Raw genomic sequence first — 57356 nt, forward strand, 5'->3', positions numbered from 1 at the left:
GGAAAAACCTCATGCTCCCGCGCCGCCTGTCCATCCAGTGGAAGATCATCCTGCTCGCCGGCCTGTGCCTGCTGGCCATCGTTATCGTCCTGGCGGTCACTTCGCTGACCCAGTCACGACGCAGTGCGGCCGAAGTGTTCCAGGCCAATACCGAACTGCTCGAGCACAACGCCCGCCTACGTCTGCAGGCCCATGGCGAGACCCAGGCCCTGCGCATCCAGCGCTACTTCATGGATGCCTACCAGTACGGCAATGGCTTTGCCCGGCTGGCCCGGGTCCTGCGCGAACGCGGCGCTGGCGACCTGCGCAGCACCCTGGTCAGCCAGGCCCGGGCGGCGCTGGCGGGCAACCGCGACCTGATCGGCCTGTACTTGGTGTTCCAGCCCGACGGACTCGATCGCCAGGACGCCGCTTTTGCCGGACAGGCAGAGCAAGGCAGCAACGACAGCGGGCGCTTTTCCCTGTACTGGTCGCGCAATGCCGCCGGCGAACTGGAATCGGAAGCCATGCCCGAATCCATGCTCGCCGACGCCAGCATCGGCGCCAACGGCTCGCCCTATAACCGCTGGCTGACCTGCCCGCTGGAGACGGCCAAAGCCTGCGTGCTCGATCCGTATTTCGACGAGGTCAACGGCAAGCAGGTATTGATGACCAGCATCGCCCTGCCGCTGCTGGACCAGGGCAAGGTAGTCGGCGTGGTCGGCCTGGATATCGGCCTGGACAACCTGCAACAGCTGGCCCTCGAGGGGCGCAAGGAAGTCTACGAGGGCCAGGGTCAGGTCAGTATCGTCAGCCCCGCCGGCCTGCTGGCCGGGCACAGCGCCGATGCCACGCAGTTGAGCAAGCAGGCGCCGAAGGCCGTGGAAGACGGCCTGATGCGTATCGCCCGGCCCTTCTCGCCGATCCCGGACGCCACGCCGTGGCAGGTCTTGCTGGAAGTGCCGCAAAGCGTCCTGCAGGCCCCGGCCATCGCCCTTAACCAGCGCCTGGATGCCAGCAACCAGCGCGCCAACCTGACCAACCTGCTGATCGCCCTGGTCACCGCCCTCGCCGGGCTGGTGCTGATCTGGCTGACCGCCCGTGGCGTGACCCGGCCGATCCTGGTGGTAGCCGAGCGCTTGCGCGAGATCGCCAGCGGCGACGGCGACCTGACCCAGCGCCTCGATTACTCCCGCGATGACGAACTGGGCCAGTTGAGCGGCTGGTTCAACCGCTTCCTCGACAAGCTGCAGCCGGTGATCGTCCAGGTCAAAGGCTCGCTGCAGGAGGCACGCGGCACCGCCGACCAGTCCGCCGCCATCGCCAGCCAGACCAGCGGCGGCATGCAGCAACAGCAGCGCGAGATCGAACAGGTGGCCACCGCCGCCAACGAGATGAGCGCCACCGCCCATGATGTCGCCAACAACGCCGCGCAGGCCGCCCACGCTGCACGTGGCGCGGACCAGGCCAGCCGCGAAGGCCTGGAGCTGATCGGCCACACCCGCCAGGCCATCGACCAGCTTGCCGCCGATATGGACCTGGCCATGGAACGGGTCCAGGCCCTGGCCGGGCGCAGCGACCAGATCGGCTCGGTGCTGGAAGTGATCCGCGCCATTGCCGAACAGACCAACCTGCTGGCCCTCAACGCCGCCATCGAGGCAGCCCGGGCCGGCGAGGCCGGGCGCGGTTTTGCCGTGGTGGCCGACGAAGTGCGCAATCTGGCGCAACGCACCCAGGTGTCGGTGGAAGAAATCCGCCATGTGATCGAAGCTTTGCAGGGCGGCACCCAGGGCGTGGTCGAGGCCATGCACGACGGCCAGCGTCAGGCCCGGGACAGCGTGACGCGCATGGAGCAGGCGGTGCCGGCGCTGCAACGGGTCGGCGAGGCGGTGACGGTGATCAGCGACATGAACCTGCAGATCGCCTCGGCCGCCGAAGAACAGAGCGCCGTGGCCGAGGAGGTCAATCGCAATGTCGCCGGGATCCGCGATGTCACCGAATCGCTGTCCGGGCAGGCCGATGAGTCGGCGCGTATCAGCCAGGCGTTGAATCGCCTGGCCAACCAGCAGCAGGCGCTGATGGAGCAATTCCGGGTCTGACGGCCCGGCCGTGTTTTTTAGGAGGCCCGTGGTGGCAACACGTTTTTTCGATCTGACCGATGAGCAAGGCGTACTGCGTACGTCCATTGCCGTCACCCTGTTCATTGCCGCGATCGGTATCGGTTTCGGCCTGGCTTCGGGGTCGTTCTCGATCGTCTTCGACGGCGTCTACTCGATGGTCGACGCCAGCATGAGCGGGCTGTCACTGGTGGTGGTGCGGCTGATCACCGCCCACACCCGCAGCGCCCACCTGTCGCGCAAGCTGCGCGAGCGTTTCACCATGGGGTTCTGGCACCTGGAGCCGATGGTGCTGGCGCTGAACGGCATCCTGCTCACCGGGGTGGCGATCTATGCGCTGATCAACGCCGTGCTCAGCCTGCTCGAAGGCGGGCGCGACCTGGAGTTCGGGCTGGCGCTGATCTATGCGGTGCTGACGGTGATCGCCTGCCTGACCATCGCCATCCTCGAGGCCCGGGCCAACCGGCGGATCAACTCGGACTTCGTGCGTATGGACGTCAAGGGCTGGGTGATGTCGGCGAGCATCACGGCGGCGCTGTTGATTGCCTTCTGCGTCGGGATCGCGGTGCAGGGCACGGAGTGGGAGTGGATCTCGCCGTATATCGACCCGGCGGTGCTGGGGCTGGTGTGCCTGGTGATCATTCCGCTCCCGCTGTCGGTGATCCGCCAGGCCCTGGCGGACATGTTCCTGGTGACCCCGGGGGACCTGAAGCAGCATGTGGACGAGGTGGCGCAGGCGTTCGTCGAGAAGCACGCCATGTTGTCGTACCGGGCTTATGTGGCCAAGGTCGGGAGGTCGCGGGAGATCGAGCTGTACTTCATCGTGCCGCGGACCATGGCGGCGCGGAATATCGCCGAGTGGGATGCGTGGCGGGACGAGATCGGCGATGCCATTGGCGGTGAAGGGCCGGATCGCTGGTTGACCGTGGTGTTTACCGGGGATCCTGAATGGGCTGAGTGATGTGTTTATCTTTCGGGCCTCATCGCTGGCAAGCCAGCTCCCACAGGGTTTGTGTTGACCACAGATTTGTGATCGCCGCGGACACTGTGGGAGCTGGCTTGCCAGCGATAGGGCCCGAAAGAACACCCTCCGTTGGTTGGCCTTCCCCTCCCCAGCGGTTACGATGCTGGCCAAATGCCCAAATCCTCCCGGCCTTCCTCATGAAGCGCCGGGTGCCGGGCTTTTGCGCTAGCGTCTGTCAGATACATCAAAAGGACCTGAACATGTTTCTTTCCCGCTGGCTTCCGGGCCTGGCCAACCTGCTGCATTACCGGCGCGAGTGGTTCCGCCCGGACGTGCAGGCCGGCCTGTCGGTAGCCGCCATCCAGATTCCCATCGCCATCGCCTACGCGCAGATCGCTGGCCTGCCGCCGCAGGTCGGCCTGTACGCGTGCATCCTGCCGATGATCGTCTATGCGCTGGTGGGCAGTTCGCGCCAGTTGATGGTCGGCCCCGACGCCGCCACCTGCGCCATGGTCGCCGGGGCCATCGCGCCCCTGGCCATGGGCGACCCCGACCGTCTGCTGCAATTGTCGGTGGTGGTCACGGTACTGGTCGGCCTGATGCTGATCGCCGCCGGGGTGGCCCGGGCCGGCTTTATCGCCAGCTTCTTCTCGCGGCCGATCCTCATCGGCTACCTCAACGGCATCGGCCTGAGCCTGCTGGCCGGGCAACTGGGCAAGGTGGTCGGGTTCAAGATCGAGGGCAGCGGCTTCATCCTCGCGATGATCAACTTCTTCGACCGTCTCGACGAGATCCGCTGGCTGACCCTGACGATCGGCCTGGCCGCCCTGGCCCTGCTGATCTGGCTGCCGCGACGCTATCCGAAACTGCCGGCAGCGCTGGTGACGGTGGCGGTGTTCACCCTGATCGCCGGGGTCTTCGGCCTCGACAACCACGGCGTCGCGGTGCTCGGCCATGTGCCCGGCGGCATGCCGGAACTGGCCTGGCCGCAGACCTCGCTGGAAGAAATGAAGAGCCTGCTGCGCGACGCCCTGGGTATCGCCACCGTGAGTTTCTGCAGCGCCATGCTCACCGCCCGCAGCTTTGCCGCGCGGCACGGTTATGCGATCAATGCCAACCATGAGTTCGTGGCGCTGGGCGTGTCCAACCTGGCGGCCGGGGTGTCCCAGGGCTTCGCCATCAGCGGCGCCGACTCGCGCACCGCGGTCAACGACATGGTCGGCGGAAAGAGCCAGCTGGTGGGCATCGTCGCCGCCCTGGTGATCGCCCTGATCCTGATGTTCTTCACCGCGCCCATGGCCTGGATTCCCCAGGCGGCGCTGGGTGCGGTGCTATTGATGGCCGGCTGGGGGCTGATCGATGTGCAGTCGCTGCGCAAGATCTGGGTGCTGAGCCGCTTCGAACTGTGCTTGTGCGTGCTGACCACCATCGGCGTGCTGGGTGTCGGCGTGCTGCCGGGGATCATCATCGCCGTGACCCTGGCGATCCTGCGCCTTCTCTACAGCATCTACCAGCCCACCGACGCGGTGCTCGGCTGGGCGCCGGGGGTCGAGGGGCAGGTGGACATCAGCCGGCACAAGGACGCCCGCACCGTGCCGGGGCTGGTGGTGTACCGCTTCGACGACGCGATCCTGTTCTTCAATGCCGACTACTTCAAGATGCGCCTGCTGGAGGCGGTGCAGCGGGAAGCCAATGCCAAGGCGGTGCTGTTCGATGCCGAGGCGGTGAGCAGTATCGATGTCAGCGGCATCGCGGCGTTGCGGGAAGTGCGCGATACCTTGAAGGCCCAGGGCATCGAGCTGGGGATCGCCCGGGCACGCGGGGCGTTTCTACGGATGCTGGTGCGCTCGGGGCTGGCGCGGGAGATGGAGAATCATCTGCTGTATGGGTCAGTCAGGGCGGGGATTCGGGCTTATCGGTTGTGGCGTAACCGGGTCAGGAGGGAGGAGGCGGATGCCGGGAAAGCGGCGCCCGTTCCGAATCTTCCTTAGCTCTTGAGGGTCCTATCGCTGGCAAGCCAGCTCCCACAGGTCCAGCGGTGCACGCGATCCCTGTGGGAGCTGGCTTGCCAGCGATGAGGCCCTCAGCCGCGCCGAGGAATCAGCCCCGGTACCGCATGCATCAGCGCATTCACCGCGAACCCGATGAACATCACCCCACAAGCCCGGGTAATCCACAGCTCATAGCGCATGTACAGGCTGCGCACCTGCCGCGCCCCCACCAGCACGATCAGGATCAGGTACGCCAGCAGCCCACCGAGGAAACTCAGGGCAATCAACGCCGGCAGCATCGACCAGTCCAGCGCTTGCGCCCGACTCGAGAGCAGCGCGGTAAAGGTCGCCACCGCCACCGGATAAGCCTTGGGATTGGTCAGCCCGAATACCACGCCATGCCAGAACGGCTGGCGCACCGCACCCTGCTCCGCGCTATTGCCGGGCTGGCTGCGCAACGCCCGCCAGCCCAGCCAGCCCAGGTACAGGCCGCTGATCACGCCAAGAATGTCGAACACCGAGCTGCCGATCTGCCGCGCGCCGATGATCGCCACCAGCGCAGTGCTGCACCACAGCACATCCCCCAGCAGGTGACCGCAAAGAAACCCGGCCCCGGCCCGGCGCCCACGGGTCGCGCCGATGCCCAGCACGGCCAGCACGCCGGGCCCGGGGGTGATGCCATAGATAAAGCCGGAAGCGAGCACGGCGAGCAGCAGCGAGAAGGTCATGACGCGGCGTCCGAAATGGATGGAGGCCGCAGTCTACGCCGCCTCCAGGGACGGTTACCAGCCGCCGGCCTCGAGCAGAACCGCTTCATCCTGCGCCGCCGCTCGAGCGTAGTATTTCAGTAGCGCACCCGGCCGGTTGGTGAAGATGCCATCCACGCCCGCGTCACTGACCCGCTTGAAATCCACCGGGTCATCGACGGTGTAGACATGCACCAGCAAGCCCTTGTCGTGGGCCATGCGGTTCATCCACGGTTGCGCCAGATCGGCGTAGCTTTGCTCGCCGCCTGCGGCCAGCGCGGTGGACGGACCGGTGCCGACGGCGCCCGTGCTCCTGGCAATATCCAGCCAGCGCTCGAACTCGGCGCGGTCCTTCGGCTGCTGGCGGGCATACCAGGCGGCCTTGTCCTTCAGGCCGGACTCGGCGAAGGCCTGGCCCGGCGCCGCTTCGACATGGTCCTTGCCCAGCCACAGCAGCAACACCTTGGGCGTCTGCGGCATGGCCTTGTGCAGCAGCGCGAGGCTGCCACGGTCGAAGGTCTGCAACACCACGCGCCCCGGCTTGTCGAGCCAGCCTCGCTTGTCCAGGGCCTTTTGCAGGTCCTGCTCGATCCCGGGGAACTGGTTCGGCACCTTGGTCTCGATATACAGCCCCGGCTGGTGCGCCGGGTTGGCTTCGGCGATATCCATCACTTCGTCCAGGGTCAGGATCTTCAAGCCGGCGAAGGCCGGTCGCGCGCGCTCCGGATAAGCGCGGTTGAACCAACTGCCAGCATCCAGCGATTTCAGCTCGGCCAGGGTGAAAGCACTGACCGGACTGGACTTGCGCTCGGGAAAGCGCTCAGCCACATCACTGGTGCGGCTCAAATCGTCGTCATGCACCACCACCAGCACGCCGTCGCTGCTGCGTTGCAGGTCCAGTTCCAGGTAGTCGGCACCCAGATCCCGGGCCAGTTGATAGGCCGGGACGGTGGACTCCGGCGCGTCATGGGAAGCGCCACGGTGGGCGATCACCGCCGGGTATGGGATGCCCTGGGCTTTCGCCAGGGTCGCACTATCGTCAGCGGCCTGGGTTTGGGCAACGAGGCCGAACAGGGCCAGGCCCAGGCAGATGTCCTTCAATCGCATAGGGTGTCTCCTTGTAAAAACCGGCCCGAAGCATAGTCGCCGTCCCGGATGACAACCCGTGTCGTGCTACAGTCGCGCCCTGCCGATTTGCAACAGATTCCTACGAGACACGCCATGACCGCCGACCTAGACGCCTCCCTCGCCTCCTGGCCCGACCTTGCCGCGCGCCATCCGTGCAGCGGCCTGCTGCTGGGCAATGGCGCCAGCCGGGCGATCTGGCGGCCGTTCAGCTACTTCTCGCTGTTCGAGATTGCCCAGCGGGTACGCAACAAGCCGCTGGGGGTGAGCGACCAGGCACTGTTCAAGTCATTGGGCAGCGAGTTGTTCGAGCCGGTGCTCAGCGCCCTGAACACCACGGTGCGGGTCAATGCCGCGCTGGCGATCAGTTCGTCGGCACCGCTGAACCGCTACTATGCGATCAAGGAAGCGCTGATCCACGCCATCCGCAGCGTGCATATCCCGCGCAAGCTGCTGCCTGACCCTGTCCTGGCGGCGCTCAATGCCGAGTTGCGCAACTACCGCAACGTGTTCAGCGGCAACTACGACCTGCTCTGCCATTGGGCAGTGAGTCATGACCCGCAAGGCTTCGAGTCGCTGTTCGATGAAGAGGGCCACTTCGATGTCAGCCGCCCGCGTGGCGACGGCACCCGTCTGCACTACCTGCACGGCGGCCTGCACCTGCTGCGCACCGACGACGGCGGCACCCGCCTGCGCGCCGCCAGCGGCAGCCAGTTGCTCGACGGCTTCGCCATCAACACGCCCGGGGATGTGCCGCTGTTCGTCAACGAGTGCACCAGCGAACACAAGCTGAAGGCGATCCGCAGTTCCGACTACCTGACCTGGAGCTACGCCGCCCTGGCCAGCCACAACGAAGGCTTGTGCCTGTTCGGCCATCATCTGGACCGCGCCGACCAGCATCTGCTGCACGCCATCCAGCAGGCCCGCCCGCCTCACCTGGCCATCGCCATCCTGCCGTTGAGCGACGCCGCCATCGTCAGCCAGAAGCAGCATTTCACGCGGATCTTCGAAGAAACACCGGGGATCGTGCTGCATTTCTTCGATGCCACCAGCCACCCTCTGGGCCAGGCGGAACTCAATGTCCCGGCCCCGGCAGCGATCACCCGCCGACGCCGCTGATAGCAAAGCGCCGCTTACCGCCTATAGCAAATAAAAATAATTCTCGATAACATTCGCGACCTTTCTCTCCCGGCTTCTCCTGGAAAGTTCGCATGCAGCGCCCCAAACCCGACCGCTTCGCGCAGGACACCTGTCACGGCTTCTACACCGACATCCTGCATTTCCTGCGCAAGCGCACGGACAACGCCAGCGATGCCGCGGACATGACCCAGGATGTCTTCACCCAGTGGCTGGGCTACCGCGACAAGGCGCGGGTCGAGCAGCCGCGGGCGTTCCTGTTCCAGATGGCACGCAACCTGCTGCGCGATCACTGGCGGCGGCAGAAAGTCCGGCATGAGGTGGTCGATGAACAGGTCGATGCCAAGGAAGACGAACGCGCAAGCGACGCCCCCGATTCCGACCCGCTGGCCGGGGCGCAACGCCTGCAACGCCTGGAGCAACTGAAGATTGTTCTCGCCGAACTCTCGCCGCGCCGCCGCGAAGCCCTTATGCTGCACCGCTTCGAAGGTTTGAGTCAGGCGCAGATCAGTGAACGCATGGGGATTTCCGTCAGCATGGTGGAAAAGCACGTCGCCGCTGCGCTCCTGTACTGCAAACAGCGCCTGGACAGTGACAACGTTGCGGAGCAACCGGAATGACCCAACCTGACAAGGACAGCCGTGCGGTCGACGCCCAGGCGGCGAGCTGGTTCACACGCAACCGCAACGACCGCTCGCGGGCCTCGCGCAAGGCCTTCGCGCAGTGGCTTGAGCAACCCGGCCACGCCCATGCCTACCAGCAGTTCGAACAACTCTGGGACGACCTTGCCGCGCTCAAGGAATTGAACAAACCGGTGGAACTGCGCCCGCGCAAGACCGCCTACTGGCGGCCGGCCCTGGCGACGGCGGCGGCCTTGATGTGCGCCCTGCTCGCCGGCAACCTCGGCACCACTGCGGCGCCGATCCAGCGCCAGCTGGCCAGCCAGGATGGCCAGCCCACCAGCGTCACCCTGCCCGATGGCAGCCGTCTGCAGCTCAACGCCAATACCCGGCTGAGCATCGATTTCACGGCCGAGCGCCGCCTGGTGCACCTGGAACAGGGCCAGGTGTATCTCGACGTCGCCCCGGACAAGGAACGGCCACTGTTCGTCGATGCCGGGACTGCGCGGGTGCGGGTGGTGGGCACCGCCTTCGACCTGCGCCGCGGTCAGCGCGAACTGGTGCTGAGCGTATCCCATGGCCTGGTCGCCTTCGAAACGCCGGGGGAGCGGCGCGAGCCGCTGCTGCTTGGGGCGCGGGAACGGGCGGTGTACAACCTTGCCCGTGGCGACCTGAGCCGGCAGACCGTGAGCGATGGCGAGGTGGCGGACTGGCGTGGCGGACATGTGTCGTTCCGCAACCGCGAACTGGCCAGCCTGGTGGACGAGCTGTCGCTGTACCGGCCGGCAGCGGTGTTGCTGGCTGATCCGGCGCTGGCCGGGTACAAGGTCTCGGGCAATCTCGATGTGCATGACCCGGATGCGCTGCTCAATGCGCTGCCGGCGTTGCTGCCGGTGAAGACCGTGGCGCTGGCGGACGGGCGGATGCGTATCGAGCGCAAGTAATCTAGCTGGAACACCACAAAACCCTGTGGGAGCTGGCTTGCCAGCGATGAGGCCAGACCTGGCAACATCATTGCCCTTGCCGGCCTCAATCGCTGGCAAGCCAGCTCCCACAGGGTTCTGCATCCAGCCTTTAGAACTTGGTAAGAAATATTTTCATTCGCAGGTGAGGGTTTTCCTCCGCGCCGCGTCTTCCTCCCCGACTGCGCCGTCAACACCGTCTTTTTTTGGCCTTTGGCCGTTCCGGGGGAATTCATGTTTCGAGCTTTCAAGCCGTTGTCAGCCCGCCCATCGCTGCTAGCCGTGTGCCTGGCCCTGAGCCTGCAGGCCCAGGCCGCGCCGGTGCAGCTGCAATTGCCGGCGCAGTCGCTGGCCACCTCGCTGAGCCAGGTGGCGCAACAGGCCCAGGTGCAGTTGCTGTTCGACGAGAGCCTGCTGCGCAACGTTTCCGCGCCAGCCCTCAACGGCCAGTTCAGCGCCGAGGAAGCCATCACCCGCCTGCTCGCCAGCAGCCGCTTTACCCTGGTCAAGGTGGGCAACACCTACGTGGTCCGCGCCAAGGAAAACGAGACCACGCCGCCCGGCAACGCCAACACCAGCATCCAGCTCGGCGCCATGAGCATCGTCGGCGACGGCCAGCAGGTCACCCCGGCCACCGTCGGCCGCTCGACCCTGAGCCAGCGCGATATCGACCGTGAACAGGCAAACAACGTCCCCTCCCTGCTGGGCACCCTGCCCGGCGTGGAAATGGCCGGTTCCATGATGCCCGGCGGGCAGAAGGTGAACATCTGGGGCATGGGCGACGCCGAGGACATCCAGCTGACCGTCGACGGCGCGACCAAGACCGGCTTCGAGCGCTACCAGCAAGGCACCATGTTCGTCGAGCCGGAGCTGATCAAGAGCATCGAGGTGGAGAAAGGCCCGCACTCGCCTTTCGTCGGCAACGGCGGCCTGGGCGGTAGCGTCAACATGACCACCAAGGATGCTCCGGACCTGCTGCAGGACGGCCGCGACAGCGGCGCCATGCTCAAGTACGGCTACTCCAGCAACGACCATCAGCAGGTCTACAGTTCGGCGCTGTACGGCCGCACCGAGGACCGCCGCATCGACGCCCTGGTCTACCTGACCAAGCGTGACGGCGACGACTTCAAGCTGGCCTCTTCGCAGCCCGACCCGCGCAACCAGTACCCGATCAACCCCAAGCGCCTGCCCGACAGCGCCCAGGACCTGGAAGGCGGGCTGTTCAAGCTGAACGTCCAGCTCACTGACGAGCAATCCCTCGGGCTGTCGTACTCGCGCTCGAACAACCAGCGCATGACCCGCTATTCGTCGACCAACTACTCGACGCCGCCGACCCAGGCCAACATCGACCGGTATGGCTACGACCAGGCCATCCGCCGCTTCCTCGCCCACCGCGAAACCATCGACACCACCTGGTCGGCCAAGTACCGCTTCCAGCCGGTGGACAACCCGCTGGTCAACCTGGAAGTGAAGTACAGCGAGTCCGACGTCGACCAGACCGACGACCGCGGCCCCAACGCGTTCTTTCAGCTCGCTACCGGCGGGCGCAAGATGGACACCGAGTACAAGGACCGCAACTTCGAAGTGCGTAACACTGCGCAATTCGACACCGGCGCGCTCCAGCACTCGCTGACCACCGGCTTCGAGCTGCACCGCCACGCCCGGGAAGTCGACATGTGGATGCCGGGCGCCGCGCAGAACACGGCCGCCTACAACTACGGCCACTTCCAGCCAGCCTTCATGCCCCACGGCAAGGTCGACACCAACAGTGCCTACGTGCAGGACGCGATCACGATCGGCCAGGTGACCATCACCCCGTCGCTGCGCTATGACCATGTGCGCAACCGCGGCGAAGAAAACGATGCACCGTTCTACAACGTCGCCTCCGCCGGCCATGACTACGGCGACAAGACCTACACCGGCTGGTCGCCGCGCCTGGCGCTGTTCTGGCGTGCCACTGACGACACAGCGTTCTTCGCCGACTACTCGAAGACCTGGCGCGCGCCGGTGATCGACGAACAATACGAAGTGCAAAGCGCCGCCAGCAGCCGCAGCGCCACCAGCCGCAATCTCGACCCCGAACGCATCACCGCCGTGCGCGTAGGTAACGTCACCGACTTCTCCGGGCTGATGTTCAGCGACGACAACCTGCAGGTACGCACCACCCTGTTCCACAACACGATCAAGGACGAAATCTTCAAGAACCTCGGTGTCGAATGCCAGGCGCAGAACCCGACGGGTGCCAGCATCAGCAAGGCGTGTGGCGACTACCTGATCGGCGTCTATCGCAACCTGGATGGGGTGACCTACAAGGGCTTCGAGATGGAGAGTTTCTACGACTCCACCTACCTGTTCGGCACCCTGTCCTACACCTGGGTGAGCGGCAAGCATGAAGGTGCCTACAACAACCCCTGGGGCCCGGATGTCTGGGCCCGGGACGTGCCGGCGCCGAAATGGGTGGCGCGGCTGGGCGTGAAGATTCCCGACTGGGATGTGGTGGTGGGCTGGAAAGGCCTGTGGGTGCGCCAGACCGATCGCCTGCCCAGCGACAAATACGGCCCCGGCGACCTGGGCAGCGCCCTGGGCGACAGCGCCTGGGACCACCGCGCCAACGACGCCTACAACGTCCAGGGCCTGTTCGCCAGCTGGAAGCCGCAGCAGCCTTACCTGAAAGGAACCGAGGTCAACTTCACCCTGGACAACATGTTCAACCGCGACTACATGCCGATGCTCAGCGACAACAACGTGTACAGCACCGGGCGCAATGCCAAGGTGAGTGTGACGCGGTTCTTCTGACAGCTGCGGGCAAGCCTGACTGGGATTTTGTGAACGACGCAGAATCCTGTGGGCTTGCCAGCGATGAGCATGGGTATCTACATATCTCTGGGGCAGGCGCAGATGCTGGGTTAGCACAGGATTTGTAGGAGCGTCGGCCATCAGCCCGAGATGTGTAGATACCCATGCAGCGATGAGGCCATCAGCCACACCCAGCACCACCGAGTCGTCTACACTTCCTGAACACCCCGGCACTCGCCGGGGCCTCTCCATCCGCTCCCTGGCAGAGTCGTCCGTCGTCGCCATCGTGCTGATACCGACGGGGCCGATTCGCATCCCCTTTTCCTTCGCACGGGTACGGCGCCCGTGTCTCCAGCCTTCTTGCGGGCTCATTAAGAAGCGAGCCCTGGGAGCCTGTCCATGCGTGTTATCAAAAAGTCTGATCTCATCGTCGAGGGAATCATTCCATACGCTCCTGCCCCAAACCCGAGACGTCCGTTCGATACGGCAATCTATTGTCGATATCCCATGATCAATTTCAGGCTTATGGAAGTGCCCCCTTGGGGCCTAGTGTTGCCAGTACTCGGAGCGAAGGAAGAATCAATCGAGTACAACTTCGAAGCAGAAACCCTTTATATGCCCGCAGGCACAGTGCTGGGCATTCGATGGTCGCCGCATGACGGACAGAACATACATACCCTGACCCGAACGCTGCCGGGAGACGGCCAAGTCAGCACATTCATCCCTATCCCGGATGCTTGGGTACTCGAATGCGAAGGACAAGGGGTTCTGATCGAATACGAAGCCTCCTACCCGGATGGCAGCGTGGACCTCGGCAGGAGTTTCGATGTTCAGGTCAGCAAGCACCTTGACTATGGCGAGGTGAGTTTCGACGGTCTGGAAGACGGTGACACCTTGAATCCGAGCGATTATCCCGACGGGATCGGAGTCACGATCGAGCCTGTAGTAAATGTCGCGGAATACAACACTATCCGCTTTTTCTGGCACACATACGGCCACCTGGGCGACACGTTGGTCTTATTGAGTAGTTGGCTGCACGTCATCAACTGCGCGCCAGGCAAAACCTACCAGTTCGTCGTTCCCGCTGAGTCCTATAGCGAGTGGAACGATCCAAGGTTCGATTATGTGAGTGCTATCGCCACCTGTTCGATGATTCTGCTTCCCGAACCGCAAATGCAAATGCAAATGAGATGGGGCTTTGGTGCGAAAACCTTCGGTATCGCCTACGAGACGAAGTCGCGCTAAAGGAAATGGATTGGGCACCGTGCCCAACGTCAGAAAAGAAACGGCCGCGGAAATCACCTCCGCGGCCCGTTTTTCATACCGGAATGGTCACCGACGATGGCGATTGCGCAATCGCCAGCAAGGCCTTGGAGATCCGCATGTTCAGCACGGCGTCACTGAGCATTTCCCGGTGCCGTGCATCGGGCGGGTCGGGAAGGTATGAGGTCTTGAGGATGGCTCTTGTAAGGTGCTCCACCGCGCGGGTGATGGCTTCTTCATGGGAGAGGCCGGGGCCGACGCAGAGGGCGGGAGGTGGATCGGGGACGAGCTTTTTCATGGTGTGGTGCTCACTGAAGTTCGAGTGGGCCACATCCGCTGCTAAACGAAGGGTGGCGACTGTACGTGGGTTAGCAGACCGGTCAATGAGCAAACCCGGCGCGCCCGAAGGCGCCCACACGTACAGCCGCCATAAAGCGCTGGCTGATGGTTTGCTCATAGCCGAACTGCTAATCCGGCATCGTCAATATCGCGACGACCGACGCAGACTAGGCAGCGTTTCCACATGACGCAACCACCAGGCGTGGTCGGGGAGTATGCTTGGGAAATTGCCTACAAGAAAGTCGGAAATCGATGAAGTTCCCGGCTGATATGCAACAGTTTATGGATGGGTTGCCCATCCCGGCCTCATCGCTGGCAAGCCAGCGCCCACAGGTCCAACGGCGCACGCGGACCCTGTGGGAGCTGGCTTGCCAGCGATGAGGCCAGCAGCCACACCCAGGAACACCCTGCCCGGCGCAAGACTCTTCTACACTTCCTGAACACCCCGGCATTCGCCCGGGTCACTCCATCCGCTCCCTGGCAGAGTCGTCCGTCGTCGCCATCGTGCTGATACCGACGGGGCCGATTTGCATCCCCTTTTTCTTCTCATGGGTACGGCGCCCGTGACAATGGCCTTCTTTAGGGCACGCTGACGTGCGGCTCAAGGAGCCTGAAATGCAACTAGGGCAAATGAACCACGGCTTGCAGTTCCAGTATCGCGCTGACGGTAAAGTCCCGACGCAGACCCCTATCTATTGTGCTTTCGTCGTGGAGGGGTTCTACATGCTCAATGTGCCACCGTGGGGAAATATTCTGACGGTCGAAATGGCACAGGAGTCTTCCGTCGGCTATTTCCTCGAAATAAACAGCCTGGGCCTGCCCGCCGGAACCATGCTCGGCATGCGCTGGACGCCTCAGGACGGCATAGGTGTACACCGCTCAACTCATCAAATGACGGGCGAGGAGCCGTCAAATGTCAGGCTACGCCTTGAAGATAACTGGATTATCGAGAGCGAAAATAAAAGAGTATTGATCGAACAAGAGGCTGTGCTGCCAGACGGCACGGTACAGATTGGCGAAGCCATCTCTATCAGGGTGCCCAAGCGCCTCAAATGGGGCGCAATGACTGTCGGCGACAATCAGCAGGATTTCGATGATCTTGACCCCTCCCTATATCCAGATGGCATCCGGGTGCACTACCAACCCATCGTGAATATCGAGGAATGGCATCCGGTGCGGCTTTCCTGGTCTGTGGCGGCAATTGCCGACGGCGGATTTATTACTCTCTATAAATCCGTCCAGACACTCCCTGGAAAACCCGATGGGGATTACAGCTATCTAATTCCACCAGAAGGCTATACGGGGTTCGAGAACCATGAATATGATCGAATCGTGGTCGAAGTCGCCCCTTATGTCGTAATGGCTCCCGAACCGAACCGCCAGCACATATGGGGCTTTGAAGGGTATGGCATCAGGTTATGGCTGAAACGTCCTAGCAGTTGACTTCACTGAAACAACACTTTTGCAAGAGCACAAGCTGGATAGGCATTAAAAAAACACCCGAAGGCCGCGGAGTAATCTCCGCGGTTTTTTCATACAGGCACGGTCACCTGCGACGGCGATTGCGCAATCGCCAGCAAGGCCTTGGAGATCCGCATGTTCAGCACGGCGTCACTGAGCATTTCCCGGTGCCGTGCATCGGGCGGGTCGGGAAGGTATGAGGTCTTGAGGATGGCTCTTGTAAGGTGCTCCACCGCGCGGGTGATGGCTTCTTCATGGGAGAGGCCGGGGCCGACGCAGAGGGCGGGAGGTGGATCGGGGACGAGCTTTTTCATGGCGTATCTCTCGTAGTAGAAACGATCGGATCGCCACTTTTCGCTGCTAAACAATGGGTGGCGACTGTACGTGGGTTAGCAGACCGAGCTACGAGAATCCCGGCGCACCCGAAGATGCCCCACGCACAGCCGCCATGAAAGGTTGCTGGTGATTTCGTAGTTTCGGACTGCTAATCCGGTCATCGATGTGCGACGACCGGCGAAGACTAGGCAGCGTTTCCACATGACGCAACCACCAAGAGGGGTCGGGGAGTATGCTTGGGAAATTGCCTACAAGAAAGTCGGAAATCGGTGAAGTTTCAGGCTGATATGCAACAGTTTATGGATGGGTTGTTCATCCGGGCCTCATCGCTGGCAAGCCAGCTCCCACAGGGTCCGCGTCGGACATCAATGCTGTGACTGGCCCAGAACCCTGTGGCTGGCTTGCCAGCGAGCCACCCCCTCAAATCAATCCATCCGCCCGCAACAACGTCTCCAGGCAATGCTCCGAAACCCCATAGAACGCCTTCAACTCGGCAATCTTCCCCAGCAACACCGCCGGATCCCCCGTCTCCTTGCGCTTGGTCGCCAGGATCATCTTGTTCTTGTTGGTGTGCTCCAACGAAATGAACTCGAACACCTTGGTCTCATACCCGCACGCTTCCAGGTACAACGCCCGCAGGCTGTCGGTGAGCATTTCGGCCTGCTGCCCCAGGTGCAATCCATATTGCAGCATCGGCTTGAGCAAGCCCGGGCTGCTCAGTTGCGGGCGGATCTGCTTGTGGCAGCACGGCGAGCACATGATGATCGCGGCACCACAGCGAATACCGGTGTGGATCGCGTAGTCGGTGGCGATATCGCAGGCATGCAGGGCGATCATCACGTCGATCTGCGCCGGCACCACGCTGCGCACGTCACCCTGCTCGAAGACCAGCCCCGGATGCTCCAAGTGACTGGCGGCCTTGTTGCACAGCTCGACCATGTCCGCGCGCAGTTCCACACCGGTGACCTGCGCCGGACGCTGCAAGGTGTTGCTCAGGTAGTCGTGGATGGCGAAGGTCAGGTAACCCTTGCCCGAACCGAAATCCGCCACCCGCACCGGCTGTTCGGCCGGCAACGCCACGCTGTTGAAGGCATGGGAAAACACTTCGATGAACTTGTTGATCTGCTTCCACTTGCGCGACATCGCCGGGATCAGCGCCTGCTGCTTGTCGGTGACACCCAGGTCGTGGAGGAACGGGCGGCTCAGTTCCAGGTAGCGTTTCTTCTCGCGGTCATGCTCGCCCGCCGCGACCTGGCGCACCTGCTGCGCAGCGTTGCGGTGGAGCATGGGCTTGCCCTTCTTGCTGAACTCCAACTGCACTTCGTCCGCCAGGCTGAGCAGGTGGGCGTTGCGGAACGACCCCGGCAGCCATTCGCCGATCTGCACCAACGCTTCGTCCAGCGCCAGGTTGCGGGTGATGTCGCGGGTCTTGTAGCGGTAGACGAATTGCAGGCTCGGCGTGCCCTTGACGGTCAGCGGCTTGGCGGTGATGCGCTGCAGCTCGGCTTCGGCGCCAACGTGACGGGCCAGCACCAGCTTGACCAGGGATTGCTGTTGCAGGGCGTCGGCGAGCAGAGCGAGAAACTGCGCGCGGGCATCCGGCGCGGTGGAAGTAGCAGACATGGGAATGGGGTGCCTAGGGTTCAATGCCGGGCATTTTACGTGGATGCCCGGCCAGCGCACAGGTTTTCGATCAGCGCGTCAATTCAGCAGGACCAGGCGGTTGGGCAGTTCGTTGCGCTGGCTGGTGGCCGGTACGTGGGCCTTGAGCAGTTCACCGCAGGCGCCGATGCAGGTGAGGAAACCTTCGAGGGTCTGCCCGCCGCGAACCTGGGCGGTGAAGGTGGCGACGATGGCGTCCCAGACGTGGTTCTCCAGGCATGCGGCGATGCCGTCGTCCACCAGGATCTCGACGTAGCGCTCGGCCTCGCAGACGAAGATCAGCACCCCGGTGCGGCCGGCAGTGTGGTGCAGGTTCTGTTCGAGGAACTGGCGGCGGGCCAGGTTCGACGCGCGCCACTGGCGAACCCGGCGCGGCACCAGGCGGCTGGTGAAGACGGGTAACCGCAGGATCAGGACCAGCACGATGAAGGTCAGCCATTGGGTCAGCAGCAGGCCGTGGGCACTGAACCAGCCGGTGAGGTAGAAGAGCAATCCCGGCACCAGCAGCGCCAGCAGGCTGGCCCAGACCAGCGGGACATAGGCGTAGTCGTCGGCGCTGCGGGCCAGGACGGTGACCAGCTCGGCGTCGGTTTCTCGCTCGGCGGCGGCGATGGCCTCGGCGACCTGGCGTTGCTGGAATTCGTTGAGTAGTGCCATGGAGCTTCCTTTGAACAGTTTCAGCCTCACCACAGAACCCTGTGGGAGCTGGCTTGCCAGCGATGAGGCCAGCAGGAGCAATGATGGTGTCTGTGAGGGCCCTATCGCTGGCAAGCCAGCTCCCACAGGGTTCTCCAGGGTCTGGGAGATAGTGAAATTACCAACTACCGGAGGAGCCGCCGCCGCCGAAGCTGCCCCCTCCTCCACCAAAGCCGCCGCCACCGCCGCGACCACCACCCAGCCCGCCAAACCCGCCACCGAATCCGCCGCCCGGCCCACCCCGCCGGCCACCACCACCGCCGAGGCCCTGAAGATAAAGCACAACCACCACCATCACGATGAACAAGCCAATCATCCACAAAGGCGGCGGTCCGTTATCGCCCTCGGCGGAACTGACCCGGGACGGCTGCGCCAGCGGATTGCCGCCAAGCACCTGGAGGATCGCCGCACTGCCCTGGACGATCCCCTGGCTCATTTCTCCGCGCTTGAACGCCGGAAGAATGATGCGGTTGATGATCACCGAACTCTGCGCATCGGTGAGCAGCCCTTCCAGGCCATAACCCACCTCGATCCGCACCTTGCGCTGCTGCGGCGCGACGATCAGCAGGGCGCCGTTGTCCTTGCCCTTCTGGCCGATGCCCCAGTGCCGGCCGAGCTGGTAGCCATAGTCCTCGATGGGCAGGCCCTGCAAGTCAGGCAAGGTCACCACCACCACCTGCTCGCCCGTGGCCTGTTCATGGGCTTCGAGCATCTGCGTCAGCTGCGCCCGGGTGTGGGCGTCAAGCAGGTTGGCGTCGTCCACCACCCGGCCACTGAGCGGCGGGAAGGTCACCTCGGCACGCACCACCAGCGCTGCCAGCATCAGCGCCAGCAGCATAAGGGCCTTGAACCCGCGCATCAGAATTTCACTTCAGGCGCTTTGTCGGCATTGGCGCTGGTGGCCTCGAAGCTTTCACGCAGCGGCAGGTCGCTGTACATCAGGCTGTGCCAGATGCGCCCGGGGAAGGTGCGGATCTCGGTGTTGTACTTCTGCACCGCCGCGATGAAGTCCTTGCGCGCCACGGCAATGCGATTTTCCGTACCTTCGAGCTGGGACTGCAAGGCCAGGAAGTTCTGGTCGGCCTTGAGGTTGGGGTACTGCTCGGCCACCACCATCAGCCGGCTCAAGGCGCCGGTCAGTTGGGTCTGGGCCGCCTGGAACTGCTTGAGCTTTTCCGGATCATCGAGGGTTTTCGCGTCCACCTGGATCGACGTGGCCTTGGCCCGGGCCTCGATCACCGCCGTAAGGGTGTCCTGCTCATGTCTGGCATAGCCCTTCACGGTCTCCACCAGGTTGGGAATCAGGTCGGCACGCCGCTGGTACTGGTTCTGCACCTGGCCCCAGGCGGCCTTCACTTGCTCGTCGTAGCTGGGAATGTTGTTGATGCCGCAGCCGGCCAGCAGGCTGGCGAGCAGGATCAGCACCCAGGTTTTGCCACGGGTGATTGCAACCATCGTGTGAAGCTCCTTGTTTATCCGTTTGCCGCTGTACTTGAGGCATAATCCGTGACCGCTGCTGGCGTGTACGGGTTCAACCAGCTAAAAACGTGCCCCAGTAGACTACAACAATAGCCGTTCCCCCAATTTCGGCTGGCCGGTACCGCCCGTGAATACCGGTGTGAGCCACGAGAACAGAATTCATGAAGAAACTGTGTTTGCTGGGCCTGCTCGTCAGCCTGGCCAGTCAGGTCGCCCTGGCCGATACCTCCGCCGCCGCCGCACACTTGCAGGCGAAGAAGGCCTTCGTCGACAACCTGCTGGGCCAGATGACCCAGGACGAGAAGATCGGCCAGTTGCGCCTGATCTCCATCGGCCCGGAAATGCCCCGGGAGAAGATCCGCGAGGAAATCGCCGCCGGCCGTATCGGCGGCACCTTCAACTCGCGCACCGCCCCGGAGAACCGGCCGATGCAGGACGCCGCCATGCGCAGCCGCCTGAAGATCCCGATGTTCTTCGCCTACGACACCATCCACGGCAACCGCACCATCTTCCCGATCGGCCTGGGCATGGCCTCGTCCTGGGACATGCAGGCCATCGCCACCGTCGGCCGCACCTCGGCCGTCGAAGCCGCCGCCGATTCCCTCGACATGACCTTCGCGCCCATGGTCGACATCGCCCGTGACCCGCGCTGGGGCCGCACCAGCGAAGGCTTCGGCGAAGACACCTACCTGACCTCGAAGATCGGCAAGGTGATGGTCGAGTCGTTCCAGGGCAAGAGCCCGGCCGAGCACGACAGCATCATGGCCATCGTCAAGCACTTCGCCCTGTACGGCGCGGTGGAAGGCGGGCGCGACTACAACACGGTCGATATGAGCCTGCCGAAGATGTACAACGACTACCTGCCGCCCTACCGCGCGGCGATCGACGCCGGTGCCGGCGGCGTGATGGTGGCGCTGAACTCGATCAACGGCGTGCCGGCCACCTCCAACACCTGGCTGATGAACGACCTGCTGCGCAAGGAGTGGGGCTTCGATGGCGTGACCATCAGCGACCACGGCGCGATCCAGGAACTGATCCGCCACGGCGTGGCCCGCGACGGTCGTGAGGCGGCGAAGCTGGCGATCAAGGCCGGCATCGACATGAGCATGAACGACACCCTGTACGGCGAAGAGCTGCCCGGCCTGCTCAAGTCCGGCGAAGTCAGCCAGGCCGAGCTGGACCAGGCCGTGCGTGAAGTGCTGGGCGCCAAGTACGACATGGGCCTGTTCAAGGATCCGTACGTGCGCATCGGCAAGGCCGAGAACGATGTCCCGGACTACTACGCCGATGCCCGCCTGCACCGCGACGCCGCCCGCGACGTGGCACGCCGTGGCCTGGTCCTCCTGGAAAACCGCGCGCAGACCCTGCCGCTGAAGAAGAGCGGGACCATCGCCCTGGTCGGCCCGCTGGCCGATGCGCCGATCGACATGATGGGCAGCTGGGCCGCCGACGGTAAACCGGTGCACTCGGTGACCGTCCGCGAAGGCCTGCGCCGCGCCGTCGGCGACAAGGCGCAACTGGTCTACGCCAAGGGCTCGAACATCACCGGCGACAAGGCGATGTTCGACTACCTGAACTTCCTCAACTTCGACGCCCCGGAAATCGTCAACGACCCGCGTCCGGCCTCGGTACTGATCGACGAAGCGGTCAAGGCCGCCCAGGGCGCCGATGTGGTGGTGGCGGTGGTCGGCGAGTCCCGTGGCATGTCCCACGAGTCGTCTAGCCGCACCACCCTGGAAATCCCGACGGTACAGCGCGACCTGATCAAGGCCCTGAAGGCCACCGGCAAGCCGCTGGTGCTGGTGCTGATGAACGGCCGCCCGCTGTCGATCGGCTGGGAACGCGAGCAGGCCGACGCCATCCTCGAAACCTGGTTCTCCGGCACCGAGGGCGGCAACGCCATCGCCGACGTGCTGTTCGGCGACTACAACCCGTCGGGCAAGCTGCCGATCACCTTCCCGCGCTCCGTCGGCCAGATCCCGATGTACTACAACCATATGCGCATCGGCCGGCCGTTCACCCCGGGCAAGCCGGGCAACTACACCTCGCAGTACTTCGAGGAGCCGAATGGCCCGCTGTACCCGTTCGGCTATGGCCTGAGCTACACCGACTTCTCGGTGTTGCCGCTGACCTTGTCGGGCAAGACCCTGAAGAAAGGCGCCAGCCTGGAAGCCAGCGTCAAGGTGAAGAACACCGGCAAGCGTGACGGCGAGACCGTGGTCCAGCTGTACGTGCAGGACGTTGCCGCGTCGATGAGCCGGCCGGTCAAGGAACTGAAGAACTTCCAGAAGATCCTGCTCAAGGCGGGTGAAGAACGCACGGTGACCTTCCGCATCAGCGAGGACGACCTGAAGTTCTACAACAGCCAGTTGAAGTACGCCGCCGAAGCGGGCGAGTTCAACGTGCAGGTCGGCCTGGATTCCGAGTCGGTGCAGCAGCAGAGCTTCGAGCTGCTGTAAGCGCCCTGCCCAAGGGGAAGCGCCGCGCGGCCTTCCCCATCGCCCGGATGGCTTCTCCATGTCCCTTTCATTTCGCACCTTGCGCCTGGGCCTGATCGTCCTGGTGATCGCCGCCGGCACCCTGATCGCCGCCGCCTGGGCCCGGCAACATGCCGAGCAGCAGGCAATGATCGAGGACGCCGGACGGGCCAGCCAGCAACTCGGGCTGTACGCCAACTCGCTGCATACCCTGATCGAACGCTACCGCGCCCTGCCGGCGGTGCTGGCCCTCGATCCCGAACTGATCAGCGCCCTGCGCGGCCCGGTCGAAGGGGCGACACAGGAGCATCTCAACCGCAAGCTGGAGCGCATCAACGGCGCGGCCAACTCCTCGACCCTGGAACTGCTCGACCGCAGCGGGCTGGCCGTGGCGGCCAGCAACTGGCAGTTGCCGACCACCTATGTCGGGCACAACTACGGTTTTCGCCCGTACTTCAAACAGACCCGCAGCCAGGGCACCGGGCGTTTCTATGCGGTGGGCGTGACCAGCGGGATTCCCGGCTACTTCCTGTCCAGCGCGGTGACCGACGAACAGCAGGGCTTTCTCGGCGCCATGGTGGTCAAGCTGGAGTTTCCCGAACTGGAGCGCGAGTGGCGCCAGGGCAACGATGTGGTGCTGGTCAGCGATTCACGCGGGATCATCTTCATCGCCAACCAGGACGGCTGGCGCTATCGCAAGCTGAATACCCTTTCAGCCCATGACTTCAACGAGCTGGAGCAGACCCGGCAGTACGACAAGCAGGCCCTGGTCCCGCTGCAACGCCAGGTGCTGGAACGCTTCGACGACAACAGCAACCTGGTCCGCGTCCAGGGCCCGCAAGGCCCGGTGGACTACCTGTGGGAGAGCTTGCCGCTAGTCAGCGACGGCTGGACCCTGCACCTGCTGCGCCAGCCGCAGACCGGCAATGACGGGCGCAATGCGGCGCTGGCCGCGGCGGCGGTGTGGCTGAGCCTGGTGTTCGCCGTGCTCTTCGTCAGCCAGCGCCTGCGCCTGGCCCGCCTGCGCCAGCGCAGCCGCGAAGAACTGAAGCAACTGGTGGAAGAACGCACCCGCGACCTGCGCACCGCCCAGGAAGGCCTGGTGCAATCGACCAAGCTGGCGGCGCTGGGGCAGATGTCCGCTGCCCTCGCCCACGAGCTGAACCAGCCGCTGACCGCCCAGCGCATGCAACTGGCGACCCTGCGCCTGCTGCTGGACCACGACCGCATCGACGACGCGCGCCAGGCTCTGCTGCCGCTGGAACAGATGCTCACGCGCATGGCCTCGCTCACCGGCCACCTGAAGACCTTCGCCCGCAACAGCCCCAGCGGCCTGCGCGAACGGCTGGACCTGGCCACGGTGGTGGATCACGCCCTGCAACTGCTGGATGCGCGGATTCGTGCCGAGGGCGTCAGCACCGCGCTTTACCTGGCACGGCCGGCCTGGGTGCGCGGCGATGCCATCCGCCTGGAACAGGTGCTGATCAACCTGCTGCACAACGCCCTCGACGCCATGCTCGACAAGGGCTTCCGCCGCCTGGAAATCCGCATCGACAGCGAGGCCGACGGCTGGCGCCTGAGCGTGCTCGACAGCGGCGGCGGCATCGCCCCGGAGCACCTGGGCAATGTCTTCGACCCGTTCTTCACCACCAAGCCGGTGGGCGAAGGGCTGGGGCTGGGCCTGGCGATTTCCTATGGCATCATCCACGAGGCCGGCAGCCGCCTGGTGGTGGACAACCAGCCGGGCGGTGCGCGGTTCAGCTTTACCCTTCCCCGTGATCCGGAGCCTGTATGTTGAATTCGGTGATAGTCGTCGACGATGAAGCCAGCATCCGCACGGCGGTCGAGCAGTGGCTGGGCCTGTCGGGCTTCCAGGTGCAGCTGTTCAGCCGTGCCGAGGACTGCCTGGCGCAATTGCCGGCGCACTTCCCCGGGGTGATCCTCAGCGATGTGCGCATGCCGGGCATGGATGGCCTGCACCTGCTGGGTGAGCTGCAAGCCCGCGATGCCGACCTGCCGGTGATCCTGCTCACCGGCCACGGCGATGTGCCGATGGCCGTGGAAGCCATGCGCAACGGCGCCTACGACTTCCTGGAAAAGCCCTTCAGCCCGGAAGCCCTGATAGGCAGCCTGCACCGGGCACTGGAGAAGCGCCGGCTGGTCCTGGATAACCGTCGCCTGCATGAACAGGCCGATCTCAAGACCCGCCTCGAAGCCAGCCTGCTCGGCATGACCCAGGGCATGCAGCAGTTGCGTCGCCAGGTGCTGGAGCTGGCGGGGCTGCCGGTGAACGTGCTGATCCGCGGCGAGACCGGCAGCGGCAAGGAGCAGGTCGCCCGCTGCCTGCATGATTTCGGCCCGCGGGCGGACAAGCCGTTCGTGGCGCTGAACTGCGCGGCGATTCCCGAGCATCTGTTCGAGGCCGAACTGTTCGGGCATGAGAGCGGCGCCTTTACCGGGGCCCAGGGCAAGCGCATCGGCAAGCTGGAATATGCCAATGGCGGCACGGTGTTTCTCGATGAGATCGAGAGCATGCCGTTGGCCCAGCAGGCCAAGTTGCTGCGGGTGATCCAGGAGCAGAAGCTGGAGCGCCTGGGGGCCAACCAGAGCATCAAGGTTGACCTGCGGATCATCGCCGCGACCAAGCCGGATCTGCTCGAAGAAGCCCGCGCCGGGCGTTTTCGCGAGGACCTGGTGTATCGGCTGAATATTGCCGAGCTGCGCCTGGCGCCGCTGCGCGAGCGGCGCGAGGACATTCCGCTGTTGTTCGAACATTTCGCCCGGCATGCCGCCGAGCGCATCGGGCGCACGGCCCCGCCGTTGAGCATCGCCCAGTTGGGGCAGTTACTGGGGCATGACTGGCCGGGCAACGTGCGCGAACTGGCCAATGCGGCGGAACGTCATGCCATGGGCCTGAGCGATCCGGCGGCGCCGCAGGTGGCGGCGGATTCGTCGCTGGCGGCGCAGAGCGAGGCGTTCGAGGCCAACTGCCTGAAGACCTCGCTGCGCCGGCACAAGGGCGAGATCAAGGCGGTGATGGAAGAGCTGCAGATCCCGCGGCGAACCCTGAACGAGAAGATGCAGCGGCATGGGTTGGTGCGGGAGGATTTTCTCGACAGGCCCTGAGCGGAATTTCGCTTGCTTCCTACATTTGATAGGCGGAAATCCGCTCACCCTCCCTTCATTGTTGTTGCCTGGGCTGGCCTCATCGCTGGCAAGCCAGCTCCCACAGGATTCTCTGCAAGCCGCGGAATACGGGCCTGACACAGGACCTGTGGGAGCTGGCTTGCCAGCGATTGGGGCCACACCGGTTCCCCTGGCACACCTCCTGCTATAGCCCCCGCAGGCCGCGCTCCACCGCGCCCCCACAAAAACAACATGAAGGTTCCGTCCAATGGATAACACTTCCACCCTGCCTGCCGGGGCGGCCGCTGCCACGGCTGCACCCAAGACCACCTCCAGTCGCCTCAAGTCGATCTTCAGCGGCTCCGTCGGCAACATGGTCGAGTGGTACGACTGGTACGTCTACGCCGCATTCTCCCTGTATTTCGCCAAGGCCTTCTTCCCCGCTGGCGATACCACCGCACAACTGCTCAACACCGCCGCGATCTTCGCCGTGGGCTTCCTGATGCGCCCGATCGGTGGCTGGCTGATGGGCCTGTACGCCGACCGCAAGGGGCGCAAGGCGGCGTTGATGGCTTCGGTCCTGCTGATGTGCTTCGGTTCCCTGGTCATCGCCCTGACCCCGGGCTATGAAACCATCGGCGTCGCCGCACCTATCCTGCTGGTCATCGCCCGCCTGATGCAGGGCCTGTCGGTGGGTGGCGAATACGGCACCTCGGCCACCTACCTCAGCGAGATGGCGACCAAGGAACGTCGCGGCTTCTTCTCCAGCTTCCAGTACGTGACCCTGATCTCCGGCCAGCTCATCGCCCTCGCCGTGCTGATCGTCCTGCAACAGACCCTGACCACCGAACAGCTCTACGCCTGGGGCTGGCGCGTACCCTTCGTGATCGGCGCGCTGTGCGCGGTGGTTGCGCTGTACCTGCGTCGCGGCATGGAAGAGACCGAGTCCTTCACCAAGAAGGAAAAGCCGAAAGCCAAGGAAAGCCTGATGCGCACCCTGCTGCGCCATCCGAAGGAACTCGCCACCGTGGTCGGCCTGACCATGGGCGGCACCCTGGCCTTCTACACCTACACCACCTACATGCAGAAGTACCTGGTCAACACGGTGGGCATGAGCATCACCGACTCGACCATGATCTCAGCGGCCACCCTGTTCCTGTTCATGTGCCTGCAGCCGGTGATCGGCGCGCTGTCCGACAAGATCGGCCGGCGTCCGATCCTGATCGCCTTCGGGGTGCTCGGCACGATCTTCACCGTCCCGATCCTCTCCACCCTGCACACCGTGCAAAGCTGGTGGGGTGCGTTCTTCCTGATCATGGCGGCGCTGATCATCGTCAGCGGCTACACCTCGATCAACGCCGTGGTGAAGGCCGAGCTGTTCCCTACCGAGATCCGTGCACTGGGCGTGGGCCTGCCGTATGCGCTGACCGTGTCGATCTTCGGCGGTACTGCTGAGTATGTGGCGCTGTGGTTCAAGAGCGCGGGCATGGAGACCGGTTACTACTGGTACGTCACCGCCTGCATCGCCTGCTCGCTGCTGGTGTATGTGTTCATGAAGGACACGCAGAAGCATTCGCGGATTGTGACTGACTGACAGCTGCAAGCCCCAAGCTTCAAGCCACAAGAAAAAGCGGTGCCAACACGGACCGCTTTTTTCTTGCCGCTTGAAGCTTGCAGCTTAAAGCTCGGAAGAAATCAGGATATCCGCGCCACCTCAGCCTGTTGGGTCCGCCGGGTATTGAAGTAATACGCCATCCCCACCATCACCAGCAACACCCCGCCCAGCACCGCCGAAGACCCCACGGTACCGAAATCCAGCCCGCCTTTTTCATACGGTTTGGTCAGGAAGTCCCCCAGGGTCGCGCCGAACGGCCGGGTCAGGACGAAGGCGATCCAGAACAGCGCCACCGGGGAGATCCGGGTCACGTAGCGCGCAATCACCACCAGGCAGATCGCCGAGCCGATCAGCAGCGCACCGCCCGCGAAGCCCAACCCCGAATCGTCCGCCAGGTAGTCGCCCAGGGCCGTGCCGAGGGTGTTGGAGAACAGGATCGCCACCCAGTAGAAGATCTCGCCGCGCCGGCTGCTGATGTGGTTGACGTTGAGGGTGTTGCCGCTCAGGCGCCACAGGGCGAAGGTCAGCGCGAGGATGCCGATCAGGATCGCCGAGCCGGTGGCGTAGCCAAGGCCCAGGGTGCGGTCCATGAAGTCGGACATGGTGGTGCCGGCAGTGCTGGTGGAGAGGATCACCAGCCAGTACAGCGCCGGGTGGTATTTGCGCGAAACCAGCTGCGCCAGCAGCGTGGCGAGGAACAGGCTGATCAGGATCACCGAGCTCAGCGCGTAACCGACGTTGAGGGTCATCGACAGCAGGTCACCGGCGGTTTCCCCGAGTGTGGTGGCGCAGATCTTCATGATCCAGAACGCCAGGGTGATGTGCGGGAGTTTATTCATTGTGGGGGTCGCTCCAGGGTCAAGTGCTGCGGAGATTGCGCAGGAAGCGATGAAAAATGCGTGGGTGAAAAATGAAAAATGCGTGGGTGAAAATTCTTTCATTTTTCTATTAGTCGACACATGCCCCCTGTGGGAGCTGGCTTGCCAGCGATGGCGTCAGGCTGGACAACATCGCTGCTCCTGCTGGCCTCATCGCTGGCAAGCCAGCTCCCACAGGGTTTTGTGTCGCCATATATATCTATTTATACGATCTTTACGGCCTATTTTTTGCGCTTTTTAATCAAATTAATCGGCGTAGCATTAAACCCATCGAAACAAGCAACCCAACTCACTACCCCGGAGCAACCACCATGAAAAGCAAACTGATCCTGACCCTGGCCTTCTCTGTACTGACCGCCAATGCCTTTGCCGCCGACGGCTTCGACCGCACCGGCAGCCACAACTTCAGCCACCCGCAAGCCCATGCGGCCGCTGTCGCCGAAGATGGTTTCGATCGCACCGGCGCTGCCAAATTCGTTGAAGACGGCTTCGATCGCACCCACGGCGCCAAATTCGCCGAAGACGGTTTCGATCGCACCAACGGCGCCAAATTCGCCGAAGACGGTTTCGATCGCACCCACGGCGCCAAATTCGCCGCCGACGGTTTCGACCGCACCCAGGCCCATCGCTTCAGCTAAGACCTGAAGCCTCACCTTCCACAGCCCGGCTTCGGCCGGGCTTAATCGTTTTCAGGGCCCGAGACTCTTGGCACACTAGGACCTTCTTCCCGTGTCCCCGCCCACAAGGCCCGCCCGATGTACTACTACGAACCCAGCAAAGGCCACGGCCTGCCCCACGATCCGTTCAACGCCATCGTCGGCCCGCGCCCGATCGGCTGGATCTCCTCCCAGGACGCCCAAGGCAACCTGAACCTCGCGCCCTACAGCTTCTTCAACGCCTTCAACTACATCCCGCCGATCATCGGTTTCAGCAGCGTCGGGCGCAAAGACAGCCTGAACAATATCGAGCAGACCGGCGAGTTCGCCTGGAACCTGGCCACCCGCCCGCTGGCCGAGGCGATGAACCAGAGCTGCGCCGCCGTGGCGCCGGAAGTCGACGAGTTCGCCCTGAGCCACCTGACCCCGGTGGCCTCCCGCGTGATCGCGGTGCCACGGGTGCAGGAGAGCCCGGTGTCGTTCGAGTGCAAGGTGAGCCAGATCATCCAGCTCAAGCGCGCCGACCAGGAACCGGTGCCAAGCTGGCTGATCCTGGGCGAAGTAGTGGCGGTGCATATCGCCGAGCATCTGCTCAAGGACGGTATCTACGATACCGCCGCCGCCGAGCCGATCCTGCGTGGCGGAGGACCTGCGGATTATTTCGAGCTGGGCAACCTGTTCAAGATGCGCCGCCCGCTCTGAGACCTGTTTACCAGACCAGTTCGGCGTCCGCAGTGACGCCCTGCAGGCGCTCGAGCTCGGCGCTTGCGGCGTCGTCGGCGGCCATGGCGGTCTTGAACACCTGGCCGTCCAGCACCTTGTGGAAGGTCGGCGCGCCCACGGCGCCCAGGCCCTTCACCGCGATTGCGGCGTAGTAGCCACCTTCGGTCGGCACCATCGCCGCGACCGCTTCAAAGCCTACGAATACCCTGCGCGCCATTGTCGTTACATCCGGAAGATTGCGAAAAAGGCCGCCATTCTAGCCGAAGGTGTGCAGATCGAGGCTAGCCAGCACCCGCGCCTGCACCAGTTCGCCAAACAATTGCAGGCTCGGCGAATGGAAGTAGTCGTTCATCGCCGACTGGTCCTGCCAGTGACTGCTGAGCAGCCAGAGCTGGCTGTCGAACGCCGAACGTTGCAGGCTGAAGCCGAGGCAACCCGGGGTGTTGCGGGTCGGCTCGCGAAGTTGTTGCAGGCGCTCGCCCAGCTCGGCGGAACGGCCAGCGCTGGCGCGCACGAAGGAGAGATGGCTGACCGGTTGTGATGTTGTCATGTGCGGTGCTCCTTTAAAGCGGTCAGAGGAAAACTGCCAGGCTGCCAAGATTAGCCAGCCGACCGCCAGCGACGTTAGACGAATGCTGTCGGCAAATTGCCTGATCCTGCACAGCTCCTCCGGCCCTGCCCTGCACACACTGAAAACCGCAGTTCACCCTCCAATCCGCTTCGGGCAAGCGCAATCGCTTCAATTTGGTGACAGCCCGGCATGCACAGCAGGATCGTGCAAGAACCCGACAGCTTTCGGCTAGCGCCAGGACTTGCACAAACCTATGCTGCGAAAATCCTGCAGGAGGAACCTCATCCATGTCATCCGCCGAACCGCTCGACCCCGCCCTCGAAGCCCTGCGCGAGGCCCTTGCCGACCTGGTCCGCCGGCATGCCGATTCGCCGGCGATCACTGGCCTGTTCCTCGTCCGCCACGAAGAAAACATCCGCTCCATGCCGACCCTGGCCAGCCCGGCCCTGTGCATCCTGGCCCAGGGCAGCAAGGCCGTGCACCTGGGCGACGAGCGCTATGTCTACGACCCGCTGCACTACATGGTGGTCTCGGTGGCGATGCCGATCAGCGGCGTGTACCTGGACGCCAGCCCGGAGAACCCGAGCCTGGGCATTCGCCTGGATATCGATCCGGCCGAAATCAACAACCTGATCGCCGATGCCGGCCCCATGGGCGTGCCGGCCGCCTCCGAGCGCGGGCTGTTCGTCGAGCGCCTCGACCTGGCGCTGCTCGATGCACTGATTCGGCTGATCCGCCTGCTGGATACGCCGAAGGACATCCCGGTGCTGGCACCGCTGATCCGCCGGGAAATCCTCTATCGCCTGCTACGTGGGAAACAGGGCCATCGGCTGTACGAGATCGCCATGGCCAACAGTCAGACCCACCGGGTCTGCCAGGCGATCCAGTGGCTCAACGACTATTACGACAAGCCGCTGCGCATCGAGGATCTGGCGAAGGAGGTGAACCTCAGCGTCTCGGCCTTGCATCACCGCTTCAAGTCGGTGACGTCCATGAGCCCGTTGCAGTATCAGAAACAGCTGCGCCTCCAGGAAGCCCGTCGCTTGATGCTCAACGACGGCCTGGAAGCGGCGGTGGCGGGGTATCGGGTCGGCTATGAAAGCCCGTCGCAGTTCAGCCGCGAATACAGCCGGCTGTACGGCGCGCCCCCGTTGCGGGACATGGCGCGCCTGCGCAACGCGATCTAGGCCAGGACGGTTTCGGTCCAGCGGCGCTGGTCGATCTCGATCAGCGTTGGCCCCTGGCGACCGGCTGCCTCTATCAGCGCAGCCTTCAGCGCTTCCACCTCATGCACCGCTTGCGCCGCGCAGCCAAAGCCCTTGGCGATGGTGACGAAGTCCGGCGTGTGGATATCCACGCCCACCGGCTCGATATCGCGGTTGACCATGTAGCGCTTGATCTCTTCGTAGCCCTGGTTGTTCCACAGCAGGACGATCAGCGGCACCCGCGCTTCCACGGCACTGGCCAGTTCCGGCAGGGTGAACTGGATACCGCCATCCCCAATCAGGCATACCGACGGCAGACCGCTGCCCAGCCAGGCGCCCATGGCCGCCGGCAGGGCGTAGCCGAGGGTGCCGTAGCCGGTGGACGCGTTGAACCAGCGGCGCGGGTGATCCAGGTCCAGGGTCAGGTTGCCGGTGTAGACCGGCTGGGTCGAGTCGCCCACCAGCACCGCGTTCGGCAAGGCTTCGAGAATGGTGTCGAGGAACAGGGTCTGGGCAGTCGCCGCGTCATCCCATTGGGCCGCCAGGGTTTCCCGCAGGCGAGCCGCACGGGCCGGGCCCCAGTCGCCGGCTCGTACCGGCGACGGTTGCTCGGCCAGGGCGTGGAGCAGCGCGTCGCAGGCGTAGTTGGCGTCGGCGACCAGGGCCAGCTTCGGCGGGTAGTTGCGCACGGTCTGGTCCGGATCGATGTCGATGCGCAGCAGGGTACCGGGGATTTCGAAACCACCCTTGAAGGTGACGTCGTAGTCGGTCTCGGCCAGCTCGGTGCCGATGGCCAGGATCACGTCGGCCTCGCACACCAGTTCGCGGGTGGCGACCAGGGTCTGGGTCGAGCCGATCAGCAGCGGGTGGCTGGACGGCAGCATGCCCTTGGCATTGATGGTCAGCGCGGTGGGCGCCTGGAGGTATTCGGCCAGACGGGTCAGCGCGGCGCTGGCGTCGATGGCACCGCCACCGGCGAGGATCAGCGGGCGACGGGCACCGGCGAGCAGGGCAGCCATCTTCGCCGCAGTGGCCGGGGCAGCGGCGGCGCGATCGACACGCACTGGCTCGCTGTTCAGCAGGTGACCGGCTTCCTCGACGATCACGTCCAGCGGAATCTCGATATGCACCGGGCGCGGACGGGCGCCGTCGAACACGGCGAAGGCACGGGCCAGGACCTCCGGCAGGTCATCGGCGGACATCAGGGTGTGGGAGAAGGCCGCAACGCCGGACACCAGTTGGCTCTGGTTTGGCAGCTCATGCAGCTTGCCGCGCCCGCCACCCAGGGCATTGCGCGACTGCACGCTGGAGATCACCAGCATCGGGATCGAGTCGGCGTAGGCCTGGCCCATGGCGGTGGTGATGTTGGTCATGCCCGGGCCGGTGATGATGAAGCACACGCCGGGTTTGCCACGGGTGCGCGAGTAACCGTCAGCCATGAAGCCGGCGCCTTGCTCGTGGCGCGGGGTGATATGGCGGATGCTCGACGCCGCGAGGCCGCGATAAAGCTCCACGGTGTGCACGCCGGGAATGCCGAACACATGGTCCACGCCGTAGTTTTCGAGGAGTTTTACCAGCACTTCGCCGCACGTTGCCATGTTCGTTCACCTGTTGTCTTGTCATTGGAACAAGAGCTCATTGGACCGCCGGGTGGCTACCGGCACAAGGCAAAGTTCCTCATACTAGCCATGCACCCAGCTCATGGCTTATCCCGATGAAACGACTTCCGGCCCTGCCCGCCCTGCATACCTTCCTGATTACCGCCCAGTGCTGCAATTTCACCCGTGCCGCCCAGCAGTTGCACCTGACCCAGGGTGCGGTGAGCCGGCAGATCGCCGGGCTGGAAGAGCATCTCGGTTATCCGCTGTTCATCCGCCAGGCCCGGGGCCTGAGCCTGACCCCTGAGGGCCAGGAATGGCTGCCACGGGTGCAGCAGGTGTTCGGCCTGATTGAGGATGGCGTGCAGCAGATCGGTGCACCCCGCAGCACCTTGCAGTTGAAGGCGCCGACCTGCGTGATGCGCTGGTTGCTGCCACGGCTGATGGAGTGGCAGGCGCTGCGCCCGGATGTGCCGGTGGAACTGACCACGACCATCCAGCATGGCGTGGATTTTCGTCGTGAAGGTTTCGACGCGGCGGTGGTGTACGGCGCCGAGCCGGAAGGTGAGGCGCTGAAACTGTTCGATGAGCAACTGACGCCAGTGTGTTCGCCGCAGTTGCTGGCCGGCAAGGTGGCGTTGCGCGAGGTGGCGGATCTGGCCGGGCATATGCTCCTGCATCCGGCCCGGGACGAGCGGGACTGGCGGACCTGGCTGGAGGCGGCCGGGAGCGGGCTGGAGATTCAGGGCCGGCGCCAGCATTTCGAGACGCTGGATATGGCGATGGCCATGGCCTCGCAAGGGACCGGAGTGGCGATCGGGGACTGGGCGTTGATCGGGGATGATCTGGTGACCGGCAGGTTGGTGATGCCGTTTGGGTTGAGGGTGGCTACGGGGAAGGGGTATTACCTGGCGAGGCCCGGGAAGATGGCGGCGCCGGGGTTGGTGGAGCTGGTTGAATGGTTGGGGGAGCAGGCCAGTAGGCGGTGATCTTTCGGGCCTCATCGCTGGCAAGCCAGCTCCCACAGGGTCCGCGTGCACCGCTGAACCTGTGGGAGCTGGCTTGCCAGCGATAGGGCCCGAAAGGTCAATCAATAACCCACAGTGAACCGCTGCCGCGAATGCTTCGGCTGCTCAACCTCATCCAGCAAGGCGATCGCATAATCGGCAAAGGTGATCCAGCTCTTGCCATCGGCAGCGATCAGCAGATGATCCTTGCCCAGCTTGTACGACCCGGTGCGCGGCCCTTCGACAAATTCAGCCGACGGCGAAAGGAAGGTCCAGTCCAGTTCTTTCTCCTGCTTCAAAGCATCAAGGTAAGCAGCGCCAGCACTGGCCTCGGCCTTGTACGCCTCGGGGAAGTCCGGGCTGTCGATCACCCGCGAGTCGTCCGGCAGCAGCAGGCTGCCCGCACCGCCCACCACCAGCACACGCTGGACCCCGGCCTGCTTGGCCGGGTCCAGCAGGGTCTGCGCCGGAATCCCGGAGAAATGCGCAGCACTCAGGACCACATCGTGCCCCGCCAGAGCCTTGGCCAGCGCAGCGCCATCCTTGATATCCAGCGCCACCGGCGCCACCCCGGCCCGCCCCTGCAACTTCGCCGGATCCCGGGCGATGGCGGTCACGCTGTGCCCACGACGCAGGGCTTCTTCCAGCAACTGGCTGCCAGCACGGCCGGTAGCCCCGATGATTGCGATCTTGCTCATGACAAACCTCCGATAGGAATTGAACGACTCACCATTTCATTTCGCCCTTGTCGACCTTGGCGCCGAGCTCCAGGGAGCTTTCGTCGGCCAGGCCCGGGTAACGCTTTTTCATCGCCGCGATCAGTTCGGCCGAGTTGGCAGCACGGGCACTTTCCTGATCGAAGGCGCGGATGTAGTCAGCAGTAAAGCGCACCGCCGCCAGCGAGCCACTGGCCGTGCCGAGGGTGTGGCCGGGAATCACGGTGGCCGGCTTGAGGTCTTCGATACGCTTCAGGCCCACCAGCCAGTCGGCACGGGACTGCTTGCCCTGGGTGTCGGCCATCCATACATGCTGGTTTTCCGAAACCAGGATCCCGCCGACCACGGCCTTGATCGATGGAATCCAGACGAAGGTGCGGTCCGGCTGCGGGCCGTCGAGGCCGACGATCTGCAAGGCCTGGCCTTCGAGGGTCAGGTGTTCGCCTTCCAGCACCTGTGGCAGGACCAGGCGCTGTGGCTGGTCGGCGCCCATCTGCGGGCCCCAGTAGGCGAGCTTGGCGTCCATGGTCTGCTTGATATGCGCGACAGTCGGTGCGGTGGCCACCACCTTCACATCCGGGTATGCCCGCAGCAGGGTGTCGAGGCCGAAGTAGTAGTCCGGATCACCGTGGCTGATATAGATAGTGGTGAGGTGCTTGCCACTGGCCTTGAGCTTGTCGACCAACTGCTGCGCCTGGGCCTTGCCGAACTGGGCATCGACCAGGATGGCATCGTGCTTGCCGCTGACGATCACCGAACTGACCGGGAAGATCGCCTCGGTGCCAGGGTTGTAGCCCGTCAGTTGCAGCGGCGCATCGGCGGCCATGGCGGTGTTGAAGCAGAGCGGTGCGATGAAAGCGAGAAAGAGGCGGCGCATCGGCTGAATCCTGTGGAAGACGAATGCTCCACAGCTTAGTTGCGCGATCCGACGCAAAAAATGCGATTCTTGGCCATAGTTTGTTTCTGAAACCGGACATATCCATGGACCGTCTGACCGCCATGCGGGTCTTCGTCACCGTTGTCGATCTCGGCAGCCAGTCGGCCGCTGCCGATCATCTGGACCTGTCGCGCCCGGTCGTGTCGCGTTATCTGGCCGATCTGGAGAACTGGGTCGGCGCCCGCCTGATGCAGCGCACCACGCGCAAGCTGAGCCTGACCGCCGCCGGCAAGGAAACCCTGCCGCGCTGCCGGCAGATGCTGGAACTGGCCGGCGACCTGCAGGCCGCCGTGACCACCCCGGACCAGGCGCCGCGGGGCGAGCTGCGCATCAGTGTGAGTACCTCGTTCGGCCAGGCGCAGTTGCTGGAGGCGATCACCGAGTACGTCCTGCGCTATCCGCAGGTGAAGGTGGACCTGCAGATGCTCGACCGCACCGTCAACCTGGTGGACGAGCGCATCGACCTGGCGATCCGCACCAGCAACGATATCGATCCCAACCTGATCGCCCGGCGCCTGAGCGTGTGCCACTCGGTGATCTGCGCCTCGCCAGCCTACCTGCGCGCGCACCCGACGCCGCAGGTGGTACAGGACCTGAGCCGGCACAACTGCCTGACCCACTCCTATTTCGGCCATAGCCTCTGGCATTTCGAGGTGGACGGGGAAAGCGTGTCGGTGCCGATCCACGGCAATATCAGCGCCAACGAAGCCCTGACCCTGCAACAGGCGGCCCTGGCCGGCACCGGCATCGCCATGCTGCCGACCTACCTGGCGCACCGGCCGTTGCGCAGTGGCGAGCTGGTGCGCTTGCTGCCCCAGGCCAGGCCCAGGACCCTGAACCTGAATGCCGTGTACACCTCGCGCAAGCACATGCCGGCGACCTTGCGCAGCATGCTGGATTTCCTGGCCGAACGTTTTACCGATCCGCCGGAATGGGATCGCGACCTGCCGTAGGTGGACTAAGCTTGTAGCAGGATGTATCGGTTGCGGGAGGTCAGCATCATGGGTGTCAAATCCAGGAAATGCGCGGTCGTCTTCGCCATCGTTGCGGTCATGGGGCTTTATGCGACAGCTGCCTGGCGGGTCGAGCAGGCAAGGAACCAGCCCTGGTCGGCAGCGAGTTGTTCGCTGGTTCATTGTGTGCCGCATACGGCGACGCTTAGTGCCTTGAGATAAAGGTTGCCTGTACCGGCCTCATCGCTGGCAAGCCAGCTCCCACAGGGTTCTGCAGCGCCGCGGACACTGTGGGAGCTGGCTTGCCAGCGATGAGGCCCGTGAAGACGCTTAGCAAGCTATCGGTTAAACTCGTTTGAAAAACATCCGAGCCCCACCGTGACCCTACCCAACGCCCTCCCGCAACCCGCCATCCGCACCGTGCTCGTCGCCCTGATGCTGGCGATTTTCCTCGGTGCCCTCGACCAGACCATCATCGCCGTGTCCATGCCGGCGATCTCCGCGCAGTTCAACGATGTCGGCCTGCTGGCCTGGGTGATCTCCGGCTACATGGTGGCGATGACCGTGGCCACGCCGATCTACGGCAAGCTCGGCGACCTCTACGGCCGCCGGCGGATGATCCTCAGCGGCACGGCGATCTTCACCCTGGCCTCGGTGTTCTGCGCCCTGGCCCAGAACATGGAGCAACTGGTGCTGGCCCGGGTGATCCAAGGCATCGGCGCCGGCGGCATGGTCTCGGTGAGCCAGGCGATCCTCGGCGACCTGGTGCCACCCCGGGAACGCGGGCGCTACCAGGGCTATTTCAGCAGCATGTACGCCGCCGCCAGCGTGATCGGGCCGGTGCTCGGCGGCTTGCTGACCGAGTACCTGTCGTGGCGCTGGGTGTTCTGGCTGAACCTGCCGCTGGGCCTGGTCGCCTGGTGGGTGACGCGCAACAGCCTGCGCGGCCTGGCCACGCCACAACGGGCGGCGAAGGTGGATTACCCCGGCGCCCTGCTGCTGATCCTCGGCCTGACCAGCCTGCTGCTGGCCATCACCCTGATCGGCCAGGGCCATGCCTGGCACAGCGAATCGGTGCTGGCCTTGATGGGCGCGGCGCTGTTCGGCCTGGTCCTGTTCGTCCTTTATGAACGCCGTGCCCCCGAACCGTTGCTGCCGCTGAAGCTGTTCCGCAACCGGGTGGCGGTGCTGTGCTGGTGCGCGATCTTCTTCACCAGCTTCCAGGCCATCTCCCTGACCATGCTGATGCCCCTGCGCTACCAGAGCATCACCGGCGCCGGGGCCGACAGCGCGGCGCTGCACCTGCTGCCACTGGCCATGGGCCTGCCGATCGGTGCCTATTGCGCCGGGCGCCTGACCAACCTGACCGGGCGCTTCAAGCCGCAGATCCTGTTCGGCAGCGTGCTGATGCCACTGTCGATCATCGGCATGGCCTTCAGCCCGCCCTCCGCCACCTTCCTCAGCGGCTTCTTCATGTTGCTGACCGGTATCGCCGGCGGTACCCAGTTCCCGACCTCGCTGGTGGCCGCACAGAGTTCGGTGCAGCCGCAGGACATCGGCGTCGCCACCAGCACCACCAACCTGTTCCGCTCACTCGGCGGCGCGATGGGCGTGGCGCTGATGTCGGCCTTGCTGCTGGCGATGCTGCAGGACGGTGGTTATGCGCTGGCAGGTGAGGCATTGCTGGGCAGTCTGCGGACGGGCGAAGCGAGTCTGCAGGTTCAGGCCGAACTGTCGGTGACCTTCCGCAACCTGCTGTTGGGCAGCGCTTCGATTTCGCTGCTGGGCCTGGCCGCCGCCCTGGCCCTGCCCAACCGCGAACTGCGCGGGCACTGATCAGCGCCGGCGCTGCACCCAGGCCACGGCCAGGCCGCTGAGGCAGATGATGGAGATGCCGACCACGCCGTAGATATCCGGTGCGTGGTCGAAGATCAGGTAGCCGAACATCCCGGCGAAGAGGATCTGTCCATAACTGAACGGCGCCAGCATGGCTGGCGCCGCGTGCTTGAACGCCGAAGTCAGGAGCAGGTGGCCGAGCATGCCGCAGGTGCCCAGGCCGACCATGAACAGGCCATGGGTGAAGCTCGGCAGGGTCCAGAAGAACGGCACCAGGGCGGTCATGATCAGGCTGTTGAAGATGCCGGTGAGGAAGTTGCTGGTGGTCGGGCTGTCGGTGGCGCTGAGCTTGCGGGTGAGCAACTGGTAGCAGCCGAAGCAGAAGGCCGAGCCCAGCGGCAGGAGGATCGCCGGGGTGAACAGCGCACCGCCCGGGCGGATCACGATCAGCACGCCGATAAAGCCCGCCGTCACTGCCAGCCATTGCCCCCGCGTGACCCGCTCGCCGAGCAGCGGCACCGACAACGCGGTCACCAGCAAGGGCGCGAGGAAGTTGACCGCCGTGGCCTCGGCCAGCGGGATATAGCGCAACCCGGTGGTAAACAGCAGGCTGGTGCCGATCAGGCACAGCGCCCGGGCCAGTTGCAACAGCGGCCTGCGGGTGCGGACGATGGCCGAGAGCCCGGTGCGTGGCACGAAGACCACCAGCATCAGCAAGGTGTGCACCACATAGCGCGCCCATACCACCATGACGATGGCGTAGAACCCCGACAGGTATTTGGACAGGGCGTCGTGGCTGGCGAACAGCAGCACCGCCAGACAGATCAGGGCGATCCCCCGCAGTGGTTGATCGGCGCCTTTCATTGTCGGGGTCTGCGCGGTCATGTCCGGACTCGATGAAGAAAATTTAATTAGCCAGCTAAGTATCCAGATGGACCTGAGCCTACATAATAATGACGCCGGTCTGAGTGTGACTCAGGCCGGCGTCCTACACTACCAATCGAATCTGCAAATACAAAGATTCACAAATGCTCACAAAACCTCAATTGCGCAGGGAGGGGCTCAAGCGCAGCATGTCCAGCCCCGCATCGATCCAGCGCTCGGCATCACCGAGCAGGTCGAAGCTGTCCGGCAGCAGCAGCCAGCGCCGGATCAGACCGTCGATGTAAGCGAACATCGCCAGCGCCGCCCGCTGCGGATCGGTATCCGCCGGCAGTTGCCCGCGATTGATGGCGTTGCTCAGGGTACGGGTGATGCGCTCATGGCAATCGATGGTCGCGGTCTGCCGCTGGACGCGGATCTCGCACATTTCATCGGTGAATTCGCACTTGTGATGAAGAATTTCGTTGATGCGCCGGGTTTTCGGGTCACTGGCCATCTGGTGCATCAGTTGCACCAGCAGTTTGCGCATGCAGCCCAGCGGGTCGGGCTCTTCCTCGCTTTCGCTGGCACGGGCCAGGGCATCCAGCGGCTCCTGCATGCTGTCGAGCAGGGCCTCGACCAGTTCGGCCTTGTTATCGAAATGCCAGTAGATGGCGCCCCGGGTCACCCCGGCCAGCTCGGCGATATCCGCCAGCGTGGTACGGGCGATCCCTCGCTTATAGAAGGCCTTTTCCGCAGCTTCGAGAATCTGGTTACGGGTTTCCTGTGCTTCCTCTTTGGTTCGACGGACCATGGCAGTACAACCTCATCAAGGAGCCGGTCGCCTGCGTCGGGTGACCGGGTTCTGAGCGGCGGCGGCCTGGGTCAGGTCGCCTTCCGGGAGTTCTGGTTTCGCGCCTTGCAGCGTGCTTTTTACAAGGTAGCGGGTATTTACAAACAAGCATGAATGTAAGTATATTCCTTAGCATGCTACTTATCTAGCCGGACCTGTTAATTTTCCTTAATCCGTTTTCCTTTACTCTTGAGCGTCTTCAGCTCTTTCTGACCCGAGGATCTTCATGCAACTCAAGCCAGCTGTTACCGCTCTGGTTTCCGCCGTCGCCCTGGCAACACTGCTCAGCGGCTGTAAAAAGGAAGAGGCGGCGCCCGTGGCGCAGGCTCCTCAGGTCGGCGTCGTGACCCTCCAGCCCCAGGCCTACACCCTCGTTTCCGATCTGCCGGGTCGCACCATCGCGTACCGGGTGGCGGAAGTGCGTCCACAGGTCAACGGCATCATCCTCAAGCGCCTGTTCAAGGAAGGCTCCGAGGTCAAGGAAGGCCAGCAGCTCTATCAGATCGACCCGTCGGTCTATGAAGCGACCCTGGCCAGCGCCCAGGCCAATCTGCAATCGACCCGCTCGCTGTCCGACCGCTACAAGCAACTGGTCAACGAGCAAGCCGTCAGCCGCCAGGAATACGACGACGCCCAGGCCAAACGTTTGCAGGCCGAAGCCACGCTGAAGAGCGCACAGATCGACCTGCGCTACACCAAGGTCCTCGCCCCGATCAGCGGCCGTATCGGCCGTTCCGCGGTCACCGAAGGCGCCCTGGTCAGCAACGGCCAGGCCACCGCCATGGCGACCATCCAGCAGCTCGACCCGATCTACGTCGACGTCACCCAGTCCTCCGCCGAGCTGCTCAAGCTGCGTCGCGAGCTGGAGAGCGGCAAGCTGAAGAAGGTTGGCGACAACGCCGCCGAAGTCAGCCTGAAGCTGGAAGATGGCAGCAACTACGCTCAGAAAGGCCGTCTGGAATTCTCGGAAGTGTCGGTCGATGAAACCACCGGTTCCGTCACCCTGCGTGCCGTATTCCCCAACCCCGAACACAACCTGCTGCCCGGCATGTTCGTCCACGCCCGCCTGAACAACGGCGTCAACGAGACCGCGATCCTCGCCCCGCAACAAGGCGTGACCCGCGACCTCAAGGGCCAGGCCACCGCCCTGGTGGTGGACAAGGACAACAAGGTGGAACTGCGCCAGCTCAAGGCCAGCCGCACAGTTGGCAACGATTGGCTGATCGAGGAAGGCCTGAATGCCGGTGACCGTCTGATCACCGAAGGCCTGCAGTACGTCAAGCCAGGCGTCGAGGTGAAGGTCAGCGAAGCGACCAACGTCAAGCCTGCCCAGCCAACCCAGGCCAGTGCCGCGAGCGCAGGGGCCAAAGGGGAGTAAACCATGTCGAGATTCTTTATCGATCGCCCGATCTTCGCCTGGGTGATCGCCCTGGTGATCATGCTGGTCGGGGCGTTGTCGATCCTCAAGTTGCCGATCAACCAGTACCCGAGCATCGCCCCGCCGGCGATCGCGATTGCCGTGACCTACCCGGGCGCCTCGGCGCAGACCGTGCAGGACACCGTGGTCCAGGTGATCGAGCAGCAGCTCAACGGTATCGACAACCTGCGCTATGTGTCGTCGGAAAGTAACTCCGACGGCAGCATGACCATTACCGCGACCTTCGAGCAGGGTACCAACCCTGACACCGCGCAGGTCCAGGTGCAGAACAAGCTGAACCTGGCCACCCCGCTGCTGCCGCAAGAAGTGCAGCAGCAGGGTATCCGCGTGACCAAGGCGGTGAAGAACTTCCTGCTGGTGATCGGCCTGGTGTCGGAAGACGGCAGCATGACCAAGGACGACCTGGCCAACTACATCGTCTCCAACATGCAGGACCCGATCTCGCGCACCGCCGGTGTCGGTGACTTCCAGGTCTTCGGTGCCCAGTACGCGATGCGCATCTGGCTCGACCCGGCCAAGCTGAACAAATTCCAGCTGACCCCGGTCGACGTGAAAACCGCGGTTGCCGCGCAGAACGTCCAGGTGTCTTCCGGCCAGCTCGGCGGCCTGCCTGCCCTGCCCGGCCAGCAACTGAACGCTACCATCATCGGCAAGACCCGCCTGCAGACCGCCGAGCAGTTCGAGAAGATCCTGCTCAAGGTCAACCAGGACGGTTCGCAAGTACGCCTGGGCGATGTCGCCCGGGTCGGCCTGGGCGGTGAAAACTACGCGGTCAGCGCCCAGTTCAACGGCAAGCCGGCTTCCGGCCTGGCCGTGAAACTGGCCACCGGCGCCAACGCCCTGGATACCGCCAAGGCCCTGCGCAAGACCATCTCCGACCTGGAGCCGTTCTTCCCGCCTGGCATGAAAGCGGTGTTCCCGTACGACACCACCCCGGTGGTGACCGAGTCCATCAGCGGTGTAATCCACACCCTGATCGAAGCGATCGTCCTGGTGTTCCTGGTGATGTACCTGTTCCTGCAGAACTTCCGCGCCACGGTGATCACCACCATGACCGTGCCGGTGGTATTGCTGGGTACCTTCGGCATCCTTGCGGCATTCGGCTTCAGCATCAACACCCTGACCATGTTCGGCATGGTCCTGGCCATCGGTCTGTTAGTGGACGACGCCATCGTCGTGGTGGAAAACGTCGAGCGGGTGATGTCCGAAGAGGGACTCTCACCGAAGGAAGCGACCAGGAAATCCATGGGCCAGATCCAGGGTGCCCTGGTCGGTATCGCCCTGGTGCTCTCGGCGGTACTCCTGCCGATGGCCTTCTTCGGCGGCTCCACGGGGGTGATCTACAAGCAGTTCTCCATCACCATCGTCTCGGCCATGGCCCTGTCGGTGCTGGTAGCGCTGATCTTCACCCCGGCCCTGTGCGCGACCATGCTCAAGCCGCTCAAGAAAGGCGAGCACCACACCGCCAAGGGTGGCTTCTTCGGCTGGTTCAACCGCAACTTCGATCGCAGCGTGCAGAGCTACGAGCGTGGCGTGGGCAATATGCTGCGGCACAAGGCCCCGTACCTGCTGGCGTACCTGCTGATCGTGGTCGGCATGATCTGGCTGTTCACCCGCATCCCGACCGCGTTCCTGCCCGAGGAAGACCAGGGCGTTCTGTTCGCCCAGGTGCAGACCCCGGCCGGCTCCAGTGCCGAGCGCACCCAGGTGGTGGTCGACCAGATGCGCGAGTACCTGCTGGACAAGGAAGCCGACACCGTGGCCTCCGTGTTCACCGTGACCGGCTTCAACTTCGCCGGCCGTGGCCAGAGCTCGGGCATGGCGTTCATCATGCTCAAGCCGTGGGGCGAGCGTTCCGCCGAGAACAGCGTGTTCAACCTGGCAGCGCGGGCCCAGCAGCACTTCTTCAGCTTCCGCGACGCCATGGTGTTCGCCTTCGCCCCGCCTGCGGTACTGGAACTGGGTAACGCCACCGGTTTCGACGTGTTCCTGCAGGACCGTGCCGGCGTCGGCCACAACAAGCTGATGGAAGCGCGCAACCAGTTCCTCGGCCTGGCGGCGCAGAGCAAGATCCTCTCGGCAGTCCGTCCGAACGGCCTGAACGACGAGCCGCAGTACCAGTTGACCGTCGACGACGAGCGCGCCAGTGCCCTGGGCGTGACCATCGCCGATATCAACAACACCCTGTCGATTGCCCTGGGTGCCAGCTACGTCAACGACTTCATCGACCGTGGCCGGGTCAAGAAGGTCTACATCCAGGGCGAAGCCTCGTCGCGGATGAGCCCGGAAGACCTGCAGAAGTGGTACGTGCGCAACGCCGCCGGCGAGATGGTGCCGTTCTCCTCCTTCGCCCATGGCGAGTGGATCTACGGTTCGCCCAAGCTGTCGCGCTACAACGGCGTCGAAGCGGTGGAAATCCTCGGTGCCCCGGCCCCCGGCTACAGTACCGGTGAAGCCATGGCCGAGGTCGAGCGCCTGATCGCGCAACTGCCGTCGGGTATCGGTTACTCCTGGACCGGCCTGTCCTACGAGGAGCGCCTGTCGGGCTCCCAGGCACCGGCGCTGTACGCCCTGTCGCTGCTGATGGTGTTCCTCTGCCTGGCGGCGCTGTATGAAAGCTGGTCGATTCCGATCGCGGTCATGCTGGTGGTACCGCTGGGGATCATCGGTGCGCTGCTGGCCACCAGCCTGCGCGGGCTGTCCAACGACGTGTACTTCCAGGTGGGGCTGTTGACCACGATCGGCCTGGCGGCGAAGAACGCCATCCTGATCGTCGAGTTCGCCAAGGAACTGCACGAGCAGGGGCGCAGCCTGATCGACGCGGCCATCGAGGCCTGCCGCATGCGTCTGCGCCCGATCATCATGACCTCGCTGGCGTTCATCCTCGGCGTGGTACCGTTGGCCATCGCTACCGGCGCGGGCTCGGGCAGCCAGCACGCCATCGGTACCGGGGTGATCGGCGGCATGCTGACCGCGACCATCCTGGCCATCTTCTGGGTACCGCTGTTCTTCGTAAGCGTGTCGTCGTGGTTCGGCAGCAAGAAGCCGGACGAAGACGCCACACCTGAAACTCCACGTTATGAGGCTGGGCAATGACCAAGTCCTTGATGTCCCTGGCGGTGACCGCGTTCATCCTGAGCGGTTGCTCGCTGATCCCCGAGTACAAGACCCCTGAGTCGCCGGTGGCGGCCCAGTGGCCGGCCGGCCCGGCGTACTCGCCGACCGAGTCGGCGCAGGTCGCTGCGGCCGAACAGGGCTGGCGCCAGTTCTTCCATGACCCGGCGCTGCAGCAACTGATCCAGAGCTCGCTGGAAAACAACCGCGACCTGCGTGTCGCGGCGCTGAACATCGACGCCTACCGTGCGCAGTACCGCATCCAGCGTGCCGACCTGTTCCCGGCGGTGACGGCCGACGCCAGCGGTTCGCGCCAGCGGGTTCCGGCGGACATGTCGCAGACCGGCCGCTCCGGTATCACCAGCCAGTACTCGGCCACCGTGGGCGTCAGCGCCTACGAGCTGGACCTGTTCGGCCGGGTGCGCAGCCTCAGCGAGCAGGCCCTGGAAACCTACCTGTCCAGTGAAGAAGCGCGCCGTTCGACGCAGATTGCCCTGGTGGCCAGCGTAGCCAACGCCTGGTTCACCTGGCAGGCCGACCAGGCCCTGCTGAAGCTGACCGAAGAAACCCTGAAGACCTACGAGGAAAGCTTCAAGCTGACCCAGCGCAGCGCCGATGTCGGCGTGTCTTCGGCCCTCGACCTGAGCCAGTCGCGCACCGCCGTCGAAGGCGCGCGGGTCAGGCTGGCGCAGTACCAGCGCCAGGTGGCCCAGGATCTGAACAGCCTGACCCTGCTGGTCGGTGCCGGCCTGCCGGTGAACCTGCCGGCGGCCAAGGCGCTGGACAGCGAACTGCTCTCGGAAATGCCCGCCGGCCTGCCGTCGGACCTGTTGACCCGGCGTCCGGACATCATGGAAGCCGAGCACCTGCTGAAAGCGGCCAACGCCAATATCGGCGCGGCCCGTGCGGCGTTCTTCCCGCGCATCAGCCTGACCGCCAATGCCGGGACCTTGAGCCCGGACATGGACGGTCTGTTCAAGGGTGGTTCGGGGACCTGGCTGTTCCAGCCGTCGATCAGCCTGCCGATCTTCAATGCCGGCGCGCTGAAGGCCAGCCTGGATTACTCCAAGATCCAGAAAGACATCAACGTCGCCAAGTACGAAAAGACCATCCAGACCGCCTTCCAGGAAGTCTCCGATGGCCTCGCCGCACGCCAGACCTACAACGAACAGTTGCAGGCCCAGCGCGATCTGGTCGCCGCCAACCAGGACTACTACCGCCTGGCCGAGCGTCGCTACCGCATTGGTGTCGACAGCAACCTGGTGTTCCTCGACGCCCAGCGCAACCTGTTCAGTGCCCAGCAGTCGCTGATCACCGACCGGTTGTCGCAGTTGGTCAGTGAGGTGAACCTGTACAAGGCGCTGGGTGGTGGCTGGTATGAAAAGACCGGTGATGCCCAGGCTTCGCGTTGATGCTGTAGCGCTGTGAACAAGAGCCCACCTCCCAGGTGGGCTTTTTTATTGGTGTTCACTTTAGGGCCTCATCGCTGGCAAGCCAGCTCCCACAGGGATCGCGTGCACCGCCGGACCTGTGGGAGCTGGCTTGCCAGCGATGAGGCCCTCGAATCCACAGAAGATTTCCTGAAGAAATAAAACTAACCATTCAGTTAGTGTTCGATTATCGCCCAATACCGCCTGTAACGAATTGATTCACCCCCGCCCCGCACAGCACCATCTCCCTGCCGCTTGTCCCCAAGCACACCCCAAAAGCACGCAACCCGGCCTGCGCCTCTTTCCAGTCGCAGCGGATGGTTTCGGCTTACATAAAAACAAGAGATACATCGATGAAGAACACTCCGCACAAAGCACGACACCTGCTTCCCGGCTTTATCGCAATGACCTGCGCCCTCCCCGCCATGGCCGCCGAAAGCGGTTTCCTCGAGGACGCCAAGGCCAACCTCAACCTGCGCAACTTCTATATCAACCGCAACTTCGTCGACCCGGCCAACGCCCAGGGCAAGGCCGAAGAGTGGACCCAGAGTTTCATCCTCGACGCCAAATCCGGCTTCACCCAGGGCACCGTCGGCTTCGGCGTGGACGTCCTCGGCCTGTACTCGGTCAAGCTCGATGGCGGCAAGGGCACTGCCGGTACCCACCTGCTGCCGGTGCATGACGACGGCCGCCCGGCCGACGATTTCGGCCGCCTCGGCGTGGCCCTGAAGGCGAAGATCTCCAAGACCGAACTGAAGGTCGGCGAGTGGATGCCGGTCCTGCCGATCCTGCGTTCCGACGACGGTCGCTCGCTGCCGCAGACCTTCCGCGGTGGCCAGGTCACCTCCCAGGAAATCGACGGCCTGACCCTGTACGCCGGCCAGTTCCGCGGCAATAGCCCGCGCAACGACGCGAGCATGGAAGACATGTTCATGAACGGCAAAGGCGCCGCCACCTCGGACCGCTTCAACTTTGCCGGTGGTGAATTCACCTTCAATGAAAAACGCACCCTGATCGGCCTGTGGAACGCCGAGCTGAAGGACATCTACCAGCAGCAATACATCAACTTGGTGCACAGCCAGCCCTTGGGCGACTGGACCCTGGGCGCCAACCTCGGCTACTTCCTCGGCAAGGAAGACGGCGCGGCCCGCGTCGGCGACCTCGACAACCGCACCGCCTCGGCGCTGCTGTCGGCCAAGTACGGCGGCAACACCTTCTATGTCGGCCTGCAGAAAGTCAGCGGCGACGACCAGTGGATGCGGGTCAACGGCACCAGCGGCGGCACCCTGGCCAACGACAGCTACAACTCCAGCTTCGACAACGCCAAGGAACGCTCCTGGCAGGTGCGACACGACTACAACTTCGCCGTCCTTGGCGTGCCCGGCCTGACCCTGATGAACCGCTACATCAAGGGCGACAACGTGCACACCGCCACCGTCGACGACGGCAAGGAATGGGCACGGGAATCGGAACTGGCCTACGTGGTCCAGTCCGGCACCTTGAAGAACCTGTCGATGAAATGGCGCAACTCCACCATGCGCCGTGACTACAGCACCAACGCCTTCGACGAGAACCGCCTGATCATCAGCTACCCGTTCAGCCTTCTCTAAGCCTTGGGGCGGCGGCGGCCCTCTCTCGCCGTCGCCCGTTTTCTTATGCGCTATAGCGCTAACCAGACAAGAATTCATTCTTGGACGAAATAAGCGCTTACATTTACAACACCGGTTTTACGCACCACCGGTAACGTTCATGGATCTCCGCCAACTGCGCTATTTCATAGCGCTCAACGACCACCGCAGCTTCGTCCGCGCCGCCGAGGCCATGGGCATCACCCAGCCGGCCTTCAGCCGCAGCATCCAGGGCCTGGAACAGGAATTCGGCTGCATCCTCGTCGACCGCGGCAACAAGGACCTGCGCCCCACCCCCGAAGGCCAGATGGTCCTGCAACATGCCCTGCGCCTGGTCCAGGGCGCCAACCAGCTGAGCCACGACGTGCTGCGCATGACCAAGCTCGATGCGGGCGAACTGCATTTCGGCGCCGGCCCCGCCCCCGCTGCCGACCTTGTGCCCCGCGCCCTCACCCGCTTCCTCAAGGCCCACCCGAAGGTGCAGACCCGCCTGCGCGTGGACAACTGGGAAAACCTCAGCCGCGCGCTGAACCGCGAGGACGTCGAGTTCTTTATCGCCGATATCCGCCATTTCGAGGCCGATCCGAATTTCCAGACCCAGCCGCTGAAACCTCGTCGCGGCCTGTTCTTCTGCCGCCCGGGCCACCCGCTCCTGAAGAAGGACAGCCTGTCGACCAACGACCTGTTCGACTACCCGCTGGCCACCCCGCAGATCCTCCCCGGCGTGCGCAAGCTGCTGGCCAACCTCAGCGGCAAGACCGACTTCTCGCCCCAGGTGCAGACCGAACACCTGCCGACCCTGCTCAAGGTAGTACTTGGCAGCAATGCCATCGGCATCGGCCCGGAAGAAGCCTTCGCCAACGAGATCGCCGCGGGGGAACTGGTGGAACTGCACTGGCGCAACCTGCCGTTGAACCCGGAAAGCCTGAACGCCCGCTGCGGCATCGTCAGCCGCAGCGGCTATCGCCTGTCGCCGGCAGCACGGGCGATGATCGAGACGCTGGTCAGTCTCGATCGCCAGCCGGCAGAGGAAGCCCTAGCCCTTGGCTAGCTGTTCGAGGCGGGCACTGTCGATGATCTCGATTTCGCCATAACTGAGGCGCACGGCGCCTTCCTGCTGCAGGTTCTTGAGGATCTGGTTGGTGGTCTGGCGTGACAGCGACAGCATCAGCGCCAGTTGCTCCTGGGACAGTTGCAGGACCCGCCGCGCACCATCCACCTCGCCATAGCCGGCGGCCATCTGCAGCAGGCGGAACGCCACGCGCGGCGCGGCGCCCATCAGGCTTTGCTGTTCGAGAGCGACGAAGGCCAGGCGCAGCTTGTGGCTCATCAGCAGGGCGAACTCGCGCCAGTAGTGCGGATGTTCATCCAGCAGGCTCTGCAACGTGGCCTGCGGTACGCGCAACAGCCGGGTCGCGCCTTCGGCATAGGCATCGTGGGTGCGTGGCTGGCCGTCGAACAGGCAGATCTCGCCGAACCAGTGCGGCGCCTCGATCAGGGTCAGCAGCGCCTCCTTGCCTTCGGCGCTCACAGCCCCGATGCGGATCGCGCCGGATAGCACGGCGTAGATCCCGCAGGGCGCATCGCCGCGCTGGAACAGGCGCTCGCCGGCGGCCAGGCTCACCGGGCGAGCGGCCCCCAGCAGGCTGTCCTGCAAGGCCGGCGAGAGCTGCCTGAACCAATGACCGTGCTGCAGTTGTTCACGCCAGGCGTGGGTTTCGTTCATCCGGGGCCTCGAAAGCGACTCTGTCGGGCACCCGACAGACTGGAACGGATCCGCGGGGCATGCTGGGTCATCCCTGACGGAGGAACAACAATGAAAAACCTCGTTGAACATTTGAGTCAATATGCCAGCTACCACCGTGATCCACGCAACATCGCCACGCACTTCGTGGGGATCCCGATGATCGTCGTGGCGGTGACCGTACTGTTGTCACGGCCGGGCATCGAGCTGGGCTGGTTGTGGCTGTCACCGGCCTTGCTGGTGGCGCTGGCGTCGATGTGGTTCTACCTGCGGCTGAGCCTGAACCTCGGGCTGCTGATGACCGGCCTGTTGGCGTTGTGCCTGTGGGCCGGGAAGGCGCTGGCGCTGCAAAGCACCGGGGTGTGGCTGGGCGCGGGGCTGGGGCTGTTCTTCGTCGGCTGGGTGATCCAGTTTGTCGGCCACTATTACGAAGGGCGCAAGCCGGCGTTCGTCGACGATGTCAGCGGGTTGATCGTCGGGCCGTTGTTCGTGGTGGCAGAGATGGGGTTCATGCTTGGGCTGCTGTCTGAACTGAAGGCAGACATCGAGCGCAATGCGGGGCCGGTTTGTGTTCGGCAGAAAAAAGCGACTGCCTGATATATCTGTATTTGGCTTGAGGGCCCTATCGCTGGCAAGCCAGCTCCCACAGGTCCGGCGGTGCATGCGGTCACTGTGGGAGCTGGCTTGCCAGCGATGAGGCCCGAGAGGTCAAACCCGGGACTCGACCCCAAGCTCATCCCACACCGACTCAGCCAGGTGGAAGGTGGCATTGGCCGCCGGAATGCCGCAGTAGATCGCGCTCTGCATCAGCACTTCCTTGATCTCGTCCCGCGTTACGCCGTTGTTGGCGGCAGCACGCAGGTGCAGCTTGAGCTCGTCGTTGCGGTTCATGCCGATCAGCATGGCGATGGTGATCAGGCTGCGGGTGTGCCGCGGCAGGCCCGGACGGGTCCAGATATCACCCCAGGCATGGCGGGTGATCATTTCCTGGAATTCGCTGTTGAACTCGGTGAGGTTGCTCAGGCTGCGGTCGACATGGGCATCGCCCAGCACCGCACGGCGAACCTGCATGCCGGCGTCGTAACGTTGTTTCTCATCCACGGATACAGCTCCTCAACGGGCCAGCAGGAAATCGACGACACGACGGGTGAACGGCTCGCCCACCTCGACGTTGGACAGGTGCGCAGCATGGAACTCGGCGTACTCGGCGCCCGCCACATGCTCCTGGATGAACAGCCCGCCCGACGGCGGCGTGACCGCATCGGCAGCGCCCGAGATCACCAGCAGCGGCGCCTTGATTTCACCCAGTTGATCGCGGAAATCGGCATCACGCACGGCGGCGCAGTTGGCGGCGTAGCCCTCGGGCGAAGTGGCGGCGAGCATGTCGGTGATGCGCTTGGCCGACTCGGGATTGGCTTCGGAATACGCCGGGGTGAACCAGCGGGCGATCGAGGCATCGCGCAGGCCGACCATGGCCGCTTCACGATCACGCAGCACGGTTTCGATACGCGGGTTCCACACTTCCGGCGAAGCGATCTTCGCTGCGGTGTTGCACACCACCAGACGCTCCAGGCGCTCCGGGGCGTTGATCCCCAGCCACTGGCCGATCAGGCCGCCCATGGACAGGCCGCAGAAATGCGCCTTGTCGATCTCCAGGGCATCCAGCAGCGAAAGCACGTCGCGGCCCAGTTGCTCGATGCTGTACGGGCCTTCGCTGACCAGCGAATCGCCGTGGCCACGGGTGTCGTAGCGCAGCACGCGAAAGTGCGCGGCAAAGGACGGCACCTGGGTGTCCCACATGTGCAGGTTGGTGCCCAGCGAGTTGGACAGCACCAGTACCGGTGCGCCTTCAGGACCTTCGAGCTGGTAATTCAGTACGCCATCGGCGAGTTGTACGCTTCCCACAGCAGCCTCCTTCAGGCTTTGAATCGTTGATGTTCGGCCACCGCGCGCTCGACCCAGGCCCTGGCCTGGCCAAGGTAGTTGGCCGGGTCGAGCAGGCGGTCGAGTTCTTCGGCGGAGAGTTCCGCGGACACCTGGGCATCGTCGCCGAGCACGGCACGCAGATGACGTTGTTCAGCCACTGCGCGCTTGCAGCAGGCTTCCAGCAGATGGTGCGCATGGTCGCGGCCCAGGCGCTGGGCGAGGACGATGCTCACCGCCTCGGCCAGCACCAGGCCCTGGGTCAGGTCGAGATTGCGGCGCATGCGCTCGGCATCCACTTCCAGGCCCTCGGCGATGATCCGCGCCTGACGCAGCGCACCGGACACCAGGCAGCAGATCTCCGGCAGGGTTTCCCATTCGGCATGCCACAGCCCCAGGCTGCGCTCGTGCTCCTGCGGCATCGCCGAATACAGGGTGGCGATCAGGCCGGGAACGCGGGTCGCGGCGCCGATCAGCACCGCCGCACCCACCGGGTTGCGCTTGTGCGGCATGGTCGAGGAACCGCCCTTGCCCGGCGCCGACGGCTCGAAGACTTCGCCGGCTTCGGTCTGCATCAGCAGGCTGATATCCCGGCCCATCTTGCCCAGGCTGCCGGCGACCAGGCCGAGCACTGCGGCGAACTCGACAAGGCGGTCGCGCTGGGTGTGCCAGGGTTGTTCCGGCAGGCTGAGGTTGAGTTGATCGGCCAGGGCCTCGGCAATCGGCAGGGCCTTGTCACCCAGCGCCGCAAGGGTGCCGGAAGCGCCGCCGAACTGCAGGGTCAGCAGGCGTGGCTTGAGTTCGTTCAGGCGCTGGCGGCTGCGGTCGAGGGCGCCGAGCCAGCCGGCGATCTTCATGCCCAGGGTCACCGGCGTCGCATGCTGCAGCCAGGTGCGCCCGGCCAGCGGGGTGTCGGCATGGGCGCTGGCCTGTTTGGCGAGGACGTCGGTCAGTTGCGCCAGTTCGTCCTCGATCAGGGCCAGGGCGTCGCGCAGTTGCAGGACCAGCCCGGTGTCCATCGCATCCTGGCTGGTGGCGCCGAGGTGCACATAGCGCTCGGCTTCGGCCACGCCGCTGGCGATCACCTTGCCCAGCGCCTTGACCAGCGGGATCGCCGAGTTGCCGGCGGTACCGATGGCTTCGGCCAGGGCGGCGAAATCATAGCGTTCGGCCTGGCAGGCCAGCTCGATCGGCGCCACCACCACCGCCGGGATCACCCCGACTGCCGCTTCGGCACGGGCCAGCGCGGCCTCGAAATCGAGCATGCCCTGGACGCGGCCACGGTCGGAAAAAATCTCGCGCATGTCAGGCGCGGTGAAGTAGGCATCGAACAACTGGTTGCCCGGACGTGGTTGCATGTCAGGTCCTTCAACGAGACGCGCCCCCTTGGTCGGGGGCGCATCGGAGGGTCAATGATCGTGGTGCAGATACGCGGCCTGCTTCGGCAAGCGCAGGCTGAACAGGAAGGCAATCGCCATCATCGCGGTAACGTACCAGTAAAACGCGTTTTCAATATGCGCAGCCTTGAGGCTCAAGGCGACGAACTCCGCCGAGCCACCGAACACCGCGTTGGCCACCGCATAGGCCAGGCCGACACCCAGCGCCCGCACCTGTGGCGGGAACATCTCGGCTTTCACCAGGCCGCTGATCGAGGTGTAGAAACTGACGATGGCCAGGGCCAGGGTGATCAGCACGAAGGCCAGGAACGGACTGGTGACGGTCTTCAGCGCCATCAGGATCGGTACGGTGAAGATCGTGCCCAGGGCACCGAACAGCAGCATGGAATTACGCCGGCCGATACGGTCCGAGAGCATGCCGAACAGCGGCTGCATGCACATGTACAGGAACAGCGCGCCGGTCATGATGAAGCTGGCGGTCTTGGCGCTCATCCCGGCGGTGTTCACCAGGTATTTCTGCATGTAGGTGGTGAAGGTGTAGAAGATCAGCGAGCCACCGGCGGTATAGCCGAGCACGGTGATGAAGGCGGCAGCGTGGTTGCGGAACAGACCGCTGATGCTGCCGGCCTCCTTGTCGTTACGGGTTTCGGCACTGCTGGTTTCTTCCAGCGAGCGACGCAGCAGCAGCGAGATGACCGCAGCGATCGCACCGATCACGAACGGAATCCGCCAGCCCCAGGCGCGCAGTTCGTCCTCGGTCAGCAGTTGTTGCAGGATCACCACCACCAGCACCGCCAGCAACTGGCCGCCGATCAGGGTCACGTACTGGAACGAGGCGAAGAAACCGCGCTGGCCGCGCAGGGCCACTTCACTCATGTAGGTCGCGGTGGTGCCGTATTCGCCGCCCACCGACAGGCCCTGGAACAGGCGCGCCACCAGCAATAGCGCCGGGGCCATCACGCCGATGCTGGCGTAGGTCGGCAGGCAGGCAATCACCAGGGAACCGGCGCACATCATCAGCACCGAGATCATCATCGAATTCTTGCGGCCATGGCGGTCGGCGATGCGGCCGAACAGCCAGCCACCGATCGGGCGCATCAAAAAGCCCGCGGCGAACACGCCGGCGGTATTGAGCAATTGCACCGTAGGGTCGTCGGACGGGAAGAACGCGGGGGCAAAGTAGATGGCGCAGAAGGCATAGACGTAGAAGTCGAACCATTCGACCAGGTTGCCCGAGGAAGCCCCGACGATGGCGAAGATGCGTTTGCTGCGTTCTTCGCCGGTGTAATAGCTTGAGGTCATGACTGCATACTCCTGGAGGGTCTAACTGAGTCTAGACACACTTGGTAACACCCTCGTTCCGCAAGACAATCACCCCGGACGTTTGGCCTTGCGTGGAGGCCGCCCATCCGGGGTCAGTTGGTTTTACACGCGCTCGATGGCCAGGGCCAGGCCTTGGCCGACGCCGACGCACATGGTCGCCAGGCCTTTGCGGCCACCGGATTTCTCCAGTTGGTGCAGGGCGGTCAGGATCAGACGCGCGCCGCTCATGCCCAGCGGGTGGCCGAGGGCGATGGCGCCGCCGTTCGGGTTGACCTGCGGCGCGTCATCGGCCAGACCCAGGCCGCGCAGCACGGCCAGGCCCTGGCTGGCGAAGGCTTCGTTGAGCTCGATCACGTCGAAATCGCTGACCGCGAGCCCCAGGCGCTCGGTGAGTTTCAGCACCGCCGGGACCGGGCCGATGCCCATCACCCGTGGCGCCACACCGGCGCTGGCCATGCCCAGGACGCGGGCGCGTGGGGTCAGGCCGTGTTTCTTCACCGCTTCGGCGGACGCGAGGATCATCGCTGCGGCACCGTCGTTGACGCCCGAGGCGTTGCCGGCGGTGACGGTCTTGTCCGGGCCGTTGACCGGTTTCAGCTTGGTCAGGACTTCCAGGGTGGTGTCGGCGCGCGGATGCTCGTCCTGCTCGACGATGGTCTCGCCCTTCTTGTGGGCGATGCGTACCGGCACGATTTCTTCGGCGAAGAAGCCGGCAGCCTGGGCTGCGGCGGTGCGCTGCTGGCTGCGCAGGGCGAAGGCGTCCTGGTCGGCGCGGGAGACGTTATGGTCGTCGGCGACGTTATCGGCGGTCTGCGGCATGGCGTCCACACCGTATTGCGCCTTCATCAACGGGTTGACGAAGCGCCAGCCGATGGTGGTGTCTTCCAGTTTCATGTTGCGCGAGTAGGCGCTGTCGGCCTTGCCCATGACGAAGGGGGCACGGGACATGGACTCGACGCCGCCGGCGATCGCCAGCTCCATCTCGCCGCTGGCGATGGCACGGAAGGCGGTGCCCACAGCGTCCATGCCCGAGGCGCAGAGACGGTTGAGGGTCACGCCCGGCACGCTTTCCGGCAGGCCGGCCAGGAGCAGGGCCATGCGCGCGACGTTGCGGTTGTCTTCACCGGCCTGGTTGGCGCAGCCGAGGAAGACTTCGTCGAGCTGGTCCCATTGCACGGTCGGGTTGCGTTCGATCAGCGCCTTGAGCGGGACGGCCGCCAGGTCGTCGGCACGCACGCCGGCCAGGCCACCGCCAAAGCGGCCGATGGGGGTACGAATGGCGTCGCAGATAAATACATCACGCATCAAAGGTTCTCCTGAGGTCCGGCGCTGTGGGCGGGGCGGTATGGAGTTGAGAGTACGGCGGGGGTCGGGGCGGTTCAATCCGATAATCGGCATAGAGTTCGATTATCGAACGGATTGTTGTGATGGGCTTGAGGGCCCTATCGCTGGCAAGCCAGCTCCCACAGGGATCGCGTAACCTGTGGGAGCTGGCTTGCCAGCGATAGGGCCCTCAAGGGCAATAAAGATCAGCGATCAGGTCGCATCCGCATGGCTGACCACACCCTTGATGATCACTGCCACGGTCGCCAACCCAGCCGGAATCACCAGCGCCGTCAGCACCTGCTCGAAGTTCCAGCCCAGGCCCAGCAGGGTCGCACCCATCCAGGCACCGAGGATGGCACCGAAACGCCCGATCCCGAGCATCCACGACACCCCGGTCGCGCGCCCTTGGGTCGGATAGAACCGCGCCGCCAGCGACGGCATCGCCGATTGCGCGCCGTTCACGCACATCCCGGCGATCAGCACCAGGGTTGCCAGCAGGGTGATATTGCCCAGGCTCTGCCCTACCGCGTAGGCGAACACCCCGGCCAGCAGGTAGAAGGTGCCAATGACCTTGTGCGGATTGAAGCGGTCCATGGCCCAGCCCACGCCCACGGCGCTGAGCACGCCACCGAACTGGAACAACGCGCCGATGAAGGCGGCCTGCTCCATGCTCGCGCCACTGTCACGCATCAGGGTCGGCAGCCAGCTGGTCAGCAGGTAGACGATCACCAGGCCCATGAAGTAGGTCAGCCACAGCAGCAGGGTGCCGACGCTGTAGGTCCCGGAGAAGATCACCGCCAGCACGTTGCGGCTCTTCACGGTTTTCTGCTCCGGCACAGTGAAGCTGCTGGCCTGGGCAACGATGTTCGGTTCGATCGGCGCCAGGGTCTTGCGGATCTTGTCGACGCTGCGGTTGCGCACCACCAGGAAACGCGCCGACTCCGGCAGCCAGAACAGCAGCACCACCGCCAGCACCAGCGGCAGCAGGCCACCGATCAGCAGCAGGCTGTGCCAGCCGTAGGCCGGGATCAGCTTGGCGGAGATGAAACCACCGCCGGCCATGCCCAGGTTGAAGCCGCAGAACATGCTGGTCACCAGCAGCGACTTCAGGCGCTCAGGCGTGTATTCGGAAAGCAGCGTGGTGGCGTTGGGCATGCCGGCGCCAAGACCCAGGCCGGTAAGGAAACGCAGCACCAGCAGTTGATCGACATTGGTGCTGTAGGCCGATGCCAGGCTGAAGCCGCCGAACAGCACGACCGCGCCAACCAGCACCACCTTGCGTCCGAAACGGTCAGCCAGCGGGCCGGAACCCAGGGCACCGAAGACCATGCCGATCAGCGCGGCACTCATCACCGGACCGAGGCTGGCACGGTCGATGCCCCAGTCCTGGGACAGCGCCGGGGCGATAAAGCCCATGGCGGCAGTGTCCAGGCCATCGAGGAAAACGATCAGGAAACAGAGGATCACCACCCGCCATTGATAGCGGGACAGTGGCTGGGCATTGATAAAGGACTGGACGTCCAGGGGTGTTCCGATGGCAGCGTGCGGGCTGTTCATTATTGTTATCCGGAAATGTAGGCGAGCAGGCACGCGCGTGCCTGGGCAAAGACGATCTAGTAAAGCGGAAACGGAAGATCTAGCCAGGACGGCTATGGAAGGATGTGCGGGTCATTGGGCTTTGCCTCTCGCTCATTATTATTGACGGACCGGTCAGGCGATCCTTGCGAGGGACATTAATAAGGGCCGTGACACCGCGCAATTCGATAAACGCATCAGTGTGCGTTTATCGAACAGGTTTGCACGGATTCAGGCGAACAACTGGGTGCTGAGGTCGCGACTGGCGGCGATCATGATCGGCAGGAAACGCTGCTCCAGCTCGCTGCGGCTGACCCGGCCGGCGTGGGTGCTGACGTTGAGCGCGGCAAGCACCTGGCCCGAGGCGTCGTACACCGGCACGGCGATGGAACGCAGGCCCTGCTCCAGCTCCTGGTCGACGATGCACCAGCCCTGCTGGCGCACCACCTGCAGGCATTCGAGCAGCGCCTGCGGGTCGTGGATGGTACGGCTGGTCTTGGCCTGCAGGTCGGCGTGCTCCAGGTATTCGTGGAGCGTGGCGTCGTCCAGCGCCGCCAGCAGAATGCGCCCCATGGACGTGCAATAGGCCGGCAAGCGCCCACCTACCGCCAGATCCACCGAGATCAGCCGCTGCACCGTGGCCGAGCGAGCGATATAAAGGATGTCGTCGCCCTCCAGGGTGGCCATGTTGCAGGCCTCATGGAGCTGATCGCTCATGCGGTCCAGGTACGGCTGCGCGGACACCGCCAGCGGCGTCGAGGACAGGTAGGCAT

At 64.2% G+C, this 57356-nt stretch carries 49 protein-coding genes (1 of these 49 running past the window's edge); 25 read left to right on the forward strand and 24 right to left on the reverse strand.

Annotation, left to right across the window (positions count from 1 at the left end):
- The first annotated feature begins 11 nt into the window (after positions 1-11).
- The 3 genes from PSEMO_RS34510 (at position 12) to PSEMO_RS01370 (ending at position 5051) form a co-directional block, all read left to right on the forward strand.
- Positions 12-2078, forward strand: coding sequence for a methyl-accepting chemotaxis protein (locus tag PSEMO_RS34510; protein WP_075801389.1), 2067 nt, complete (start codon positions 12-14; stop codon positions 2076-2078).
- 31 nt (positions 2079-2109) lie between these two features.
- Positions 2110-3057 (forward strand): cation diffusion facilitator family transporter, encoded by a 948-nt coding sequence (locus PSEMO_RS01365; protein ID WP_081430180.1) that lies wholly within the window; start codon positions 2110-2112, stop codon positions 3055-3057.
- A gap of 263 nt (positions 3058-3320) precedes the next feature.
- Entirely contained in the window at positions 3321-5051 is a 1731-nt protein-coding gene (locus tag PSEMO_RS01370; RefSeq protein ID WP_075801391.1) for a SulP family inorganic anion transporter, read from the forward strand.
- A 92-nt stretch (positions 5052-5143) separates the two neighbouring features.
- Here the strand turns inward: PSEMO_RS01370 and PSEMO_RS01375 are convergent, their stop codons facing one another.
- The gene (locus PSEMO_RS01375; protein ID WP_075801392.1) at positions 5144-5779 is read right to left on the reverse strand and encodes a LysE family translocator; all 636 of its coding nucleotides are present in this window, start codon (positions 5777-5779) and stop codon (positions 5144-5146) included.
- Positions 5780-5833: 54 nt separating this feature from the next.
- On the reverse strand, positions 5834-6904 hold the full coding sequence (locus tag PSEMO_RS01380) for a glycerophosphodiester phosphodiesterase (protein ID WP_075801393.1): 1071 nt from the start codon (positions 6902-6904) through the stop codon (positions 5834-5836).
- Positions 6905-7018: 114 nt separating this feature from the next.
- Here PSEMO_RS01380 and PSEMO_RS01385 point away from each other — a divergent pair, with 114 nt between their 5' ends.
- The 5 genes from PSEMO_RS01385 (at position 7019) to PSEMO_RS01405 (ending at position 13682) form a co-directional block, all read left to right on the forward strand.
- Positions 7019-8041 carry a DUF4917 family protein gene (locus PSEMO_RS01385; protein WP_075801394.1) on the forward strand — a complete coding sequence of 341 codons (1023 nt, stop codon included), beginning with the start codon at positions 7019-7021 and terminating at the stop codon, positions 8039-8041.
- Between the two features lie 92 nt (positions 8042-8133).
- Positions 8134-8679 carry an RNA polymerase sigma factor gene (locus PSEMO_RS01390; protein ID WP_075801395.1) on the forward strand — a complete coding sequence of 182 codons (546 nt, stop codon included), beginning with the start codon at positions 8134-8136 and terminating at the stop codon, positions 8677-8679.
- Complete coding sequence (locus PSEMO_RS01395) at positions 8676-9623, forward strand: FecR family protein (protein ID WP_075801396.1); 948 nt, start codon at positions 8676-8678, stop codon at positions 9621-9623. Before PSEMO_RS01390 ends, PSEMO_RS01395 begins: the two co-directional genes overlap by 4 nt.
- Positions 9624-9875: 252 nt before the next feature.
- On the forward strand, positions 9876-12437 hold the full coding sequence (locus PSEMO_RS01400) for a TonB-dependent receptor (RefSeq protein WP_075801397.1): 2562 nt from the start codon (positions 9876-9878) through the stop codon (positions 12435-12437).
- 399 nt (positions 12438-12836) lie between these two features.
- Positions 12837-13682, forward strand: coding sequence for a hypothetical protein (locus PSEMO_RS01405; protein WP_144443518.1), 846 nt, complete (start codon positions 12837-12839; stop codon positions 13680-13682).
- A gap of 73 nt (positions 13683-13755) precedes the next feature.
- Here PSEMO_RS01405 and PSEMO_RS01410 read toward each other — a convergent pair whose 3' ends face one another.
- Positions 13756-13998, reverse strand: a complete 243-nt coding sequence (locus tag PSEMO_RS01410) for a hypothetical protein (protein ID WP_075801399.1) — start codon at positions 13996-13998, stop codon at positions 13756-13758.
- 656 nt (positions 13999-14654) lie between these two features.
- Between PSEMO_RS01410 and PSEMO_RS01415 the strand changes: the two genes are divergently transcribed.
- Positions 14655-15482 (forward strand): hypothetical protein, encoded by an 828-nt coding sequence (locus PSEMO_RS01415; RefSeq protein ID WP_075801400.1) that lies wholly within the window; start codon positions 14655-14657, stop codon positions 15480-15482.
- Between the two features lie 89 nt (positions 15483-15571).
- Here PSEMO_RS01415 and PSEMO_RS01420 read toward each other — a convergent pair whose 3' ends face one another.
- The 5 genes from PSEMO_RS01420 to PSEMO_RS01440 all read right to left on the reverse strand — a co-directional run bounded on the left by PSEMO_RS01420 (position 15572) and on the right by PSEMO_RS01440 (position 19649).
- Positions 15572-15814 carry a hypothetical protein gene (locus PSEMO_RS01420; protein WP_075801401.1) on the reverse strand — a complete coding sequence of 81 codons (243 nt, stop codon included), beginning with the start codon at positions 15812-15814 and terminating at the stop codon, positions 15572-15574.
- A 442-nt stretch (positions 15815-16256) separates the two neighbouring features.
- A complete protein-coding gene (locus PSEMO_RS01425; RefSeq protein WP_075801402.1) occupies positions 16257-17459 on the reverse strand; it encodes a class I SAM-dependent methyltransferase in 1203 nt (400 codons plus the stop codon).
- A gap of 78 nt (positions 17460-17537) precedes the next feature.
- Positions 17538-18155 (reverse strand): TPM domain-containing protein, encoded by a 618-nt coding sequence (locus tag PSEMO_RS01430; RefSeq protein ID WP_075801403.1) that lies wholly within the window; start codon positions 18153-18155, stop codon positions 17538-17540.
- Between the two features lie 157 nt (positions 18156-18312).
- Complete coding sequence (locus tag PSEMO_RS34015; protein WP_075801404.1) at positions 18313-19053, reverse strand: TPM domain-containing protein; 741 nt, start codon at positions 19051-19053, stop codon at positions 18313-18315.
- On the reverse strand, positions 19053-19649 hold the full coding sequence (locus tag PSEMO_RS01440; RefSeq protein ID WP_075801405.1) for a LemA family protein: 597 nt from the start codon (positions 19647-19649) through the stop codon (positions 19053-19055). Before PSEMO_RS01440 ends, PSEMO_RS34015 begins: the two co-directional genes overlap by 1 nt.
- A 185-nt stretch (positions 19650-19834) precedes the next feature.
- On the opposite strand from PSEMO_RS01440, the gene bglX reads away from it, so the two are divergent.
- From bglX to PSEMO_RS01460, 4 genes are all read left to right on the forward strand, one after another.
- Positions 19835-22132, forward strand: coding sequence for a beta-glucosidase BglX (bglX, locus tag PSEMO_RS01445; protein WP_075801406.1), 2298 nt, complete (start codon positions 19835-19837; stop codon positions 22130-22132).
- 58 nt (positions 22133-22190) lie between these two features.
- On the forward strand, positions 22191-23948 hold the full coding sequence (locus tag PSEMO_RS01450) for an ATP-binding protein (RefSeq protein WP_075801407.1): 1758 nt from the start codon (positions 22191-22193) through the stop codon (positions 23946-23948).
- The gene (locus tag PSEMO_RS01455) at positions 23942-25276 is read left to right on the forward strand and encodes a sigma-54-dependent transcriptional regulator (protein WP_075801408.1); all 1335 of its coding nucleotides are present in this window, start codon (positions 23942-23944) and stop codon (positions 25274-25276) included. Before PSEMO_RS01450 ends, PSEMO_RS01455 begins: the two co-directional genes overlap by 7 nt.
- A 268-nt stretch (positions 25277-25544) precedes the next feature.
- A complete protein-coding gene (locus PSEMO_RS01460; RefSeq protein WP_075801409.1) occupies positions 25545-26870 on the forward strand; it encodes an MFS transporter in 1326 nt (441 codons plus the stop codon).
- Positions 26871-26971: 101 nt separating this feature from the next.
- On the opposite strand, the gene PSEMO_RS01465 is transcribed toward PSEMO_RS01460, so the two are convergent.
- A complete protein-coding gene (locus PSEMO_RS01465; protein ID WP_075801410.1) occupies positions 26972-27730 on the reverse strand; it encodes a COG4705 family protein in 759 nt (252 codons plus the stop codon).
- A gap of 350 nt (positions 27731-28080) precedes the next feature.
- Here PSEMO_RS01465 and PSEMO_RS01470 point away from each other — a divergent pair, with 350 nt between their 5' ends.
- Both PSEMO_RS01470 and PSEMO_RS01475 read left to right on the forward strand, forming a co-directional pair.
- Positions 28081-28407, forward strand: coding sequence for a hypothetical protein (locus PSEMO_RS01470; protein ID WP_075801411.1), 327 nt, complete (start codon positions 28081-28083; stop codon positions 28405-28407).
- Positions 28408-28524: 117 nt separating this feature from the next.
- Positions 28525-29127 (forward strand): flavin reductase family protein, encoded by a 603-nt coding sequence (locus tag PSEMO_RS01475; protein ID WP_075801412.1) that lies wholly within the window; start codon positions 28525-28527, stop codon positions 29125-29127.
- Between the two features lie 7 nt (positions 29128-29134).
- Here the strand turns inward: PSEMO_RS01475 and PSEMO_RS01480 are convergent, their stop codons facing one another.
- Both PSEMO_RS01480 and PSEMO_RS01485 read right to left on the reverse strand, forming a co-directional pair.
- Positions 29135-29365 carry a hypothetical protein gene (locus PSEMO_RS01480; protein WP_075801413.1) on the reverse strand — a complete coding sequence of 77 codons (231 nt, stop codon included), beginning with the start codon at positions 29363-29365 and terminating at the stop codon, positions 29135-29137.
- A 39-nt stretch (positions 29366-29404) separates the two neighbouring features.
- On the reverse strand, positions 29405-29698 hold the full coding sequence (locus tag PSEMO_RS01485) for an antibiotic biosynthesis monooxygenase family protein (RefSeq protein WP_075801414.1): 294 nt from the start codon (positions 29696-29698) through the stop codon (positions 29405-29407).
- 308 nt (positions 29699-30006) lie between these two features.
- On the opposite strand from PSEMO_RS01485, the gene PSEMO_RS01490 reads away from it, so the two are divergent.
- Complete coding sequence (locus PSEMO_RS01490) at positions 30007-30906, forward strand: AraC family transcriptional regulator (RefSeq protein ID WP_075801415.1); 900 nt, start codon at positions 30007-30009, stop codon at positions 30904-30906.
- Here the strand turns inward: PSEMO_RS01490 and PSEMO_RS01495 are convergent.
- Positions 30903-32522: a 5-guanidino-2-oxopentanoate decarboxylase gene (locus PSEMO_RS01495; RefSeq protein ID WP_075801416.1), complete on the reverse strand. Its 1620-nt coding sequence runs from the start codon at positions 32520-32522 to the stop codon at positions 30903-30905. The genes PSEMO_RS01490 and PSEMO_RS01495 overlap by 4 nt on opposite strands.
- A 116-nt stretch (positions 32523-32638) precedes the next feature.
- Here PSEMO_RS01495 and PSEMO_RS01500 point away from each other — a divergent pair, with 116 nt between their 5' ends.
- A complete protein-coding gene (locus PSEMO_RS01500) occupies positions 32639-33511 on the forward strand; it encodes a LysR substrate-binding domain-containing protein (RefSeq protein ID WP_075801417.1) in 873 nt (290 codons plus the stop codon).
- 101 nt (positions 33512-33612) lie between these two features.
- On the opposite strand, the gene PSEMO_RS01505 is transcribed toward PSEMO_RS01500, so the two are convergent.
- Complete coding sequence (locus PSEMO_RS01505; protein ID WP_075801418.1) at positions 33613-34227, reverse strand: NAD(P)-dependent oxidoreductase; 615 nt, start codon at positions 34225-34227, stop codon at positions 33613-33615.
- Between the two features lie 28 nt (positions 34228-34255).
- Complete coding sequence (locus PSEMO_RS01510; RefSeq protein ID WP_075801419.1) at positions 34256-35122, reverse strand: MBL fold metallo-hydrolase; 867 nt, start codon at positions 35120-35122, stop codon at positions 34256-34258.
- A gap of 104 nt (positions 35123-35226) precedes the next feature.
- Between PSEMO_RS01510 and PSEMO_RS01515 the strand changes: the two genes are divergently transcribed.
- Together PSEMO_RS01515 and PSEMO_RS01525 are read left to right on the forward strand one after the other, a co-directional pair.
- Positions 35227-36135, forward strand: coding sequence for a LysR family transcriptional regulator (locus PSEMO_RS01515; RefSeq protein ID WP_075801420.1), 909 nt, complete (start codon positions 35227-35229; stop codon positions 36133-36135).
- A 435-nt stretch (positions 36136-36570) separates the two neighbouring features.
- On the forward strand, positions 36571-37971 hold the full coding sequence (locus PSEMO_RS01525; RefSeq protein WP_075801442.1) for an MDR family MFS transporter: 1401 nt from the start codon (positions 36571-36573) through the stop codon (positions 37969-37971).
- Here the strand turns inward: PSEMO_RS01525 and PSEMO_RS01530 are convergent, their stop codons facing one another.
- Together PSEMO_RS01530 and PSEMO_RS01535 are read right to left on the reverse strand one after the other, a co-directional pair.
- Complete coding sequence (locus PSEMO_RS01530; protein ID WP_075801422.1) at positions 37972-38856, reverse strand: DMT family transporter; 885 nt, start codon at positions 38854-38856, stop codon at positions 37972-37974.
- A 157-nt stretch (positions 38857-39013) separates the two neighbouring features.
- A complete protein-coding gene (locus tag PSEMO_RS01535) occupies positions 39014-39646 on the reverse strand; it encodes a TetR family transcriptional regulator (protein WP_075801423.1) in 633 nt (210 codons plus the stop codon).
- A gap of 265 nt (positions 39647-39911) precedes the next feature.
- Between PSEMO_RS01535 and PSEMO_RS01540 the strand changes: the two genes are divergently transcribed.
- From PSEMO_RS01540 to PSEMO_RS01560, 5 genes are all read left to right on the forward strand, one after another.
- Positions 39912-41063, forward strand: a complete 1152-nt coding sequence (locus PSEMO_RS01540) for an efflux RND transporter periplasmic adaptor subunit (RefSeq protein WP_075801424.1) — start codon at positions 39912-39914, stop codon at positions 41061-41063.
- A 3-nt stretch (positions 41064-41066) separates the two neighbouring features.
- The gene (gene ttgB, locus PSEMO_RS01545) at positions 41067-44219 is read left to right on the forward strand and encodes a multidrug efflux RND transporter permease subunit TtgB (RefSeq protein ID WP_075801425.1); all 3153 of its coding nucleotides are present in this window, start codon (positions 41067-41069) and stop codon (positions 44217-44219) included.
- Positions 44216-45649: an AdeC/AdeK/OprM family multidrug efflux complex outer membrane factor gene (locus tag PSEMO_RS01550; protein WP_075801426.1), complete on the forward strand. Its 1434-nt coding sequence runs from the start codon at positions 44216-44218 to the stop codon at positions 45647-45649. The genes ttgB and PSEMO_RS01550 overlap by 4 nt, the downstream gene beginning before the upstream one ends.
- A gap of 422 nt (positions 45650-46071) precedes the next feature.
- Entirely contained in the window at positions 46072-47277 is a 1206-nt protein-coding gene (locus PSEMO_RS01555) for an OprD family porin (RefSeq protein ID WP_372239088.1), read from the forward strand.
- A gap of 139 nt (positions 47278-47416) precedes the next feature.
- Positions 47417-48346 carry a LysR family transcriptional regulator gene (locus tag PSEMO_RS01560; protein WP_075801428.1) on the forward strand — a complete coding sequence of 310 codons (930 nt, stop codon included), beginning with the start codon at positions 47417-47419 and terminating at the stop codon, positions 48344-48346.
- Here PSEMO_RS01560 and PSEMO_RS01565 read toward each other — a convergent pair.
- On the reverse strand, positions 48332-49021 hold the full coding sequence (locus PSEMO_RS01565; protein ID WP_075801429.1) for a Crp/Fnr family transcriptional regulator: 690 nt from the start codon (positions 49019-49021) through the stop codon (positions 48332-48334). The two genes, PSEMO_RS01560 and PSEMO_RS01565, sit on opposite strands and share 15 nt — an antisense overlap.
- Before the next feature lie 90 nt (positions 49022-49111).
- On the opposite strand from PSEMO_RS01565, the gene PSEMO_RS01570 reads away from it, so the two are divergent.
- Positions 49112-49636, forward strand: a complete 525-nt coding sequence (locus PSEMO_RS01570; protein ID WP_075801430.1) for an Mpo1 family 2-hydroxy fatty acid dioxygenase — start codon at positions 49112-49114, stop codon at positions 49634-49636.
- Positions 49637-49747: 111 nt separating this feature from the next.
- On the opposite strand, the gene pcaC is transcribed toward PSEMO_RS01570, so the two are convergent.
- The 7 genes from pcaC to pcaR all read right to left on the reverse strand — a co-directional run.
- Entirely contained in the window at positions 49748-50140 is a 393-nt protein-coding gene (gene pcaC / locus PSEMO_RS01575) for a 4-carboxymuconolactone decarboxylase (protein WP_075801431.1), read from the reverse strand.
- 12 nt (positions 50141-50152) lie between these two features.
- On the reverse strand, positions 50153-50944 hold the full coding sequence (gene pcaD / locus PSEMO_RS01580; RefSeq protein WP_075801432.1) for a 3-oxoadipate enol-lactonase: 792 nt from the start codon (positions 50942-50944) through the stop codon (positions 50153-50155).
- Positions 50945-50955: 11 nt separating this feature from the next.
- Positions 50956-52320, reverse strand: a complete 1365-nt coding sequence (locus PSEMO_RS01585; protein ID WP_075801433.1) for a 3-carboxy-cis,cis-muconate cycloisomerase — start codon at positions 52318-52320, stop codon at positions 50956-50958.
- Between the two features lie 51 nt (positions 52321-52371).
- On the reverse strand, positions 52372-53661 hold the full coding sequence (locus PSEMO_RS01590) for an MFS family transporter (protein ID WP_075801434.1): 1290 nt from the start codon (positions 53659-53661) through the stop codon (positions 52372-52374).
- 123 nt (positions 53662-53784) lie between these two features.
- Positions 53785-54990 carry a 3-oxoadipyl-CoA thiolase gene (gene pcaF / locus PSEMO_RS01595; RefSeq protein ID WP_178391952.1) on the reverse strand — a complete coding sequence of 402 codons (1206 nt, stop codon included), beginning with the start codon at positions 54988-54990 and terminating at the stop codon, positions 53785-53787.
- A 228-nt stretch (positions 54991-55218) separates the two neighbouring features.
- Positions 55219-56565: an MFS transporter gene (locus PSEMO_RS01600; RefSeq protein ID WP_075801436.1), complete on the reverse strand. Its 1347-nt coding sequence runs from the start codon at positions 56563-56565 to the stop codon at positions 55219-55221.
- Positions 56566-56814: 249 nt separating this feature from the next.
- Positions 56815-57356 carry the 3' portion of a pca regulon transcriptional regulator PcaR gene (gene pcaR / locus PSEMO_RS01605; protein ID WP_178391953.1) on the reverse strand. 334 nt of this gene lie beyond the right edge of the window, so the window shows 542 of its 876 coding nt (coding positions 335-876); its start codon lies beyond the right edge, outside the window; the stop codon is at positions 56815-56817.

Origin of the sequence: Pseudomonas putida (assembly GCF_001941965.1) — a bacterium.
GTDB lineage: Bacteria > Pseudomonadota > Gammaproteobacteria > Pseudomonadales > Pseudomonadaceae > Aquipseudomonas > Aquipseudomonas putida_L.

Bases quoted from the DNA above. Each gene is read 5' to 3' on its own strand.
- PSEMO_RS34510 (WP_075801389.1), top strand. From the start codon at position 12: ATGCTCCCGCGCCGCCTGTCCATCCAGTGGAAGATCATCCTGCTCGCC.
- PSEMO_RS01370 (WP_075801391.1), top strand. From the start codon at position 3,321: ATGTTTCTTTCCCGCTGGCTTCCGGGCCTGGCCAACCTGCTGCATTAC.
- PSEMO_RS01375 (WP_075801392.1), bottom strand. From the start codon at position 5,779: ATGACCTTCTCGCTGCTGCTCGCCGTGCTCGCTTCCGGCTTTATCTAT.
- PSEMO_RS01380 (WP_075801393.1), bottom strand. From the start codon at position 6,904: ATGCGATTGAAGGACATCTGCCTGGGCCTGGCCCTGTTCGGCCTCGTT.
- PSEMO_RS01385 (WP_075801394.1), top strand. From the start codon at position 7,019: ATGACCGCCGACCTAGACGCCTCCCTCGCCTCCTGGCCCGACCTTGCC.
- PSEMO_RS01390 (WP_075801395.1), top strand. From the start codon at position 8,134: ATGCAGCGCCCCAAACCCGACCGCTTCGCGCAGGACACCTGTCACGGC.
- PSEMO_RS01395 (WP_075801396.1), top strand. From the start codon at position 8,676: ATGACCCAACCTGACAAGGACAGCCGTGCGGTCGACGCCCAGGCGGCG.
- PSEMO_RS01400 (WP_075801397.1), top strand. From the start codon at position 9,876: ATGTTTCGAGCTTTCAAGCCGTTGTCAGCCCGCCCATCGCTGCTAGCC.
- PSEMO_RS01405 (WP_144443518.1), top strand. From the start codon at position 12,837: ATGCGTGTTATCAAAAAGTCTGATCTCATCGTCGAGGGAATCATTCCA.
- PSEMO_RS01410 (WP_075801399.1), bottom strand. From the start codon at position 13,998: ATGAAAAAGCTCGTCCCCGATCCACCTCCCGCCCTCTGCGTCGGCCCC.
- PSEMO_RS01415 (WP_075801400.1), top strand. From the start codon at position 14,655: ATGCAACTAGGGCAAATGAACCACGGCTTGCAGTTCCAGTATCGCGCT.
- PSEMO_RS01420 (WP_075801401.1), bottom strand. From the start codon at position 15,814: ATGAAAAAGCTCGTCCCCGATCCACCTCCCGCCCTCTGCGTCGGCCCC.
- PSEMO_RS01425 (WP_075801402.1), bottom strand. From the start codon at position 17,459: ATGTCTGCTACTTCCACCGCGCCGGATGCCCGCGCGCAGTTTCTCGCT.
- PSEMO_RS01430 (WP_075801403.1), bottom strand. From the start codon at position 18,155: ATGGCACTACTCAACGAATTCCAGCAACGCCAGGTCGCCGAGGCCATC.
- PSEMO_RS34015 (WP_075801404.1), bottom strand. From the start codon at position 19,053: ATGCGCGGGTTCAAGGCCCTTATGCTGCTGGCGCTGATGCTGGCAGCG.
- PSEMO_RS01440 (WP_075801405.1), bottom strand. From the start codon at position 19,649: ATGGTTGCAATCACCCGTGGCAAAACCTGGGTGCTGATCCTGCTCGCC.
- bglX (WP_075801406.1), top strand. From the start codon at position 19,835: ATGAAGAAACTGTGTTTGCTGGGCCTGCTCGTCAGCCTGGCCAGTCAG.
- PSEMO_RS01450 (WP_075801407.1), top strand. From the start codon at position 22,191: ATGTCCCTTTCATTTCGCACCTTGCGCCTGGGCCTGATCGTCCTGGTG.
- PSEMO_RS01455 (WP_075801408.1), top strand. From the start codon at position 23,942: ATGTTGAATTCGGTGATAGTCGTCGACGATGAAGCCAGCATCCGCACG.
- PSEMO_RS01460 (WP_075801409.1), top strand. From the start codon at position 25,545: ATGGATAACACTTCCACCCTGCCTGCCGGGGCGGCCGCTGCCACGGCT.
- PSEMO_RS01465 (WP_075801410.1), bottom strand. From the start codon at position 27,730: ATGAATAAACTCCCGCACATCACCCTGGCGTTCTGGATCATGAAGATC.
- PSEMO_RS01470 (WP_075801411.1), top strand. From the start codon at position 28,081: ATGAAAAGCAAACTGATCCTGACCCTGGCCTTCTCTGTACTGACCGCC.
- PSEMO_RS01475 (WP_075801412.1), top strand. From the start codon at position 28,525: ATGTACTACTACGAACCCAGCAAAGGCCACGGCCTGCCCCACGATCCG.
- PSEMO_RS01480 (WP_075801413.1), bottom strand. From the start codon at position 29,365: ATGGCGCGCAGGGTATTCGTAGGCTTTGAAGCGGTCGCGGCGATGGTG.
- PSEMO_RS01485 (WP_075801414.1), bottom strand. From the start codon at position 29,698: ATGACAACATCACAACCGGTCAGCCATCTCTCCTTCGTGCGCGCCAGC.
- PSEMO_RS01490 (WP_075801415.1), top strand. From the start codon at position 30,007: ATGTCATCCGCCGAACCGCTCGACCCCGCCCTCGAAGCCCTGCGCGAG.
- PSEMO_RS01495 (WP_075801416.1), bottom strand. From the start codon at position 32,522: ATGGCAACGTGCGGCGAAGTGCTGGTAAAACTCCTCGAAAACTACGGC.
- PSEMO_RS01500 (WP_075801417.1), top strand. From the start codon at position 32,639: ATGAAACGACTTCCGGCCCTGCCCGCCCTGCATACCTTCCTGATTACC.
- PSEMO_RS01505 (WP_075801418.1), bottom strand. From the start codon at position 34,227: ATGAGCAAGATCGCAATCATCGGGGCTACCGGCCGTGCTGGCAGCCAG.
- PSEMO_RS01510 (WP_075801419.1), bottom strand. From the start codon at position 35,122: ATGCGCCGCCTCTTTCTCGCTTTCATCGCACCGCTCTGCTTCAACACC.
- PSEMO_RS01515 (WP_075801420.1), top strand. From the start codon at position 35,227: ATGGACCGTCTGACCGCCATGCGGGTCTTCGTCACCGTTGTCGATCTC.
- PSEMO_RS01525 (WP_075801442.1), top strand. From the start codon at position 36,571: ATGCTGGCGATTTTCCTCGGTGCCCTCGACCAGACCATCATCGCCGTG.
- PSEMO_RS01530 (WP_075801422.1), bottom strand. From the start codon at position 38,856: ATGACCGCGCAGACCCCGACAATGAAAGGCGCCGATCAACCACTGCGG.
- PSEMO_RS01535 (WP_075801423.1), bottom strand. From the start codon at position 39,646: ATGGTCCGTCGAACCAAAGAGGAAGCACAGGAAACCCGTAACCAGATT.
- PSEMO_RS01540 (WP_075801424.1), top strand. From the start codon at position 39,912: ATGCAACTCAAGCCAGCTGTTACCGCTCTGGTTTCCGCCGTCGCCCTG.
- ttgB (WP_075801425.1), top strand. From the start codon at position 41,067: ATGTCGAGATTCTTTATCGATCGCCCGATCTTCGCCTGGGTGATCGCC.
- PSEMO_RS01550 (WP_075801426.1), top strand. From the start codon at position 44,216: ATGACCAAGTCCTTGATGTCCCTGGCGGTGACCGCGTTCATCCTGAGC.
- PSEMO_RS01555 (WP_372239088.1), top strand. From the start codon at position 46,072: ATGACCTGCGCCCTCCCCGCCATGGCCGCCGAAAGCGGTTTCCTCGAG.
- PSEMO_RS01560 (WP_075801428.1), top strand. From the start codon at position 47,417: ATGGATCTCCGCCAACTGCGCTATTTCATAGCGCTCAACGACCACCGC.
- PSEMO_RS01565 (WP_075801429.1), bottom strand. From the start codon at position 49,021: ATGAACGAAACCCACGCCTGGCGTGAACAACTGCAGCACGGTCATTGG.
- PSEMO_RS01570 (WP_075801430.1), top strand. From the start codon at position 49,112: ATGAAAAACCTCGTTGAACATTTGAGTCAATATGCCAGCTACCACCGT.
- PSEMO_RS01585 (WP_075801433.1), bottom strand. From the start codon at position 52,320: ATGCAACCACGTCCGGGCAACCAGTTGTTCGATGCCTACTTCACCGCG.
- PSEMO_RS01590 (WP_075801434.1), bottom strand. From the start codon at position 53,661: ATGACCTCAAGCTATTACACCGGCGAAGAACGCAGCAAACGCATCTTC.
- PSEMO_RS01600 (WP_075801436.1), bottom strand. From the start codon at position 56,565: ATGAACAGCCCGCACGCTGCCATCGGAACACCCCTGGACGTCCAGTCC.